The organism is Rhodococcus sp. GXMU-t2271 (assembly GCF_041414735.1).
In the GTDB taxonomy this organism is placed as follows: domain Bacteria; phylum Actinomycetota; class Actinomycetes; order Mycobacteriales; family Mycobacteriaceae; genus Rhodococcus; species Rhodococcus indonesiensis.
The window spans coordinates 1-57671 of sequence record NZ_JAUIZP010000060.1; the positions used below are offsets into that span (position 1 = coordinate 1).

General features: G+C 70.2%; 49 protein-coding genes and 1 tRNA gene (1 of these 50 running past the window's edge). 29 read left to right on the forward strand and 21 right to left on the reverse strand.

The window, feature by feature from the left end; translation table 11 throughout:
- The coding region (locus tag QYS60_RS21320) for a cold-shock protein (RefSeq protein ID WP_371384255.1) at positions 1-88 on the forward strand (88 nt) is incomplete at its 5' end.
- A gap of 82 nt (positions 89-170) precedes the next feature.
- Here the strand turns inward: QYS60_RS21320 and QYS60_RS21325 are convergent.
- A complete protein-coding gene (locus tag QYS60_RS21325) occupies positions 171-1160 on the reverse strand; it encodes a helix-turn-helix transcriptional regulator (protein WP_371384211.1) in 990 nt (329 codons plus the stop codon).
- 75 nt (positions 1161-1235) lie between these two features.
- Between QYS60_RS21325 and QYS60_RS21330 the strand changes: the two genes are divergently transcribed.
- Together QYS60_RS21330 and QYS60_RS21335 are read left to right on the forward strand one after the other, a co-directional pair.
- Positions 1236-2162 carry a 4-(cytidine 5'-diphospho)-2-C-methyl-D-erythritol kinase gene (locus QYS60_RS21330; protein WP_371384212.1) on the forward strand — a complete coding sequence of 309 codons (927 nt, stop codon included), beginning with the start codon at positions 1236-1238 and terminating at the stop codon, positions 2160-2162.
- A gap of 21 nt (positions 2163-2183) precedes the next feature.
- Entirely contained in the window at positions 2184-3980 is a 1797-nt protein-coding gene (locus QYS60_RS21335) for an ABC-F family ATP-binding cassette domain-containing protein (protein ID WP_003937836.1), read from the forward strand.
- 113 nt (positions 3981-4093) lie between these two features.
- Here QYS60_RS21335 and QYS60_RS21340 read toward each other — a convergent pair whose 3' ends face one another.
- Genes QYS60_RS21340 through QYS60_RS21355 form a run of 4 tightly spaced genes read right to left on the reverse strand, consistent with a single transcriptional unit; the run spans position 4094 to position 7171 of the window.
- Positions 4094-4705: an acyl-CoA dehydrogenase family protein gene (locus QYS60_RS21340; RefSeq protein WP_371384256.1), complete on the reverse strand. Its 612-nt coding sequence runs from the start codon at positions 4703-4705 to the stop codon at positions 4094-4096.
- Positions 4597-4869: a hypothetical protein gene (locus QYS60_RS21345; protein WP_371384213.1), complete on the reverse strand. Its 273-nt coding sequence runs from the start codon at positions 4867-4869 to the stop codon at positions 4597-4599. The genes QYS60_RS21340 and QYS60_RS21345 overlap by 109 nt, the downstream gene beginning before the upstream one ends.
- A complete protein-coding gene (locus tag QYS60_RS21350; RefSeq protein ID WP_371384214.1) occupies positions 4866-5660 on the reverse strand; it encodes an enoyl-CoA hydratase-related protein in 795 nt (264 codons plus the stop codon). Before QYS60_RS21350 ends, QYS60_RS21345 begins: the two co-directional genes overlap by 4 nt.
- A complete protein-coding gene (locus QYS60_RS21355; protein ID WP_371384215.1) occupies positions 5657-7171 on the reverse strand; it encodes an acetyl-CoA acetyltransferase in 1515 nt (504 codons plus the stop codon). Before QYS60_RS21355 ends, QYS60_RS21350 begins: the two co-directional genes overlap by 4 nt.
- A 97-nt stretch (positions 7172-7268) precedes the next feature.
- Here QYS60_RS21355 and QYS60_RS21360 point away from each other — a divergent pair, with 97 nt between their 5' ends.
- The 4 genes from QYS60_RS21360 to QYS60_RS21375 all read left to right on the forward strand — a co-directional run bounded on the left by QYS60_RS21360 (position 7269) and on the right by QYS60_RS21375 (position 10083).
- The gene (locus QYS60_RS21360) at positions 7269-7892 is read left to right on the forward strand and encodes a TetR/AcrR family transcriptional regulator (RefSeq protein ID WP_289377334.1); all 624 of its coding nucleotides are present in this window, start codon (positions 7269-7271) and stop codon (positions 7890-7892) included.
- Positions 7893-7989: 97 nt separating this feature from the next.
- Entirely contained in the window at positions 7990-8469 is a 480-nt protein-coding gene (locus QYS60_RS21365) for a nuclear transport factor 2 family protein (protein WP_289377333.1), read from the forward strand.
- Positions 8470-8514: 45 nt separating this feature from the next.
- Positions 8515-8961 carry a glyoxalase/bleomycin resistance/extradiol dioxygenase family protein gene (locus QYS60_RS21370; RefSeq protein ID WP_003937842.1) on the forward strand — a complete coding sequence of 149 codons (447 nt, stop codon included), beginning with the start codon at positions 8515-8517 and terminating at the stop codon, positions 8959-8961.
- Positions 8962-9045: 84 nt separating this feature from the next.
- Positions 9046-10083: an enoyl-CoA hydratase/isomerase family protein gene (locus QYS60_RS21375; RefSeq protein WP_289377332.1), complete on the forward strand. Its 1038-nt coding sequence runs from the start codon at positions 9046-9048 to the stop codon at positions 10081-10083.
- Positions 10084-10170: 87 nt separating this feature from the next.
- Here QYS60_RS21375 and QYS60_RS21380 read toward each other — a convergent pair whose 3' ends face one another.
- Together QYS60_RS21380 and QYS60_RS21385 are read right to left on the reverse strand one after the other, a co-directional pair.
- Positions 10171-10683: a hypothetical protein gene (locus tag QYS60_RS21380; RefSeq protein ID WP_054371876.1), complete on the reverse strand. Its 513-nt coding sequence runs from the start codon at positions 10681-10683 to the stop codon at positions 10171-10173.
- Between the two features lie 106 nt (positions 10684-10789).
- Positions 10790-12460, reverse strand: coding sequence for a peptide chain release factor 3 (locus QYS60_RS21385; RefSeq protein WP_003937846.1), 1671 nt, complete (start codon positions 12458-12460; stop codon positions 10790-10792).
- A gap of 217 nt (positions 12461-12677) precedes the next feature.
- Between QYS60_RS21385 and QYS60_RS21390 the strand changes: the two genes are divergently transcribed.
- Complete coding sequence (locus QYS60_RS21390) at positions 12678-14312, forward strand: fatty acyl-AMP ligase (RefSeq protein ID WP_054371875.1); 1635 nt, start codon at positions 12678-12680, stop codon at positions 14310-14312.
- 47 nt (positions 14313-14359) lie between these two features.
- On the opposite strand, the gene pth is transcribed toward QYS60_RS21390, so the two are convergent.
- From pth to QYS60_RS21410, 4 genes are all read right to left on the reverse strand, one after another.
- The gene (gene pth, locus QYS60_RS21395) at positions 14360-14932 is read right to left on the reverse strand and encodes an aminoacyl-tRNA hydrolase (RefSeq protein WP_003937848.1); all 573 of its coding nucleotides are present in this window, start codon (positions 14930-14932) and stop codon (positions 14360-14362) included.
- A gap of 103 nt (positions 14933-15035) precedes the next feature.
- Positions 15036-15641, reverse strand: a complete 606-nt coding sequence (locus QYS60_RS21400; protein WP_289377330.1) for a 50S ribosomal protein L25/general stress protein Ctc — start codon at positions 15639-15641, stop codon at positions 15036-15038.
- A gap of 204 nt (positions 15642-15845) precedes the next feature.
- Positions 15846-17315 carry an FAD-dependent oxidoreductase gene (locus QYS60_RS21405; RefSeq protein ID WP_371384216.1) on the reverse strand — a complete coding sequence of 490 codons (1470 nt, stop codon included), beginning with the start codon at positions 17313-17315 and terminating at the stop codon, positions 15846-15848.
- A gap of 88 nt (positions 17316-17403) precedes the next feature.
- A complete protein-coding gene (locus tag QYS60_RS21410) occupies positions 17404-18582 on the reverse strand; it encodes an aminotransferase class V-fold PLP-dependent enzyme (protein ID WP_371384217.1) in 1179 nt (392 codons plus the stop codon).
- A gap of 45 nt (positions 18583-18627) precedes the next feature.
- On the opposite strand from QYS60_RS21410, the gene QYS60_RS21415 reads away from it, so the two are divergent.
- From QYS60_RS21415 to QYS60_RS21440, 6 genes are all read left to right on the forward strand, one after another.
- Complete coding sequence (locus tag QYS60_RS21415; RefSeq protein ID WP_371384218.1) at positions 18628-19869, forward strand: APC family permease; 1242 nt, start codon at positions 18628-18630, stop codon at positions 19867-19869.
- Between the two features lie 79 nt (positions 19870-19948).
- Positions 19949-21181: an ergothioneine biosynthesis glutamate--cysteine ligase EgtA gene (gene egtA / locus QYS60_RS21420; RefSeq protein ID WP_371384219.1), complete on the forward strand. Its 1233-nt coding sequence runs from the start codon at positions 19949-19951 to the stop codon at positions 21179-21181.
- A complete protein-coding gene (egtB, locus tag QYS60_RS21425; protein ID WP_371384220.1) occupies positions 21178-22473 on the forward strand; it encodes an ergothioneine biosynthesis protein EgtB in 1296 nt (431 codons plus the stop codon). The genes egtA and egtB overlap by 4 nt, the downstream gene beginning before the upstream one ends.
- Positions 22466-23212 carry an ergothioneine biosynthesis protein EgtC gene (gene egtC, locus QYS60_RS21430; RefSeq protein WP_040783192.1) on the forward strand — a complete coding sequence of 249 codons (747 nt, stop codon included), beginning with the start codon at positions 22466-22468 and terminating at the stop codon, positions 23210-23212. The genes egtB and egtC overlap by 8 nt, the downstream gene beginning before the upstream one ends.
- Positions 23209-24165, forward strand: coding sequence for an L-histidine N(alpha)-methyltransferase (gene egtD / locus QYS60_RS21435; protein WP_289377323.1), 957 nt, complete (start codon positions 23209-23211; stop codon positions 24163-24165). The genes egtC and egtD overlap by 4 nt, the downstream gene beginning before the upstream one ends.
- Positions 24166-24236: 71 nt before the next feature.
- Entirely contained in the window at positions 24237-25433 is a 1197-nt protein-coding gene (locus tag QYS60_RS21440; RefSeq protein ID WP_081005119.1) for an MFS transporter, read from the forward strand.
- A 4-nt stretch (positions 25434-25437) separates the two neighbouring features.
- Here the strand turns inward: QYS60_RS21440 and QYS60_RS21445 are convergent, their stop codons facing one another.
- Entirely contained in the window at positions 25438-26667 is a 1230-nt protein-coding gene (locus tag QYS60_RS21445; protein ID WP_371384221.1) for an MFS transporter, read from the reverse strand.
- 54 nt (positions 26668-26721) lie between these two features.
- Between QYS60_RS21445 and QYS60_RS21450 the strand changes: the two genes are divergently transcribed.
- Positions 26722-27363: a class I SAM-dependent methyltransferase gene (locus tag QYS60_RS21450; RefSeq protein ID WP_003937859.1), complete on the forward strand. Its 642-nt coding sequence runs from the start codon at positions 26722-26724 to the stop codon at positions 27361-27363.
- A 90-nt stretch (positions 27364-27453) separates the two neighbouring features.
- Here the strand turns inward: QYS60_RS21450 and QYS60_RS21455 are convergent, their stop codons facing one another.
- The 6 genes from QYS60_RS21455 to QYS60_RS21480 all read right to left on the reverse strand — a co-directional run bounded on the left by QYS60_RS21455 (position 27454) and on the right by QYS60_RS21480 (position 34381).
- Positions 27454-30015 (reverse strand): LuxR C-terminal-related transcriptional regulator, encoded by a 2562-nt coding sequence (locus QYS60_RS21455; protein ID WP_371384222.1) that lies wholly within the window; start codon positions 30013-30015, stop codon positions 27454-27456.
- Positions 30016-30252: 237 nt separating this feature from the next.
- Positions 30253-30906 carry a hypothetical protein gene (locus QYS60_RS21460; RefSeq protein WP_371384223.1) on the reverse strand — a complete coding sequence of 218 codons (654 nt, stop codon included), beginning with the start codon at positions 30904-30906 and terminating at the stop codon, positions 30253-30255.
- Positions 30907-31100: 194 nt separating this feature from the next.
- Positions 31101-31730, reverse strand: coding sequence for a DUF2461 domain-containing protein (locus tag QYS60_RS21465; RefSeq protein WP_371384224.1), 630 nt, complete (start codon positions 31728-31730; stop codon positions 31101-31103).
- Positions 31731-31782: 52 nt separating this feature from the next.
- The gene (locus QYS60_RS21470) at positions 31783-32763 is read right to left on the reverse strand and encodes a ribose-phosphate diphosphokinase (protein ID WP_003937863.1); all 981 of its coding nucleotides are present in this window, start codon (positions 32761-32763) and stop codon (positions 31783-31785) included.
- Positions 32760-34238: a bifunctional UDP-N-acetylglucosamine diphosphorylase/glucosamine-1-phosphate N-acetyltransferase GlmU gene (glmU, locus tag QYS60_RS21475; protein ID WP_289377318.1), complete on the reverse strand. Its 1479-nt coding sequence runs from the start codon at positions 34236-34238 to the stop codon at positions 32760-32762. The genes QYS60_RS21470 and glmU overlap by 4 nt, the downstream gene beginning before the upstream one ends.
- Before the next feature lie 71 nt (positions 34239-34309).
- Positions 34310-34381 (reverse strand) — tRNA-Gln (locus tag QYS60_RS21480).
- Positions 34382-34560: 179 nt separating this feature from the next.
- Between QYS60_RS21480 and QYS60_RS21485 the strand changes: the two genes are divergently transcribed.
- The 6 genes from QYS60_RS21485 (at position 34561) to QYS60_RS21510 (ending at position 41916) form a co-directional block, all read left to right on the forward strand.
- A complete protein-coding gene (locus QYS60_RS21485) occupies positions 34561-35211 on the forward strand; it encodes a TetR/AcrR family transcriptional regulator (protein ID WP_289377317.1) in 651 nt (216 codons plus the stop codon).
- 159 nt (positions 35212-35370) lie between these two features.
- Complete coding sequence (locus QYS60_RS21490) at positions 35371-36006, forward strand: ScbR family autoregulator-binding transcription factor (protein ID WP_003937866.1); 636 nt, start codon at positions 35371-35373, stop codon at positions 36004-36006.
- 51 nt (positions 36007-36057) lie between these two features.
- On the forward strand, positions 36058-36390 hold the full coding sequence (locus tag QYS60_RS21495) for a helix-turn-helix domain-containing protein (RefSeq protein WP_289377316.1): 333 nt from the start codon (positions 36058-36060) through the stop codon (positions 36388-36390).
- 12 nt (positions 36391-36402) lie between these two features.
- Positions 36403-36972 (forward strand): PIN domain-containing protein, encoded by a 570-nt coding sequence (locus tag QYS60_RS21500; protein ID WP_371384225.1) that lies wholly within the window; start codon positions 36403-36405, stop codon positions 36970-36972.
- Between the two features lie 143 nt (positions 36973-37115).
- Positions 37116-40748, forward strand: coding sequence for a transcription-repair coupling factor (mfd, locus tag QYS60_RS21505; protein ID WP_371384226.1), 3633 nt, complete (start codon positions 37116-37118; stop codon positions 40746-40748).
- Positions 40749-41028: 280 nt separating this feature from the next.
- A complete protein-coding gene (locus tag QYS60_RS21510) occupies positions 41029-41916 on the forward strand; it encodes a MazG family protein (protein ID WP_371384257.1) in 888 nt (295 codons plus the stop codon).
- On the opposite strand, the gene QYS60_RS21515 is transcribed toward QYS60_RS21510, so the two are convergent.
- Positions 41901-43271 carry a glutamate-1-semialdehyde 2,1-aminomutase gene (locus QYS60_RS21515; protein ID WP_371384227.1) on the reverse strand — a complete coding sequence of 457 codons (1371 nt, stop codon included), beginning with the start codon at positions 43269-43271 and terminating at the stop codon, positions 41901-41903. The two genes, QYS60_RS21510 and QYS60_RS21515, sit on opposite strands and share 16 nt — an antisense overlap.
- Before the next feature lie 292 nt (positions 43272-43563).
- On the opposite strand from QYS60_RS21515, the gene QYS60_RS21520 reads away from it, so the two are divergent.
- Complete coding sequence (locus QYS60_RS21520; RefSeq protein WP_371384228.1) at positions 43564-44958, forward strand: polysaccharide pyruvyl transferase family protein; 1395 nt, start codon at positions 43564-43566, stop codon at positions 44956-44958.
- 301 nt (positions 44959-45259) lie between these two features.
- Here the strand turns inward: QYS60_RS21520 and QYS60_RS21525 are convergent, their stop codons facing one another.
- Positions 45260-45982, reverse strand: a complete 723-nt coding sequence (locus tag QYS60_RS21525) for a GNAT family N-acetyltransferase (RefSeq protein ID WP_371384258.1) — start codon at positions 45980-45982, stop codon at positions 45260-45262.
- Positions 45983-46209: 227 nt separating this feature from the next.
- Between QYS60_RS21525 and QYS60_RS21530 the strand changes: the two genes are divergently transcribed.
- The 5 genes from QYS60_RS21530 to QYS60_RS21550 are packed head-to-tail and all read left to right on the forward strand — an operon-like array spanning position 46210 to position 53639.
- A complete protein-coding gene (locus QYS60_RS21530) occupies positions 46210-47598 on the forward strand; it encodes a hypothetical protein (protein ID WP_003935133.1) in 1389 nt (462 codons plus the stop codon).
- Positions 47595-49091, forward strand: a complete 1497-nt coding sequence (locus tag QYS60_RS21535) for an O-antigen ligase family protein (protein ID WP_371384229.1) — start codon at positions 47595-47597, stop codon at positions 49089-49091. The genes QYS60_RS21530 and QYS60_RS21535 overlap by 4 nt, the downstream gene beginning before the upstream one ends.
- Entirely contained in the window at positions 49088-50155 is a 1068-nt protein-coding gene (locus QYS60_RS21540; protein WP_100246230.1) for a glycosyltransferase family 4 protein, read from the forward strand. The genes QYS60_RS21535 and QYS60_RS21540 overlap by 4 nt, the downstream gene beginning before the upstream one ends.
- A complete protein-coding gene (locus QYS60_RS21545; RefSeq protein WP_371384230.1) occupies positions 50152-52425 on the forward strand; it encodes a glycosyltransferase in 2274 nt (757 codons plus the stop codon). The genes QYS60_RS21540 and QYS60_RS21545 overlap by 4 nt, the downstream gene beginning before the upstream one ends.
- Complete coding sequence (locus tag QYS60_RS21550; RefSeq protein WP_371384231.1) at positions 52422-53639, forward strand: glycosyltransferase family 4 protein; 1218 nt, start codon at positions 52422-52424, stop codon at positions 53637-53639. Before QYS60_RS21545 ends, QYS60_RS21550 begins: the two co-directional genes overlap by 4 nt.
- A gap of 1 nt (position 53640) precedes the next feature.
- Here the strand turns inward: QYS60_RS21550 and QYS60_RS21555 are convergent, their stop codons facing one another.
- Positions 53641-54963 carry a putative glycoside hydrolase gene (locus tag QYS60_RS21555; protein ID WP_371384232.1) on the reverse strand — a complete coding sequence of 441 codons (1323 nt, stop codon included), beginning with the start codon at positions 54961-54963 and terminating at the stop codon, positions 53641-53643.
- 151 nt (positions 54964-55114) lie between these two features.
- Here QYS60_RS21555 and QYS60_RS21560 point away from each other — a divergent pair, with 151 nt between their 5' ends.
- Positions 55115-57232 carry an alginate lyase family protein gene (locus QYS60_RS21560; protein ID WP_371384259.1) on the forward strand — a complete coding sequence of 706 codons (2118 nt, stop codon included), beginning with the start codon at positions 55115-55117 and terminating at the stop codon, positions 57230-57232.
- A gap of 64 nt (positions 57233-57296) precedes the next feature.
- Positions 57297-57671 carry the beginning of a nucleotide sugar dehydrogenase gene (locus QYS60_RS21565; protein WP_235157133.1) on the forward strand. It continues 990 nt past the right edge of the window, so only the first 375 of its 1365 coding nucleotides appear in the window; its start codon is at positions 57297-57299; the stop codon falls past the right edge of the window.

Sequence of the window (57671 nt, forward strand, 5' to 3'; positions counted from 1 at the left end):
CACCCTCGAGGAGAACCAGCGCGTGAGCTTCGAGGTCGGCCAGGGCCAGAAGGGCCCGCAGGCCACCGGCGTCACCGTCATCGGCTGACTCACCTGCCTCACCGACCGAATGTCACACGCACTCGATCGAATCGAACCGGTGTGACATTCGGTCACCCGCACGCGCCGGCTCAGTCGCTTCCCGCGACGGAGCCGGCGCGTTCGTATCGACGGGCGAGCACCTCGTGGCGCCGGCCTGCCTGCAGGCACGCGTCCCGCAGCTCCGGCGGATCCAGCACGGTGAAGTCGACGTCGAACTCCGCGAGCCAGCTCGCGATCGACCCGAGCGACGTGCCGCCGAGCGCGACCGCGCAGTGATTCTCGTCCACCGGCTCCAGGGTTCCCCACTGCTCGTCGACCATCGGCACGATCGCGTCGAAGGGTGCGTGCAGCAGCACGCGGGCCCGCGTCCGGACGATGCCGCGGGCGATGCCCCGGCTCACGAACTCCGCCGCCCCGCCGGGCGGCAGCTCGCGCGGGACGAACCGGGGACCGGTGGGGATCTTCGGCTCCATCCGGTCGACCCGGAACGACCGCCAGTCCTGCCGATGCAGATCCCACGCCACCAGATACCAGCGTGCGCCCGACCGCACCAGCCGGTACGGCTCCACCTCCCGCCGCGAGCAGCCGCCGTCGTGCGCGCGATAGTCGAACCGCAGTCGCTCGTGGGCGTGGCACACCCCGGCGACGCCGGACAGCAGCGCCGCGTCGACTGCGGACGCGGCGGGCACCCGCTCGACGACCTCGACGCGCAGCGCCTCGAGCCGGTGCCGCAGCCGCGACGGCATCACGTGCCGCAATTTGGCGAGGGCACGAGCCGACGCCTCGCCGATGCCCGTCACCGATCCGGTCGCCCCCGACTGCAGAGCGACGGCCACCGCGACGACCTCCTCGTCGTCGAGCAGCAGCGGTGGCATCTCCGCGCCCGCGCCGAGGCGGTACCCGCCGCCGACCCCGACGGTAGCGTCCACCGGGTAACCGAGGTCGCGGAGTTTGTCCACGTCCCGCCGCACCGTGCGGGTCGTGATCTGCAGGCGGTCCGCCAGTTCGGCACCCGACCAGTCCCGCCGGGTCTGCAGCAGCGACAGCAGGCGCAACAGGCGAGCGGACGTTTCGCGCATGGTCCGAGCATGCCAGCGATCGAGGACAGCTGCCGTCCGCATTCGGAGCCGCACGGGTGCGTAAGCTGTATATCCGTGCTGTCCGTCGTCCCGAGCCCCGTCACCGTGCGAGCACCGTCCAAGGTGAACCTGCATCTCGCGGTCGGTGACCTGCGCGAGGACGGGTACCACGAGCTGCGCACGGTCTTCCACGCGCTGTCCCTGAGCGACGAGGTGTCGGTCGTGCGGGCCGACGCGTTGAGCCTGCGGGTGCGCGGAGCCGACGCCGCGGCCGTCCCCGCCGACGCCACCAATCTCGCTTGGCGGGCCGCGACCCTGCTGGCCGAACGCGCCGGGCGCGCACCCGAGGTCGCCATCACGATCGACAAGGGCATCCCTGTGGCCGGCGGGATGGCCGGGGGCAGCGCCGACGCCGCTGCGACCCTCGTCGCACTCGACGCCCTGTGGGGACTCGGTCTCGCGCGCGACGACCTGGACGACCTCGCGGCGGACCTGGGCAGCGACGTGCCGTTCTGCCTGCACGGTGGCACCGCCATCGGCACCGGCCGCGGTGAGCAGCTGGTGCCGGTCCTCTCCCGCGGCACCTTCCACTGGGTGCTGGCCCTCGCGAAGGGCGGTCTGTCGACCCCGGTGGTGTTCCGCGAACTCGACCGTCTGCGGGCCGAAGGTTCCCCGCCCCGGGTCCGCGGCCTCGACGACCTGCTGCAGGCCCTCGCCGCCGGCGACCCGCACGCGCTGGCACCGTTGCTGGGCAACGACCTGCAGTCCGCGGCCCTCTCGCTCGCGCCTGCGCTGCGGCGCACCCTGCGGGCGGGCGTGGAGGCCGGCGCGCTGGCCGGCATCGTCTCCGGGTCCGGGCCCACCTGCGCGTTCCTGTGCGCCGACTCGGCCGCGGCGGTGACGGTGAGCGCCGAACTGGCCGGGGCCGGTGTGTGCCGGACGGTGCGCGTGGCCTCCGGCCCGGTCCCCGGCGCACGCGTCGTCGACAACTCCCACCCCTGATCTCGGAAGGCATTGCTCCGCGTGGCGAATCTGATCAACCTCGAACAGGTCTCGAAGTCCTTCGGCATCAAACCGCTGCTGGACTCGGTGTCGCTCGGTGTGCAGGAGGGTGAGCGCATCGGCGTCGTCGGCCTGAACGGCGGCGGCAAGACCACCCTCCTCGAGGTCCTCACCGGCCTCGAGGAGCCCGATTCGGGCCGGGTCAGCCGGGTCGGCGGGCTGCGCATGGCGGTCGTCACCCAGCGCGGCGTCCTGCCGGCCGGTTCCACGGTCGGACAGGTCGTGCTGGGACCGCTGGGGGTGGCCGAGCACGAATGGGCCGGCGACGCCCGGATCCGTTCCGTTCTCGCGGGTATCGGTGTCGACCGGCTCGGCCTCGACGCGCTCGTCGACGGCCTCTCCGGCGGCGAACGTCGGCGCGTCGCGCTGGCCGCCGCGCTCGTGCAGGACCTCGACCTGCTCGTCCTCGACGAGCCCACCAACCATCTCGACGTCGAGGGTGTGCAGTGGCTCGCCGAGCACCTGCTCTCCCGGCGCAGCGCCCTCGTCGTCGTCACCCACGACCGGTGGTTCCTCGACACCGTCGCGACCCGCACGTGGGAGGTCGTCAACGGTCAGGTGGAAAGCTACGAGGGCGGATACAACGACTGGATCTTCGCGCGCGCCGAGCGGGCCCGGCAGGCCGACGCGATGGAGGAACGGCGCCGCAACCTCGCGCGCAAGGAACTCGCGTGGCTGCGGCGCGGAGCTCCTGCCCGCACCTCGAAGCCGCGCTACCGCATCGAGGCGGCGGAATCGCTGATCGCTAACGTGCCGCCGCCACGGGACACGGTGGCGCTGGCGTCGTTCGCCAAACGCCGTCTGGGCCGGGTGGTCATCGAACTCGAGGACGCGACACTGACCACCCCCGACGGCCGCGAGCTGGTGCACGATCTGACGTGGCGGCTCGGCCCGGGGGAGCGGATCGGCCTGGTGGGGGTCAACGGTTCCGGCAAGACGACGCTGCTGCGCACCCTCGCCGGGGAGATCGAGCCGGCGTCCGGCCGGCGCATCCAGGGCAAGACCGTCGAGATCGGCTGGCTGCGGCAGGAACTCGACGACCTGCCCACCGACCTGCGGGTGCTCGACGCGGTGAAGGACGTGGCCGAACGGATCACGCTGGGGGACAAGGAGATCTCGGCCGGTCAGCTCGCGGAACGACTCGGGTTCACCCCGGCACGGCAGCGCACACCCGTCGGCGACCTCTCCGGTGGCGAGCGTCGACGGCTGCAGCTGACCCGGGTGCTCATGGCCGAGCCGAACGTGCTGCTGCTCGACGAGCCCACCAACGACCTGGACATCGACACCCTGCAGCAGCTCGAGGACCTGCTGGACGGGTGGGCGGGCACCCTGGTGGTCATCTCGCACGACCGCTATCTGATCGAGCGGATCTGCGACTCGACGTGGGCGCTGTTCGGCGACGGCAGGCTCACCAACCTGCCGGGCGGGATCGACGAGTACCTGCGTCGTCGCGCGGCGCTCGGTGACGGGGACATCCCGTCGTCGGCCTCCACGGTGGCGAAGACGTCGATACCCGAACAGGATGCGGAACAACCGAAGCGCGACGGTGCCGCCGAGCGGGCCGCCCGCAAGGAGCTGGCGCGGCTCGAACGGAGCGTGGCGAAGCTGACCGAGCGCGAGGAGAAGCTGCACCACGACCTCGCCGACGCGGCCACCGATCCCGATCGCCTGCAGAAGCTCGACGCCGAGCTGCGCAGCGTGGTTGCCGAGAAGGAAGCCGCCGAGGAGCAGTGGATGGAGCTCGCCGAAAGGTTGTAGAGCGGTGTGTCCTTTGGGTGGCGGGAGCACCCGAAGGACACACCGGCGGCGGAGCCGCCCGCTCTCGCTCTCGCGCATGCAGCCGAGGCCGCCGAAGAGCTGCACCGATTCCGTCACAGCGTGGTCGCACGCCTTGACGGCGGTCGCTCACCCTGGAACTGCTGCGCGATCTGCGCGAATTCGCTGTTCTCCTCGCCGGCCGGGTTCGCGGCGGGCACCCCGCACGTCGTCGGAGAACAGCTCGGCGGTGTCCGAGCACAGCCAGCCATCTTGTCGAGCTTGTGTGAGACCGTGAATCCCGGTGTGCCGGTGGGCACGACGATCAGTGAGATGCCGGCGGCGCCCGGCCCGCCGGTGCGGACGGCGGTGGTGACGAAATCGGCGCGGGTACCGGAGGTGATGTACAACTTCGCGCCGTCGCTCACGTACTCGTCGCCCTCGCGACGGGCGGTGGTCCGGATGCCCGCGACGTCGGAACCCCCGCCGGGCTCGGTGATGCCCAGGGACCCGATCGTCCGGCCCTCGAGTGCGGGACGGGCGAACCGCTCGATCAGGTCCCGGTTCCCGGACGCGACGATGTGCAAGGTGGCGATGCCGTGGCTGAACAACGCGGAGATCAGGCCCGACGAGCCGCCCGCGAGGACGATCTCCTCGAGGATCGCGAGCGTGTCGAGCGGGTTGCCGCCGGAACCGCCGTGCTTCTCGGCGGCCGAGGCGCCGAGCAGCCCGGCCTCGGCCGCCTTGCGGTGCAGTTCACGGGGACGGCGCCGTCGCGCTCCCAGGTGACCAGGTGCGGCACGATCTCCTTGCGGGTGAAGTCCGCGGTGAGCCGGCGCAGCGCGGTCTGCTCGGGAGTGTCCCAGGTTTCCCGGTCCAGGGCCGTGGTCATCGTCCGCTCCAGACGGGTGCGCGCTTCTCGAGAAAGGCCATGACGCCCTCGACGGTGTCGGCGCTGGTGGTCAGCCGGGCCAGGGCGGCTTCGGTCGCGTCCCAGGCCGGTTCCTCGGACGGGACGGCGCCGTCGACGATGCCGCGGGCGATCGTCTTGCTCGCCTGCACGGCCAGGGGTGCTCCGGCGGCGACGAGGTCGGCGAGCTCGAGCGCGGTGGTGAGGACGTCGGTCCGGGAAACGACGCGGTTGACCAGGCCCCAGCGCAGAGCATCGGCGGCGGAGATCGGCTTGCCGGTGAGCACGAGTTCCATCGCGACGGACCGCGGGATGGCCTGCACGATGCGGAACACCCCGCCGGCGCCGGCGATGAGGCCGCGGTGGACCTCGGGCAACCCGAATTCGGCGGTGTCGGCGGCGACGACGAGGTCGCTCGCGAGGGCGAGTTCGGTGCCGCCGCCGAGTGCGGTGCCGTTGACCGCCGCGACGATCGGCTTGGCGATGGGGTGTCTGACGACGCCGGCGAACCCCCAGTGCGCGGTCTCGGGCGGGGTGACGCCAGCCGGTCCGGCGGTCCCGAGGGCCTTCAGGTCGGCGCCGCCGCAGAACACGCGGTCGCCGGCGCCGGTGAGGACGACGACGCGTACGTCCGGGTCCTGGTCGGCGCGTTCCCACGCCTCGCCGAGGCCGGTGTGCACCTCGGCGTCGATGCTGTTGGCGGCCCCGGACCGGTTGATGGTGACGAGCAGCGTGTGGCCGCGCTGCTCGACCAGGACGACGGGCTCGGTCATGCGGGGGTCTCTTCCGTGACGGGATCGGTCAGGGTGACGGTCAGGGCGCCGCCGCGGTCGACGACGTGGACGGTGCGGCCCACGATGTCCGCACCCGCCGCGAGCACCTGTGCGCCGGCGGCGTCGGTGTAGCCGGAGACTCGACGGCCGTCGGGGGTGGTGCCCACCAGGAACCCGATCGCCGGGTGGCCGTCGCGTCCGTATTCCGCGGTTGCCGTGTGGACCTCGACGTCACCGCTGTAGTCGACGACGGGCTCGGGTCCGGTGGCGGGCAGCACGCGGGGCTCGGGATCGCCGACGTACCCGCGGGTGTGCGGTGCGGCGGCGAGCACGACGGTGTGCTGGTAGGTCAGGTAGCCGCCGTTGCCGTGGACGAGGGCGATCTCGCCGTCGGTGCGCAGCCGGCGGGTGACGGCGACGAGGGAGTGCAGCGTGTAGCTGTTGAGCGGTCCGCCGAAGAAGGAGTGGCCGCCGGTGACGCTCGGGACGGTCTCGCGGGTCAGGCCGAGGTGTTCGACGAGCAGCTTCGGCACCACCGGGAAGCAGCTGTAGGCGTCGACGATGTCCAGGTCGGCCGGCCGCAGATCGGTGCGCTCGAGGGTCCGGGCGAGGGCGTCGGCGAGTGCCGCGGACCGGCCGAAGCCGGCGCGGGCGAGGATGTCGGCCGGTTCCGTCGCGCCGGCCCCGCCCCACACGTACACGATCCGGTCCTCGGCGACACCGAGTTCGCGGGCGGTGGCGAGGGAGGTGACGACGACGGCGGCCGCCTGGTCGACGAACGGCATCGCGTTGAGCAGCAGCGGGTACGGGGCGGTGACCATCCGGTTGCGCGGGCCCACGGTGGTGATGTCCTCGGCGGTGCGCAGGTCGGGGTTCCAGGCGGCGGGGTTGCGTCCGGCGATCTCGGAGAACGCGGCGTACAGCTGCGCGGACCAGGCCAGCGATTCGTCGTGGGAGTGCCCGAGTTCGTGGCTGAGCCGGGTCTCGAACAGCGGGTAGACGCGGGTGGGGGCGAGCATCCCGGCGCGTTGCATGGCGGGGCTGCCGAGGTCGTCCGGGTCGAAGGCGGGCGGTCCGCCGGGCGCGGTGGTCCAGCCCAGCGTGGCCGGGTCCGTGCCGGTCTTCGTCGCGGCGGTGACCGAGGCCTGGGATTCGCCGCCGACGAGGAGCGCGACGCCGGTCGTGCCGGTGGCGATCTCGTGGCCGATGCGGTCGAGCAGCGCTGCCGGCCAGTGCCCACCGAGGGGACTGGTGTGGGTGCGGGCCGCCGCGGCGCCGAGGCGGGCGGCGAGGAGCGCGGGCAGGTCGTCGTACGCCCAGCTCGCGGTCTTGACGGCATACACGGCGTCGATGTGCCGCGCGATGTCGTCGACGCCGGTATCGGCAAGGGCCGCCCCGGTGGCGTCGTGGATCAGGTCGAGCGGTTCGCGGGGGTCGGCGGGGGCGCCGGCGCGTCCGGAGCGCAGATCGCCGACGCCGACGACGACGGGTGTTCGGGCAGGGTCGGTCATCTGCGGCCTCGGAGGGGTCGGGGAAACGGTCACCCGCACATTAATACGGACTGATTCAGTCTGTAAATGGGGTTCCGGGTCTGGCACACTGCACACCGTGACCGAGCCGATCGTGCGTCGCCGTGGCCGACCCCGCGATGCCGACCTCGAGGATCGCGTCTACGACGCGGTGATCGAGGTCTACTCCGAGACGAGCTGGCGCGGCTTCACCCTCGACGCGGTCGGCCGGCGCGCCCGGGTGGGACGGGCGGCGCTGTACCGCCGCTGGGCCACCAAGGACGAACTGCTCGTGCAGGCGCTCGAGGCGCGCAGCCCGCTGCCGGTGCCGATCGACACCGGGGCGTTGCGCTCGGACCTGGTCGAACTGGTCACCCAACTCCTGCGCGGCTACCGCACGACGCCCGGACTGGTGAGCCTGCGCGTCGCGCTCGACGCACGCGTGCACCCGGACCTGCTGGCCCACCTGACCACCACGCTCAACCGGAGCCGCCTCGTCGCGGCCCGCACCATCGTGTTGCGGGCGGTCGAACGCGGCGAGCTGCCGCGGGAGGTCTCGGTGACGCTGCTGCTCGAGATGGTCACCGGTGCGGCGCTCAGTCACGTGCTGTTCTCCCTCGCGGTACCCGCGGCGGACGACGACGCCTACGCTCGCACGCTCGTCGACGCCGCGATCCGCGCCCTGATCGCGAAACGGGAACACGATCCAGGTCCCGTGACCTAACTGCAATCCAATTGCCCCGCGAGCCGCCGGAATCGATACCCCCCGAGGGGGATCCCGGCTAGCCTGGCTGACAGGCCCTGTGGTGGGAGGCGCGAGAATGGACCTGCAGGCGTTACGTGAGATCGAGCGACTGAAGTACCGCTACGCGCGGGCGCTCGACACGAAGTCGTGGATCGAACTGGCCGACACCATGGTTCCCGAGGCCACCGCCGTCTACGGCGAACATCTGAGTTTCGAATCGCGCGACGCGTTCCTGAACTTCCTCGAGAACACCCTCGGGTCCCATGTCATCACCGAACACCACTGCGGCCACCCCGAGATCGACGTCGAGGGGGACACCGCCACGGGGGTCTGGTTCCTCGCCGACACGGTGGTGGTGCCCGAGGACGGGCTCGTGATGCGCGGGTCCGCCTACTATCACGACCGCTACGTGCGCGGGACGGACGGGCTCTGGCGCATCTCCCACACCGGATACGAAAGAAACTGGGAGACAGTCACATCCGTTGCCGACATGCCCAGCTTCCGGCTCACCTCGAACCGGTGGTCGCTGCTGCAGCAGCCGCCCCGCGCGTCCTGAACCGAGCGAGAACTCGCGCCGGCCGAGAGGAGGGGACCCCGCCCGATGACCGCGACCGACACCGAAGTCTTCCCCCGGGCCGGCGCGCTCCCGTACCTCATCGTGGGACGCGCCCGCAGTGCCATCGACTGGTACCGGCAGGTGTTCGGCGCGAGGCTGGCGGGAGACCCCGTGGTGCTCGAGGACGGCCGGATCGGCCACGCCGAGTTGGTCTTTCCCACCGGGATGGTCTATCTGGCGGAGGAGTTCCCCGAGATGGGCCTGTCCGCGCCCGAGGCCGGCGCGACGTCGGTGAGCCTGATGCTCCCGGTCGACGACACCGACGCCGTGCTCACCAAGGCCCGCGACGCCGGGGGCACCGTCGAGCGCTGGATCGCCGAGAGTCACGGTCACCGCAACGCCACGCTGCTCGATCCGTTCGGGCACCGATGGCTGCTCGTCGGTCCACTGACCGGCCGTCGGCAGGGTGCCGCCGCCGGTACCGGCCGGTAGGGACGGTGCGCCGCGCAGACACGTGCGCAACCGGGGCTCCCGCATGATCGGTTCCCGGGGCAGCGGCCCGGTAGGCTCCGGCGCGTGACCGACACCTTCATCCGCACCCGCGTCGCCAACGGCATCGGCGAGGTGGTGCTCGACCGGCCGCTGGCCCTCAACGCCCTGGACTGGTCGATGATCCGCGACATGTACGAGGCCCTGCTGGCATGGCGCGACGATCCGGAGATCACCGCGGTACTGGTCACCAGCGCATCCGACCGGGCGTTCTGCGCCGGCGGTGACATCAAGTCGGTCCGGGACGCCGCCGTGGCCGGTGACACCGACGCGGTCCGGGACTACTTCGCGAACGAGTACCGGCTCGACGAACTGGTCGCCACCTACCCCAAGCCGTATCTCGCGCTCGTCGACGGAGTCACGATGGGCGGCGGGCTGGGCATCTCGGTGCACGGCGCGGTGCGCGTCGTGACGGAGCGAGCGGTGCTGGCAATGCCGGAGACGGCGATCGGCTTCGTCCCCGACGTCGGCGCCAGTCATTTCCTGCCGCGACTGCGCGGCACCACCGCCCGTTGCGACGCGGTCGGACTGTACCTGGCGCTGACCGGCGCCCGCGCCGACGCGGGCGATGCCATCGCCGTCGGCCTCGCGACGCACTTCGTTCCCGGTGACCGGATCGACGCCCTCGCCGACCGGATCCGCGAGGGCCACTGGCAGCCGGCGCTCGACGAGTTCGCCGAGGCGGCTCCCGCGTCGGCGATCGCCGATCGATACCCGGACATCGACGCGGTGTTCGGCGACGGCACCGTCGCCGACATCGTCGAGCGCCTGTCCGGCAACCACGACCTCGACGAGACGTGGGCCGTCACCACCCGGGCAGCGCTCGGTGCGGCATCCCCGACGAGTCTCTGGGCCACCGCGGAGCTGCTGCGCCGCGGCGCCGAGAGCCCGCTGCGCGAGTGCTTCGCGCGGGAACTCGAGGTCGCGGTCCGCATCACCGCCGAGCCGGACTTCGCCGAGGGGGTGCGCGCGGTGCTCGTCGACAAGGACGGCAACCCGTCCTGGTCGCCGCGGGGGATCGGCGACGTGGACCCGGCCCTCGTCGCGGGACTGTTCCGGGAGTAGACGCTCGGCCGGCCATCCGCGCACGAAATGGTCAGCCGCACACGTTGTTTCGGGTGCGTCTGGCCAGGGGGCGCGCGGATGCGGACGTCAGGGCGCGGTGCGCCGCGGGGCGAGCAGATCGACGACGATCTCCTGCCCGCCCAGCACGGCGCGGATCTCCGGCTTCTCGAATCCGCCCGCGACGAGATACTCACCCAGCAGGGTGAGCAGTTCGTCGGTCTCGACCGTCGGATCGGATGCGCGGGAACGCTGCGCACGGGCGGCGAGCTCGGTGTGCGCCAGTCGCGCCGCGATCCGCACGGATGCCACTCCCATCGAGTTGCGGCGCGACGCGGCGGTCGGCGTGCTGTGCCCGGCGACGCCGTCGCTGCCGTCGAAGCTCGGCAGCGGGAACGGGTCGCTGCCGTTACCGCCGGCCTCGTCGTGGTCCGCCGCGTGACTTCCCGTCGAGTGCAGGGCGGACGCGCCGTTGCCGGTCAGGGTTCCCGGCAGGGGATAGACGAAGGTGCCTGCCCGCTTGGGTCCGGGCGACTCGTCCGCCGGCTCGGAACGGCCGCGCAGCGGCGTGCCGTCGGTCGATGCGGCCGAGTCGTCGTCCATGAATGCTCCTGAGATCCGCGAGCTCGGGTCGGCTCGACGGCACAGCAAGCTACCAGGAACACCGGCGCCGCGCACAGCAACACCGGCCCCACGCCCACCACGGGTGTCACTGGTCTGCGGCGGCCACCAGCGGCTCGAGGGTGAGCTCGGGCAGTTCCTTCCGCAGGTACTGCAGCCGCCACTTGTCGCTCACCAACGCCAGCAGGACACCGTCGGAGCGGGTGAACACTTCGACGCCGCGCTGCCGGTTCAGCTCGTCCACCGAGGCCGCATCGGTGCGACGGGCCAGCGCGTAGCCCAGCGGCTCCATCCGCGGCTCGACGTTGTATTCGGCCTTCATCCGGGCCGCCACCACCTCGAACTGCATGGGACCGACGGCGGCCATCACCGGGGACGCGTCCCCGCGGATGTCGTTGCGCAGGATCTGCACCACGCCCTCGGAGTCGAGCTGATCGACGGCCTTGCGGAACTGCTTGTACTTCGAGGCGCTCTCGGCGCGCAGGATCGAGAAATGTTCGGGCGCGAACGACGGGATCGGCGGGAACTCCACCTTCCGGTCCACGTACAGGGTGTGCCCGGGGGCGAGGGCCGTGGCGTTGACCAGCCCGACCACGTCGCCGGGATACGCGTTCTCCACCGTGGACCGTTCCCGGCCGAACACCGTCAGCGCGTACTTGGTGGCGAACGGCTTGCCCGTCTGCGCATGGGTGACGACCATGCCGCGCTCGAACACCCCGGACACCACCCGCATGAACGCCAGGCGGTCGCGGTGTGCGGTGTCCATCCCCGCCTGCACCTTGAACACCACGGCACTGAACGGGTCGTCGACGTTGCGGGGAGTGTCGTTCACGTCGAGCCGGGCGCGCGGCGGCGGCGCCAGCGCAACGAGCGTGTCGAGGATCTGCCGGACGCCGAAGTTGAGCATGGCCGACGCGAAAATCACCGGCGACGTCTGCCCGGCCAGGAACATCTCCTGGTCGTGGTCCTGCCCGCTGGCCGACAGCAGCTCCGACTCCTCCACCGCCTCGGTCCACGTCTCGCCCTCCCGTTCCTCGGCCTCCCCGGGGGAGAGCCGGTCCTCGGGGGCGATCCGCGCGCCGCCGGCGGTGCGGGTGAACTTGACGTACTCGACGGGCGCGCCGTCCTCCCCGCGCCGCAGCAGGCCCCGGAAGTCCCCGGCGATGCCGACGGGCCAGAACAGGGGAGTGGGGGTCAGGCCGATGCGCTCGTCGATCTCGTCGAGCAGCTCCAGCGGGGTCCGGCCGGGCCGGTCCCACTTGTTGATCACGGTGATGACCGGGATGCCCCGGTGACGGCACACCTGGAACAGCTTGAGGGTCTGCGGCTCGAGGCCCTTGGCGGCGTCGATCAGCATCACCGCCGCGTCCACGGCGGTGAGCACCCGGTAGGTGTCCTCGGAGAAGTCGGAGTGACCGGGTGTGTCGACGAGGTTGATCACGTTGACGACGTCGTCGTCGGACTCCTCGGAGCGGTAGTTGAACTGCAGCGCCGTGGAGCTGACGGAGATGCCGCGGGCCTTCTCCATCTCCATCCAGTCGGACACCGTGGACTTGCGCCCGGCCTTGCCGTGCACCGCACCGGCCTCGGCGATGACCTTCGCATGCAGGGCCAGCGCCTCGGTCAGCGTGGACTTGCCGGCGTCCGGATGGGAGATCACCGCGAAGGTGCGGCGGCGACCCGCTTCCGCGAGCACTTCCTTCGACGACACGGCGGTGGTGCCGGCGTCGTTGCCGGTGGAAACGGGCGGGGTAGTCAACGCGGAAGTACCTCTCGAAGCGGATGTGCGGCTCGTCGATGCGCGCGGGCGGCTCCCGCATCGCAGACAACTCGTCCATGTTACTCGGCAATCGAATGTCGATTTCCGTGAGATTCGGTCACATTCTCCGAAGAGACTCCCTCTCGGGACGGATCGGGGGCACCCTGGGCAACGTCGTACCCGGTGCCCGGGGTCGTATCGACGTGAGGAGTGGTTCGTGAGCAGATTCACCGACGAGATGTACGAGACCGCGGATCGGTCCCCGCACGGTCTGGTCACCGGCGAGCCCGACGCCCCCCGGCGGCAGAGCTGGGGGCAGATTCACGAGCAGGCCCGGCGCATGGCCGGTGCCCTCGCCGCGGCCGGCATCGGTCACGGCGACGCCGTGGGCATCCTCGCGGGGAATCCGGTGGACATCGCACCCGCCTGTCAGGCGGTGTGGATGCGCGGCGCCTCGGTGACGATGCTGCACCAGCCCACACCGCGCACCGACCTGGCGCTGTGGGCACGCGACACCGAGGTCGTCATCGGCATGATCGGCGCCCGCGCAGTGGTGCTCGGCGCGCCGTTCGAGATCGCCGCGCCGCTCCTGACCGAGCGGGGAATCCCCGTCGTCACGATCGCCGAGATGGATGCCGGCACGCCGGTCGACCCGCTGCCCACCGACGAGCAGGACATCGCGCTGCAGCAGCTGACCTCCGGGTCCACGGGGTCCCCGAAGGCCGTGCAGATCACGCACGAGAACTTCTACGTCAACGCGTACGCGATGATCGAGCGGATCAAGTTCTCCCTCGACGACGACGTGATGGTCAGCTGGCTGCCGCTGTTCCACGACATGGGGATGGTCGGATTCCTGAGCGTGCCCATGCAGGTCGGCGCCGAGGTCGTCTCCGTGACCCCGCTCGACTTCCTGCGCTCCCCGCTGCTGTGGGCAGAGCTGATGAGCAAGTACCGCGGAACCGTGACGGCCGCACCGAACTTCGCGTACTCACTTCTGGCGCGCAAGCTCGCGCAGGCCCCCGACGGCGCCGTCGACCTGTCGTCGGTGCGGTGGATGTGGAACGGCGCCGAACCGGTCGATCCGGACACCATGGAGGCCCTCGCCGCCGCCGGCGCCCGATTCGGCCTCGATCCGGCGGCGCTCGCGCCGGTCTACGGCATGGCCGAGACCACCCTGGCGGTCTCCGTGCCGGATCCGGGACGCGGGCAAATTCTCGATCTCGTCGACCCCGACCTGCTCGAGGCCGGTGGGATGGCGGTTCCGTCGACCCGGTCCAACGCCCGGCGGCTGCCCACCCTCGGGCATCTCGTGCCCGGACTCGAGGGCCGCGTCGTCGGGGAGGACGGGCAGGTACTGCCGCCCCGCGGCGTCGGCATCATCCAGCTGCGCGGCAAGGCCGTCACCCACGGATACCTCACCGTCGACGGTCCGGTGCCCGCGCAGGACCCGCAGGGCTGGTTCGACACCGGCGACGTCGGCTACTTCACCGAGGACGGTCTGGTCGTGGTGTGCGGGCGCGTCAAGGACGTCATCATCATGGGCGGCCGCAACGTCTATCCCACCGACATCGAACGGGCCGCGTGCAGCGTCGACGGCGTGCGCCCCGGCAACGCCGTCGCGATCCGGCTCGATTCCGGCGAGAAGCGGGAGTCCTTCGCCGTCGCCGTCGAGACCAACCGGATCGACGACCCGGAAGAGGTGCGCCGCATCGAACACGACGTCGTGCACGCGGTCGTCGCGGAGGTGGGGGTGCGGCCGCGCACCGTCGCGGTGCTCGGTCCGGGAAGCATTCCGAAGACGTCGTCGGGCAAGCTGCGGCGTGGCAGCTCCGTCCATCTGCTGGGCGGGTAGCGCCGTGCTGTTTTTCCGGACCTCGCCCGGTCCGGAAGGACACCACGTCAATGGACCCGGTTCTGGGCCTCCTCCAGGCCGACCCGCAGCAACAACTCCACCGCGTCCGCGGCCTGCTCGCGGATCAGGTCGAGTTCCTTGCGTTCGGTCGACGAGAACGGTTTGAGCACGTAATCGGCCGGGTCCATGCGGCCCGGCGGGCGGCCGATCCCGACCCGGGTACGCAGGTAGAGCTTGGTGCCGAGGGCACTCGAGATCGACCGCAGCCCGTTGTGGCCGTTCTCCCCGCCGCCGAGCTTGAGCCGGACCGTGCCGAAGTCCAGATCCAGTTCGTCGTGCACGACCACGATGTCGGCGGGCTCGACCGAGAAGAAGCGCGCGAGACCCGCGACGGGTCCGCCCGAGAGATTCATGTAGGTGCGCGGCTTGGCGATGATCACCTGCCGGCCGTCGAGGCGGGCCTGGACGATCTCGGCGTTGCTGCGCTTGTGCGCGCTGAATTTCCCGCCGACCCGGGCGGCGAGCGTGTCGGCCACCATGAAGCCGATGTTGTGGCGGGTCTTCTCGTACTGCGGGCCGGGATTGCCCAGCCCGACGACGAGTGCGGTGGCGTCGCTCACCTGGCGGTGTCCTTCCGTTGCGGCGGGTAGTGCTACGACGACGGCGCGTCACCCCGTGGGGATGACGCGCCGCTCGCCCATGTCACGCGGAGCCGGTGTGGGCTCAGGCCTCTTCGGACTCGGCGGCCTCACCCTCCGCGGATTCGCCCTCCATGGCGGCGGCGGTCGGTGCGGCAACCACGTTCACCAACAGCAGCTCCGGATCGTCCTGCAGGGTGGCGCCCGTGGGCAGCTGGACGTCGGCGGCGGTGATCTGGGTGCCGGCCTCGGCGTCCTCGATCGAAACCTCGATCTGCTCGGGCAGGTTCAGGGCGTCCGCCTCGAGCTTGACGGTGCTGATCTCGTTGACGACCAGGGTGCCGGACGCGGCCTCGCCGGTGACGACGAGGGGAACCTCGACGGTGACCTTCTCGCCCTTCTTCACGACGAGCAGGTCGGCGTGCTCGATGTAGTTGCGGATCGGGTGGACGACGACCGACTTGGTCAGCGCCAGCTCCTCCGAGCCGTCGACCTCGAGGGTCAGTACGGCGTTGGTGCCGTGGGCGCGCAGCACGGCCGCGAACTCACGGGCCGGGAGCGACAGGTGCTTGGGATCCGTGCCGTGGCCGTACAGGACGGCGGGCACCTGGCCGTCGCGGCGGGCGCGGCGGGCGGCACCCTTGCCGAACTCGGTGCGGACGACGGCGGCGAGACGGTTTTCGTCGGACATGCTGAATGGCTCCTACGCGTATGGCTCGAACTGGGGCGGTCTTCCCGGCGAGGGGCGACGCGCGCGGCCAGGAGCGTGGGCACGCTCGAGCGGAGCCGCAGCCGCGTCGATCACGGTGAGCCAGCGATTTCGCGGTTCACCCTCGCCGAGACAACTCGATCGACTCTACCGGATCCGCCCGAGCGGGTCGAATGCCCCCTGCGCTCAGCCGCCCGCGGCGGCGATGCCCGCCCGCCGGCCGAAGAAACTGCCGTCGCCGAGGGAGACGCCGCTGCAGTATCCCCACGCCGACAGTCCGGCCGCCGCCCGTCCCGCCGCGTACAGCCCGGGAATCGGGGCACCGTCGACGTGCAGGACCTCCGCGTGCAGGCTCGTACGCAGGCCGCCGAGCGTGAACCCGCCGGTCATGCCGCGCAGGTCGATCGCCGCGACGGGCGATCCGATCGGCTTCACCCATTCGCGCTTCTTGCCCAGCAGCGGGTCCGCGCCCCGTTCGGCGTGCAGGTTGTACACCTCCACCGTGGACTGCAGCGCCCGCTCGGGCAGACCCATCTCGGCCTCGAGCTCCGCGACGGTCTCGCACACCCACTTCGGCTGGTGGCGCAGCTGCGGCGACGACGTCGGGGCGGCGACCCCCGCCTCGTACGACTCCTCGTCGATGACGAGGAACGCCTCGTTGTCGTTCTTCAGCAGGGTCAGCTGCCCGATGCGGCCCGGGTAGGTGTCCTCGGGCACGTACCGCTGGCCGCGACCGTTGACGAGAATGCCCCGCGCGATCAGCTGCGGATCGCAGAAGAACGCCACCTCGGTGGCGTCCATGTGGGCCAGGTCGGCGCCGAGCGCCTGCGCCATCCGGATCGCGCGACCGTCGTGTTCCTCGATCGACGCGGCGGGACGACCCACCAGGTGCGGGGCGTAGGCCCGCACCATGTCGTCGTTATAGGCGAAGCTGCCCGTGGCGAGGACGACCCCGCGGCGGGCCCGGATGGCCACATCGGTGCCGTACCGCTTGGCCAGCACCCCGACCACCCGGCCGGACGCATCGGTGACGAGGGTCTGCACCCGGACGTCGTACTCGGCGCGGACCCCGAGGGCGGCGGCCTTCTCGGCGAGCGGCTTCACGAGCATGTAGCCGCCGCCCTGCTCACCGGTCCGCTTGTCGCTCATCTGCGGCACGTGGCCGCGTGGCGCGGGCCGGGCGACGGTGGCGTACGGCGCCGAGTTCTCCCCGCCGGTGTACTGCAGGCTGGCGTCGGTGGGGGGCTCCCAGCCGGGCTCGCCCCAGAATTCGTGCTTGAACGGCACACCGCAGCCGACGAGCCAGTCGAAGTGCGCGACGGAGCCGGCACAGTAGGCGGCGATCTTCTCCTCGTCCACGCCCGGTCCGAGTGCCGCAGTGAGGAACGCGCGCATGTCGTCCACCGAGTCCTCGAATCCGCAGGCCTTCTGCACGGCCGTGCCGCCGCCGAGGTAGACGAATCCGCCCGCGAGGGCGGCCGCGCCGCCCCACCCGCCGGTGCGTTCGAGCACCAGCACGTCGGCTCCGGCGTCGGCAGCGCCGACGGCCGCGCAGACCCCGGCGATGCCGTACCCGGCGATCACGACGTCGGCTTCGAAATCCCAGGCGGAGATCCGGTCGACGGGAACAGGACGGACGGGATTGGTCTCGGTCATCGCGATCCTCTCGGGGTGTGGCGGGGATTCGCACACCTTGACCGCGCGAGCTGCCGGACGGAACCGATCGTCCCGGTTGCCGGGACGGTCAGGACCGGGTCAGCGCCCGCACGGCCGCCAGGAACCGGTCCACGTCGGCGGGGGAGACGAAGTAGTGCGGTGAGGCGCGCACCACCGATTCGAGCCGTCGCGCCGACATCTCGAGCAGCGTCGACCCGCGCCCGCTGACCGTGACCGTGATCGCCTCGGCGGCCAGCGCTTCCCGCAGTCGCGGCGGCTCCCAGCCGTCGACGGTGAACGAGACGATGCCGCTGTGCTCCTTCCCGAGGTCGCGCACGGCCACGCCGGGGATCCGGCCCAGCCCGTCGCGCAGGTGCTCGGCGCGGTAGGCGACCGCCTCGGTCACCGCGTCGACCCCGAGGTCGAGCAGGTAGTCGACGGCGGCACCGAGACCGAGGCGGGCGGCGACGTTGGTCTCCCACAGCTCGAATCGCGTCGCGTCGTCGGCGAGCCGGTACTCGTCCGGAGCGGTCCACTGCGCGCTGTGCAGATCGAGGACGGCCGGTTCGAGCTCGGTCACCAGCCGAGGGCGGACGTACAGAAAGCCCGTGCCGCGGGGTCCGCGCAGCCACTTGCGGCCGGTCGCGGAGAGCGCGTCGACATCGAACTCGGGCACGCTCACCGGCAGCTGGCCGACGGACTGGCACGCGTCGAGCAGCACCAGCGCGCCGACCTCGTGCGCCGCGTCCGCGACCTCCCGCACAGGGTTGACGAGCCCGCCGTTGGTGGGGGCGTGCACGACGGACACCAGCTTGACCCGCTCGTCGAGCGTACGGGTGAGGGCGTCGACGTCGATGCGGCCGAGCGCGTCCGTCGGCATCGTCTCCACCGTCGCGCCGGTCGCCCGGGCGCGTTGCAGCGCGGAGACGGCATTGCTGGCGTATTCGGAACGGGTGAGCAGGATCCGGTCGCCCGCGCGCAGCGGCACCGAGTAGAAGAAGCTCGCCCACGCCCGGGTGGCGCTCTCGACCAGTGCGATCGACGGCGCCTGCGCACCGATCAGCCGCGCGATCGAGGTCTTCACCGCGGCGAGGTCGTCGGCGCGTTCCGCGGCGGCGACGTACCCGCCGACCTCGGCCTCGCGCCGCAGGTGGGCGACGGTCGTCTCCAGCACGGGAGTCGGCGGCAGCGACGAGCCCGCGCTGTCGAGGAAGACCCGGTCGAAGCAGCCGGGCGTGTCCCGACGGGCGCGCTGCAGGTCGAGCATCGAGGACGCACCTCCCGTTCATGTCTTCGTGCTTGGAATATATACGTGAGCGAATCGAAATCCCTGCAACGCCGGCTCGGCACCGGCGACGCCGTCGCCATCGGGCTCGGCGCGATGATCGGGGCGGGCGTGTTCTCGGCGTTCGCGCCGGCCGCGGCCGCCGCCGGCGCGGGCCTGCTCGTCGGCCTGGCCCTCGCCGCGGTCGTGGCGTACTGCAATGCCACGTCGTCGGCACAGCTCGCCGCGCAGTACCCGACGTCCGGTGGCACCTACGTGTACGGGCGGGAACGGCTCGGACCGTGGTGGGGTTTCGTGGCGGGCTGGGGCTTCGTGATCGGCAAGACCGCCAGTTGCGCGGCGATGGCCACGACCTTCGCGTCCTACGTCGTGCCGGAACCGTGGCGGCGGCCCGTCGCCGTCGCCGCGGTCCTCGCCCTGACCGCCGTGAACTACCGCGGCATCACCCGCACGGCCCGGCTCGCGCGCATCATCGTGGCGCTGGTGCTCGTCGCGCTCGCCGTGGCGGTCACGGCGAGCTGGGCCGGCCCCGGGGCGCAACCTGCCGATCCGTTCGGCCCCGTCGGCGGCGTGTACGGGGTGTTGCAGGCGGCCGGTCTGCTGTTCTTCGCGTTCGCGGGCTATGCGCGGATCGCGACCCTGGGTGAGGAGGTGCGCGAGCCGCGCCGGACCATCCCGCGTGCGATCGTCGGGGCCCTCGGATTCGTGGTGCTGCTCTACGCCGTCGTCGGGGTGACCCTGCTCGCGTGCCTCGGTCCGGACCGGCTCGCGTCGAGCAGCGCGCCGCTGCTCGACGCGGTCCGCGCGGGTGGCTGGTCGTGGGCGGCGCCCGTCGTGGTCGTCGGGGCTGCGGCCGCATCGCTGGGGGCTCTGCTCGCCCTCGTCACAGGCGTCGGCCGCACCGCGCTCGCGATGGCGCGGCAGGGTGATCTGCCGCGGCCGCTCGCCGCGGTGCATCCGCGATTCGCGGTGCCGTACCGGGCCGAACTCGCCGTCGCCGCGGTGGTGTGCGTGCTCGTTGCGACCGTCGATCTGCGCGGAGTGATCGGATTCTCATCCTTCGGTGTTCTCGTGTACTACTTCGTCGCGAACCTGGCCGCCTTCACCCAGCGGGACGAGCACCGGCGCTGGCCACGGTTCCTGCAGGTCATCGGGGCCGTCGGATGCATCGTCCTGGTGCTGACGCTGCCGCCGAGCGCGGTCGTGGCCGGCGTCGCGGTGCTCGCGGCCGGTGTCGTCGTCCGCGCGACGCGCCGGGCCACGGCGTGAGCGTTCAGCCGCCTCCTGTCACCGGTTGACGTTAGGCTCGTCCGTGAGCTGGCCCACAGGCGAGGGAGGGGCGGACCGAGTGGTGATCACAGTCGACCCGGCGGTGCCGCGCGCAGACGCCGGCATCGCCTCACGAACCGCCGCCGAGCTGCATGTGCGCCGGGTGAGTTTCCGGTTCGGGCCGCCCCGGCTGATCGGCGTGGAACTGGAATGGCTCACCGCCCGGGCCGACGGCACCCGCGCCCGGCCGGAGTTGCAGGCCGTCCTCGAGGCCCTCGGTCCGCACGCCCCCCGGCAGCTGGCTCCCGGTTCCTCGGCGCGGCCGTTGCCGTCGGGCAGCGCCGTGACCCTCGAGCCGGGCGGGCAGGTGGAACTGTCGAGCGTGCCCTGTGTCTCGGCGCGGCAGGTCTGCGACCGTCTGACCGCCGACGCCCGCATGTTGCGTGCATTGCTGGCCCGCCGGTCGGTGGACCTGATCGACGGGGCGGCCGACGGCCTGCGCCCACCGCAACGGCTGCTGCGCACTCCCCGCTACAGCGCGATGGAGCTGCGGTTCGACCAGATCGGGCCGCTGGGCCGGCTGATGATGAACAGCACCGCCGCCACCCAGGTGAGCGTCGACGCCGGCGCCGACGACGACGAGCTGGCCCGCCGGTGGCGGGTACTGCACGCCGTCGGACCGGCGCTGGTGGCCGCGTTCGCGTGCTCGCCTTCCCTGCGGGGCGCCCCGGACGGGAACTGGGCATCGCAGCGGATGCGCACCTGGCTGGCGCTGGACGCCGACCGCACCACCCCCGTGCCCGATCCGGCGCGCTACCCGGTGTGGGCGCTCGACGCGCCGATGCTGTGTGTGCGCGCGACCGGCGGGGACTGGCATGCGCCGCCCGGTGCGTCGTTCGCGGACTGGCTCAGCGGCGATCTGGACGACGAGATCGGGCGCCGGCCCACCGTCGCCGACCTGGACTACCACCTGACCACCCTGTTCCCGCCGGTGCGTCCCGCCGGGCATCTCGAGGTCCGGTACATCGACGCGCAGCCGGGGGCCCTGTGGCAGGTCCCGGTCGCCGCGGTCGAGGCACTGCTCACCTCGCCGGCGGTCATGGACGAGGCCCTGGCCGTCGCCGCCCCCGTCGTGGACCGCTGGCAGGAGGCGGCGGAGTTCGGACTCGCGGATCTCGAGATCCGGGCCGCGGCGGTCGGACTGCTCGCGCTCGCCGCGGAGGCGTCGCCGGACATGCGGTTCACCGCGGCGCTGGACGCGGCGGCGGAGCGGTGCTGCCGCGGTCGCACCCCGGAGGTCCAGGATCGGTGAGCGATCTGCACGCCCGGCTCGACCGGGACCTCGCGCGGGCGCGGGCGCGAGTGCTCGCGCTGACCGACGTCGACGACGCGGAACTCACGGCCCAGCATTCACCGCTGATGAGTCCTCTCGTATGGGACCTCGCGCACATCGCCAACCAGGAGGAACGCTGGCTGCTCCGGGCGGCCGGCGGTCACGCCGGTGTGCGCCCGGACGTCGACGACCTCTACGACGCCTTCCGCCATCCGCGGGCGGACCGCCCGGCGCTGCCGCTGCTCGGGCCGCAGGCGGCTCGCGACTACGCGGCGGAGGTCCGCGCGCACACGGCGGACGTGCTGGCGCAGTGCAGCTTCGACACCGACCTCACCCGCGCGGGTTTCGTGTTCGCGATGAGTGTCCAGCACGAGGTGCAGCACGCGGAGACGATGCTCGCGACACACCAGCTGCGGGCCGGGCCCCCCGTGCTCGACGCCGCGCCGGCGCCGCGGCGCGCCGAACCACCGGCCGCGGCGGAGGTGCTGATCCCGGGCGGTGAGTTCGAGATGGGGACGTCGACGGATCCGTGGGCGTTGGACAACGAGCGGTCCGCCCACCGGGTGTACGTGCCGGCGTTCGCGATCGACACGGTGCCGGTCACCAACGGGCGCTACCTCGAGTTCCTCGCCGACGGCGGCTACGCCCGCCGGGAACTGTGGAGCCCGGAGGGGTGGCTGCACCGCGAGCAGGCGGGACTCGAGGCTCCCCAGTTCTGGACCCGCGACGACTCGGGCACGTGGTGGCGTCGCCGGTTCGGGGCGACGGTGCCGCTCGACCCGGACGAGCCCGTCGTGCACGTGTGCTTCCACGAGGCAGAGGCATTCGCCCGCTGGGCCGGACGCCGGTTGCCCAGCGAGGCCGAATGGGAGAAGGCCGCGCGCTGGGACCCGCTGACCGGGGAGAGCCGGCGCTACCCGTGGGGCGACGAGGAACCCACCGAGGCCCACGCCAACCTCGGTCAGCGCCATCTCGAGCCGGCCGTCGCCGGCGCGTACCCGGCGGGGGCGTCGCGCCTCGGGGTCCACCAGCTGATCGGCGACGTGTGGGAATGGACGGCGTCCGGGTTCGAGCCGTACCCCGGATTCGCCCCCTTCCCGTACCGGGAGTACTCGGAGGTGTTCTTCGGCGGCGACTTCCGGGTGCTGCGCGGCGGCTCCTTCGGCACCGACCCGGCGGCCTGCCGCGGCACCTTCCGCAACTGGGACCTGCCGATCCGACGGCAGATCTTCGCCGGCTTCCGCTGCGCGCGGGACGTGCCGGATGTGTAGACACCTGGGATATCTCGGGCCGGTCCGCTCGGTGAGTTCCCTGGTGACCGAGGGACCCCGGTCGCTGGTGCGCCAGTCGTGGGCGCCGAAGGACATGCGTGGTGGCGGCACGATCAACGCCGACGGGTTCGGGGTCGCATGGTGGGGTGCGGACGGCTTCGGCCGCTATCGGAACCCCGCTCCGATCTGGTCCGATCCCTTTGTCACCGAAGGGCTTTCGCATATCGGCGCCGGGGCCGTCATGGCGTCGCTGCGTTCGGCGACGGAAGGCATGCCGGTGGAGCGCTCGGCCTGCGCTCCGTTCACCCGCGACGGCTGGGCGTTCAGCCTCAACGGCGTGGTCCGCGGCTGGCCCGGGTCGCTCGTCTCGCTGGCCGAGCGGCTGCCGGTGGCCGAACTGCTGCGACTCGAGTCGCCCACCGACGCTGCCGCGCTGTGGGTGCTGTTGTATTCGCGGCTGCGTTCCTCGCGGCCCGAGCAGGCGTTGATGCGGCTCGTGCACGAGGTGCTCGACGTCGCCCCGGGTTCGCGGTTGAACTTGTTGCTGGGCAACGGTTCCGGACTGTGGGCGACGGCCTGGTACCACTCGCTGTGGACCCTCGTCGACGAAGACGTCGCCGTGGTGTCCTCGGAACCGTACGACGACGATCCGCGCTGGCGCCAGGTGCCGGACCGGCACCTGGTCAGCGCCCGACCGGGGCACCTCATCGTGTCCCCCATGGAGGTGGCCGTCTCATGACGGTGGATGTGTACCTGACGCCGGAGCAGCTCGACGAGTCGCTGCGGGCCGACGCGCGCCGCGGGCTGACGTCGTCGCCGAAGTGGCTCTCGCCGACGTGGCTCTACGACGAGCGCGGCGGCGAGCTCTTCGAACAGATCACCCGGCTGCCGGAGTACTATCCCACTCGCACCGAACGGGCTCTGCTGCAACAGCATTCGGCGGAGCTCGCCGACGAGGCGCGGCCGGAGATGCTCGTCGAGCTCGGATCGGGTTCCTCGGAGAAGACGGAGATCCTGCTCGATGCGCTGCGACCGTACATCCATACGTACGTACCGCAGGACGTGTCCGAGGTCGCCCTGCAGTCCGCGGTGACCCGGCTCTGCGCCGAATACCCGGACCTGACCGTGCGGGGCGTCGTCGGCGACTTCACCGGGTCGCTCACGCACCTGCCCGGCGGCGGACGCCGCCTGATCGCGTTCCTCGGCGGCACCATCGGCAACCTGGCGCCCGCGGAGCGCACCGCGTTCCTCACCGACCTCGCCGCGGTGCTCGAGCCGGGGGAGTGGTTACTGCTCGGAATCGGTCTCGTCACCGATCCCGACGTGCTCGTGCCGGCCTACGACGACGCCGCCGGGGTCACCGCGGAGTTCGACCGCAACGTGCTGAACGTGCTCAATGCCCGGCTCGGCGCGGACTTCGAACCCGGGAAGTTCCGGCACGTCGCCGTGTGGGACCCGATCAACGAGTGGATCGAGATGCGGCTCGAGGCCACCGAGCCCATGACCGTCCGGATTCCCGGCCTGGACCTCGAGATCTCGTTCGCGGCGGGCGAGCAGCTGCGCACCGAGATCTCCGCCAAGTTCCGGCTCGACGGCATGGGCCGCGAACTGACCGAGGCCGGGTTCGTCGTACGGCGCGAGTGGATCGATCCCGACGGCAGGTTCGCGCTGATCGGCGCGAGCCGCAGCTGACCCACACGGTCCCGGCCGCCGACGCGACGGCGGTTGGACAGCACGGTCCCGGCCGCGCGAGGCTGGCAGGCGTGACGTCCACCCGGCCCGTACTGACCACCCCCGTCCTGCTGTTGATGGCGACGGCCACCGGCCTGTGCGTGGGCGGCAACTACTTCAACCAGCCCCTGCTCGAGTCGATCGCCGTCGCCCTGGGCACTTCCCACTCCGCCGCCGCGGCCACCGTCACCGTCGCTCAGGTCTCCTACGGCCTCGGGCTGCTGTTCCTGGTGCCGCTCGGCGACATGTTCGACAAGCGCCGCCTCACGGTGGGGCTCATGCTCGCCGCCGCGGCCGGCCAGGCGCTGAGCGGTTTCGCCCCGACCATCGCGGTGCTGGCCGTCGGCACGGCGATCGCGGGGCTGTTCTCGGTGGCCGCGCAGGTGCTGGTGCCGTTCGCCGCCACCCTGGCCGAACCGGAGCGCAGCGGGCAGGCTGTCGGGACGGTGATGAGCGGCCTGGTGCTCGGCATCCTGCTCGCCCGCAGCGTCGCCGGGTTGCTCGCCGGTATCGGCGGATGGGCCACCGTCTACCGGGTGAGCGCCGCCGCGATGGTCGTGGTCGCGCTGGCCCTGTGGCGAGCGCTGCCGACGTCGCGGCCCGCCGAGCGCATCGGTTACGGGACCACGCTGCGCTCGCTCGGCACCCTCGTGCGCACCCAGCCGCGGCTGCGGACCCGGTCGCTGCTCGGCGCCCTGTCGTTCGCGTCCGTGAGCGCCCTGTTCTCCACGATGGCGTTCCTGCTGGCAGGCGAACCCTACGGATTCGACGAGGTGCAGATCGGCCTGGTGGGCCTCGCGGGGGTCGCCGGCGCGGTGATGGCGAACCTCACCGGCCGCCTCGCCGACCGTGGACTCGCGCAGCTCGCCTCCGGTGCGGGGGCGGCGGTGCTCGTCCTGTCCTGGGCCGCGCTGGCGGCCGGCGCCCACTCGCTGGCGTGGTTCCTGATCGGGATGGTCGCGATCGACCTGGCGTTGCAGGCCGTCCACATCAGCAACCAGAACATCGTCTACGCGCTGGCGCCCGCGGCCCGTTCCCGCATCAACGCGGTGTACATGACGACGTACTTCATCGGCGCCGCGGCCGGTTCGGCGCTCGGCGCGCTCGCGTGGACGAGCGCCGGCTGGACCGGGGTGTGCGTGTTCGGTGTCGCGGCGGCCGTCGCCACCGCCCTGGTGTGGCTGGTGGATCTGCGGGTCGCGCGACGAGCCGTCGCCGTGCCGGCCTGACGCGCTAGCGGAGGGCGGGCTGCGCGACGGACCGTCGCGCGAGGACGGGAAGGATCACCAGCGAGACCGCCGCACCGGTCAGCGCCAGCGCCGGGAACCCCGCCGCCGCGACGACGAGGCCGGAACCCAGACCGCCGCCGGCCCCTGCCAGCGCGACGAACAGGTCCGCGGTGCCCTGCGTGGCTGCGCGGGACTCGAGCGGCACCGCATCGGTGACGAGCGCGGTGCCGCTCACCAGGCCCAGGCTCCACCCGAAACCGAGCAGGCCCAGCGCGAACGCGAGGGCGGGCACCGACTGCGGCGGGGCCAGTGCCGCCGACACCCCGGCGGCCAGCAGGACGAGTCCCGCGGCGGCCGCGACCCGGTAGGGCCCGACCCGGTCCACGAGCATCCCCGCGATCGGGGACGGCAGGAACATCGCCGCGACGTGGATCGCGATGACCACGCCCGTCGCCCCGACGTCGTGTCCGTGGTCGCGCATGTGGATCGGGGTCATCGTCATCACCGCCACCATCACGAGCTGGGTCACGATCATCACCACCACCCCGGCGGTCACCGCGGGCGACCACTGCCGGGCCACGGCCGGCCGCTCGCCGTCCGGCACCGGCTCCGCGCCGGCCGCGCGACTGCGGGCGAGCAGGAGCGGGTCCGGGCGCAACAGGACCCACAGGACGACGGCGGCGAGCCCGTAGGCGACGCCGGAGAGCACGAACGGCCCGGACAGCCGGGGGATGCCCCACGATTCGGCGGCATCACCCATGACGGCGGTCAGGTTCGGGCCGACCACCGCCCCGAGGGTCGTCGCCACCAGAACCGCGCTCACGGCGCGCCCCCGGCGCTCCGGAGCGGCCAGGTCGGCCCCGGCATAGCGCGCCTGCAGGCTCGTCGCGGTGCCCGCTCCGTAGACGAACAGGGCCGCGAACAGCAGCACCGCGGTGTCGAGCGCCGCGGCGGCCACCACCCCCGCGCTGCCGATCGCGCCGGTGGCGTACCCGAACGTCAGGCCGCCGCGGCGCCCGGCGCGCTGCGAGATCCGCCCCACGGCGACGGCCGCGGCCGCCGACCCGATCGTGAACAACGCGCTCGGCACCCCGGCGAGACTCGTGCTGCCCAGCATGTCCTGCGCGAGGAGCGCGCCGACGGTCACGCCCGCCGCCAGGCCTGCGCCGCTGAGGATCTGCGCGGCCACGAGAACGGTCAGGACGCGGCGCTGTTCCGGGATCGGTTCGGTCACAGCCGGGACGGTACGCCGGTAACGTCGGCGGTGACACCTCGGTGAGGAGACACGGTGACCGATCCGGAGCAGCTCGAGAACGAGAACGCGCGCGTCTCGCGGATCTTCGACGAGATGTCGAAGAACTACGACCGCGGCATGAGCCTGGTCGAGCGGCTGATACTCGGCCCGGCCCGGCACTGGGCGGCCGCGCAGGCCCGCGGCCGCGTCGTCGAACTCGCCGTCGGCACCGGCCTCAACCTGCCGCTCTACGGACCCGAGGTCGACCACGTCGTCGGTGTCGACATCTCGCCGAGGATGCTCGAACTCGCCCGGACGAAGGCCGCCGCCGACCCGCGCGTCGAGCTGCGCGAGGGCGACGTACAGGCCCTCGACCTGCCCGACGCGAGCGCCGACACCGTGCTCTCGACCTTCACCTTCTGCACCGTGCCCGACCCGGCCCGCGCCGCGGCCCAGGCGTACCGCGTGCTCGTCCCCGGCGGCCGGATCGTGCTCGCCGAGCACGGCCCGTCGACGAACCGGGTGCTGCGCGCCCTGCAGCGCGGCATCGAGCCGCTCAGCATCCGCTTCGGCGCCGACCACCTGCTCCGCGACCCCGCGCCCTATCTCACCGAGGCCGGGTTCGTCGTCGACGACGTGCACCGCACCGGTCGGATGGGCATCGTGTTCCGGGTGCTCGCCCACAAGCCGGCGTGACCGTCCCCGGGCCCGGGCGAAGGTGCCGTTGCGTCGGTCCGAGGGTTGAGCGATACCTCCGCGCGGGTCGGCGGGGCGAGGCCGACCGGTCTAGAGATCACTGCTGACGGGCAGCAACCGCAGCTCGCGCGCGCGGGTGATCGCCTCGACCCGCGTATGTGCTCCGAGCTTGCGGTAGATGCTGCGCAGCTGTGTCTTGACCGTGTTGGGGGAGACGAACAGGAGGCGGGCGATCTCGCTCTGCGGGCATCCGTCGGCCAGTAGTGCGAGCACCTGCTGCTCCCGCGGGGACAACTCGACCCGTGCGACCTCGTCCGGGAACACCGCCCCGACGGGACCGCCCGGCACCGCAATTCCGCTGCACGCTTCGAGTTCACGCCGGTGCCGGTCCGGCACGGTGGTGAACGCGCGCCGATTGCCCAGCGTCCGCGCCAGGGTGCAGGCGCGCTCCCAGCACACGGCTGCGGCCCGCGGATTACCCAGGTCCAGCTGGGCGGCGGCCTCGAGCAGCAGCGCCTCGAGGTGGGCCCGCGGGAAGCCACAGTCCGGCCAGGACACTCGCGCGAGCTTCTTGACGGCCCGGCCGGGATTCCCGCCCAGGAGATCCACCCGTGCGTCCGGCACGACGAGGATCGGATGGTGCCGCGGCTCGAGATCCGCCACGGCGCGCGCCAGGTTGCCGTTGCCGAGAGCCAGGTGCAGGTCGATCTCCGTCGCGGTGAGCAGCGTCCGGGAGAACGCGCCGTCGCCGTGCCGGTGGGCGTGGCCGGCCACGGTGTGGTGCAACCACGTCAGGCCCGCGTACGCCTCCACGGTGAGCAGGGCGTGCTGGGCGTGGGCGTAGGCGACGAACCCCCACAGCTCCTCCCGGTCGCTGGGCGCGCCGAGCAGGTCGATCATCGCCTCGGCCGCTCCGACGTCGAGGGCGTCGAGATGGGTCAGCGCCGCGGCGACCCGGCCGCCGACCTTGACGAGTTCGCCGAAGAGCCCGTCGGACGGTTCCGCCGTCGCCTCCCGGGCGAGCCACCGGCGGGCGCGCGGCACGTCGCCGACCAGGGCCCAGTTCAGCGCGGAACTGCCGGCGGCGTTCTGGACGATGTAGGGGGTGTCCGCGGCGACGCCGCCCCGGTAGGCCAACTCGAACTGACGGTTGGATTCGGCCAGGTCCGCGACGAGCTGGAAGGTGATCGCCCATTGGACGCGCAGCAGCGGCAGCTGCGGGGTGAGGTTGTCCGGCTGGTGCACGAGCATGCTCTGCACCAGCGGTTCGAGCCGCCGAGTGCAGGCGGCGCCCTGGACGAAGTCGCCGGCGACACGCAGCGCGAGCGACTGCACCGTCGCCAGGTGCAGGACGTTCGCGGCGTCCGGTCCGGCGCCGAGCGTGTGCAGGTCGTCGGGCTCGCTCGGCAGCGACGCCCGCAGGATGGGATGGTCGGCGAGCATCTGCACGAACAGCGCCCGCCCGGCGAGCACCGCCGGGTGGTCCTGCAGGAAGTCCTCGGGAATCGTCCGCAGCACGAGGATGAGCTCCTCCAGATGCTCGGCGACCATCTGGCCCCAGCTGCGTTCGACGATGCCCGCGGCCATCGCCCACTTGCGGGCCTCGGCCGCATACATCGCGGCCGGCGCCGGCCGGCCCGCGTCGTGATGGCGGCGCGCGAGCAGGGTCATCAGCTCGTCGGCTCGTCCGGGTTCCTCCTGCCGGGCCTGGTCGAGCACCGCGAGCCGCAGGGCCGACGGCCACACCCACGTCCGTGTCTCGGCTGCCTCGTCGACGACGAGCAGGCCCCGCGCTTCGAGACGGTCGAGAAGCCCGGCCGCGTCCGGCCGGCCGGTGAGCTCGGCGGCGAGTTCCGCGTCGAGAGCACGGGCGGCGACCACGCAAAGCGCGAACGAGCGCTCTTCGGCGGTCAGCGAGTCGAGCAGAACCGATGCGGAGCTGGCGATGGCGGCGGCCAGCTCGGGCGACGGCCGGCCCTCCTGGTCGACCGGTGAGCACCGGTGCAGCCGCGCGACGTTCAGCGCACCCGAGATCAACTGCGGCAACCCGCCCAGCGCGCGGCACAGGTCGCCGTATTCGTCGGCTCCGAGCTCCACCCCGGCCCCGCGGAAGAACTCCGCGGTCTCCCGCGGCGTGAACCGCAGATCGTGGGCGGAGACGAACGTGCAGTCCACGCCTGCCGTGGCTACGGCCGATGTCGTGGCGCTGCCCCGCACGCAGACGGCGACGTCGACGGACGGGCAGCGGTCGAGCAGGTGCCGGATCGCCGGCAGCAGGTCGTCGAGCGCGGTGGCGGGGAACCCGTCGAGGACGAGCAGGGTCGGCGCCGGGCGGGACCGGAGGACCTCGGCGAGCCGTCCGGCCGGGTCACCGGGTGCGACGTGTTCGCCCAGCACCGTGCAGGCGTCGGACCAGATGCGTTCCGGTGTCGCGTCGTTCGCCACCGGCACCCACGCGATGTCGCGTTCGGGTGCGCCGCCCCGGTGCAGCCACGTGGCCAGGAGTGTGCTCTTGCCGAATCCGTCCGGGGCGTGGACCACCGTGAGCGCGGACCCGCGGCCGAGCATGTCGAACAGGCGAGGGCGGGGCAGGGCGGTGGCCAGCGTCCGCCACGTCGGCACCCCGGTTCGGACAGCGCCGGGGACACTCACGGCAACTCCTCTCGCTCGCTCGGTCGACGCACGCCGGCATGTGCGGTCTCCACCGTTGTCCCGGTGTCCCCGACAGACCCCTCGGCACGGGCAGACTACCCGGTCTCTTCCGGGCCGAGCGGAGGGATGTACGGTTTGCGCAGTCCGACCAGGCGCTACAGACGACGAGGGGAGGTTGTCGGCTGCGGCACCCGGACGGTGCCGCGACAACCTCCCCTCGGGGGCGAGAGTTCGTTCCTACCTCGTCGCGCTGAGCCGCGCCTTCTCCAGGGCGGCCAGGGTGCGCAGGATGGTGGCCTTCTGCTTCTCGAGGTCGCCGCGGCGGGCGCGGGCGGCGAGGCCGGACTGGTCGGCGACGAGCGCGAGCTGCGCATCGACCGCGGAGAGCTGATCGAGCAGCGCGAGGGCGCGGTTCTGGATCTCGTCGACGTCGACGCCGCCGGTGCGTACGGGCGCCGGTTCGGCGGCGCGCTGCGACGGGCGCACCGAGGAGGTGCGCGGGGTGGCAGGGCGGCGCACGTTCTCGGCGACGACGGCGGCGGCGCGGGGGCGCAGGGCCTTGCGCACGAGGGCGGGATCGGGTTGCTCGGCGAGCCGGATGTCGTTGAGGACGCGACGCGAGTCGCGAGCGGCCTTGCGGTGCTCGTACTCCTCTTCGTCGTCCGACTGCAGTGTGCCGCCGATGGGGCGCAGACCGTACATGCCGACGAACTTGCGGGCCTCGTCGATGATGGATTCGTGGGTGCGGCAAGTGCCACAACGGGGTTCGTTACGGAACGGCTCGACGGACTCGGTGTCGCCGCACCAGACGCAGGCTCCGGGTTTCCACCGTCGGACAGTCTCGAGTTTCGCGTTTTCGGTGGGGGCCTCGAGGATTCGCGCGTCGATCACGAGGAGCCACCTTAGGTGAAGGTCGGCGGGGTCCGCTCGGGTGGGTCCGGCGCGACCTGCGACAGGAGGATGTCGACGTGACGAAGATCATGCCGACGCCGAGTGTACGGGCGGCAAACTCTTGTGCCGCAGCACTTTCCGTACCGATCGGTACGGCACGGAAACCCCCGGATCGTCCGCGATGCGAACGCTTTTCAGGTGGCGGTTGCGGCGGTCAGCCACTCCACGAGCGGGCGGACGTCGCGCCAGGCGGTGCGCACCTCGTCGAGGGTGCGCGGGGTGTCGATCCACTCGGGCGAGGGGTGTGTCCGCGCGGCGGTGAGGGACTTGTGCCGTAGCAGGTCGAGGCGGGGGTGGTCCTCGGCAACACCGCGCGGACGGGTCTTCAGCCGCTCACCACCGATCTCGTACCCGGCCCGGTGCAGCCGCCGCACGAGCGGTTCGAGTCGCGGGCCGCGGCGCGTATCGTCCACGGCAGCACGGAATGCGGCGACCTGGGCGGACGAGCCGCGGTAGAAGCCGCCGGCGACCCGCAGGCCGGCCGCGTCGATCTGCACGTAGAAGCCGACGCCGGGTCCGGTCTGCACGAAACCGCCCTGATGGGTCTTGTACGGCGACTTGTCCGCACTGAAGCGCACGTCGCGGTGCGGGCGAAACGCCTTGCCCGCTCCGAACTCCGGTTCGAGTTCCGCGAGCAGCGCAAGCATCGGGCCGCGCACGCAGTCGTCGTAGACGGCCTTGTGCGCGGCCCAGAACGGCTTGCTGTTGTCCGCCTCGAGATCCTCGTAGAAGTCGAGGGCGGCAGCGGGGAAGCCGGTGAACATGCCGGTGTCCTTTCGGTCCGGTGACGGTCCGAAGGTACACCGCCTTCCGCGGCTACGCGGAACCGTTGAACAGCGACGTCACCGAGCCGTTCTCGAACACCTCCTGGATGGTGCGCGCGAGCAGCGGTGCGATCGACAGAACGGTGAGCGTCGGGAAACGCTTCTCGTCGTCGATCGGCAGCGTGTTGGTGACGATGACCTCCTTGGCACCGCAGGACGCGAGGCGCTCGGAGGCCGGATGCGAGAGCACGCCGTGGGTGGCGGCGATGACGACGTCGCCCGCGCCGGCCTCCTTCAGGATCTTCACGGCGCCGGCGATGGTGCCGCCGGTGTCGATCATGTCGTCGATGAGGATGCAGGTGCGTCCCTCGACCTCACCGACGACCCGGTTGGACTTGACCTGGTTCGGCACGAGCGGGTCGCGGGTCTTGTGGATGAACGCCAGCGGGGCACCGCCGAGGGTGTCGGCCCACTTCTCCGCGACGCGGACGCGACCGGAGTCGGGGGAGACCACGGCGATGTTCTCGACGCCGTACTTGTCGCGGATGTACTCGGCGAGCTGGCCCTGGGCGTGCATGTGGTCGACGGGGCCGTCGAAGAAGCCCTGGATCTGGTCGGTGTGCAGATCGACGGTAATGATGCGGTCCGCGCCGGCGGTCTTGAGCAGGTCGGCGATCAGGCGGGCGGAGATGGGCTCACGGCCGCGGTGCTTCTTGTCCTGGCGGGCGTACGGGTAGAACGGCAGGACTGCGGTGATGCGCTTGGCCGACCCGCGCTTGAGCGCATCGATCATGATGAGCTGTTCCATCACCCACTGGTTGAGCGGGAACGGGTGACTCTGCAGCACGAACGCGTCGGAGCCGCGGACGGACTCCTCGAACCGCACGAAGATCTCGCCGTTGGCGAAGTCCCGCGCGGTCTGCGGGGTGACCTGGACGTCGAGCTCCTTCGCCACCTGCTCCGCCAGCTCGGGGTGGGCCCGGCCGGAGAAGAGCATCAAGTTCTTCTGGTTGTCGATCCAATTGGAGGTCACTGGTCCTGGCCGTCCTTTTGCCGTTCGATCTCTTGCTGCTGCCGTGCTGCAGACGCTGCCTCGGCGGCGGGGGTCCCGGGGCGGTTCCGCTGGACCCAGCCTTCAATATTGCGCTGTGGCGCACCCGACACCGCAAGCGCCCCCGGTGGAACGTTGCGGCGCAGGACCGTGCCGGCGCCGGTGTAGGCGCCGTCGCCGACCGTCACGGGCGCCACGAACATGGTGTCCGATCCGGTCCGGACGTGGGATCCGACGACCGTGCGCGACTTGTGCACGCCGTCGTAGTTGACGAACACGCTCGAAGCGCCGATGTTCGAATGCTCGCCGATGGTGGCGTCGCCGACGTAGGTCAGGTGCGGCACCTTCGAGTGCGGGCCGATCTCGGCGTTCTTCGTCTCCACGAAGGTCCCGATCTTGCCGGATTCGCCGAGGTCGGTGCCCGGACGCAGGTAGGCGAACGGCCCGACGGTCGCCCCGTCGCCGATCACCGAGTCCGAACCGTGGGTGCGCACCACCGACGCTCCGGCACCGACCCGCACGTTCGTCAGCGTGGTGTCCGGACCGATCACCGCGTCCTCGTCGACCACGGTCCGTCCGTGCAGCTGCACCCCGGGGTGCAGGGTCACGTCCCGGGCGAGGACGACGTCCACGTCCACCCACGTGCTGGCCGGGTCGACGATGGTCACCCCCGCGCGCATCCAGTGCTCGAGGGTGCGCCGGTTCAGCTGCGCCGCGAGCGCGGCGAGCTGCACCCGGTCGTTCGCGCCCGCAACCTTCGTCGCGTCGGCGAGCTGGGCGGCGAACACTGCCCGACCGTCCTGGCGAGCGATCGTGACCACGTCCGTCAGGTACAGCTCGCCCTGGGCGTTGTGGGCCCGCAGCCGCGTCAGTGCGCTGCGGAGGAACTCCGCGTCGAAGGCGTAGATGCCGGCATTGACCTCGTCGATGGCGGCCTGCTCGGCGTCGGCGTCGGCCTCCTCGACGATCTCGCGGATCTCACCGTGGCCGTTCCGGACGATGCGGCCGTACCCGGTGGGATCGTCGGCGAGGAACGTCAGGACCGTCACCGCGGACTGCGTCGGCTCGGCGAGGTGCTCGGCTTCGAGTGCCTCGAGGGTGTGGCCGTCGAGCAGCGGGACGTCGGCGTTGGTGACGACGACCACGCCGGAGAAGTCGCCGGGCAGGGCGTCGAGCCCGCACTGCACCGCATGCCCGGTGCCGAGTTGCCGATCCTGGACCGCGATGGTCACCTTGCGGTCGAGCGTCTCGGCGATATCCGCGGTGGCGGCGGAGACGCGCTCACGCTCGTGCCCGACGACCACCACGAGGTGGCTCGGGTCCAGCTCCGCGGCCGCGTGCAGCGAATGGGCGAGCATCGTGCGACCCCCGAGGGTATGCAGCACCTTCGGGGTCTTGGACCGCATTCGCGTACCCGCTCCGGCCGCCAGGACGACAACTGCGGTCTGCACTTGCATGAAGCTCCCTCGACGTTCGACATGCGCAGGTTCGGCACCGGCAGGGGAGCTCACGGGCCCCGACTGCCCTGCTCCGCCGCCAGGACTCGAACCTGAACTATCTGAACCAAAATCAGAGGTGCTGCCGATTACACCACGGCGGACTGCCGCATTCCCGGCGCCGACGCCCCGGTCATGCGTCTGTGATCCTCGCATGCCGCCACGCCCGGAGTCGAACGCGGGGCCGGGCGCGTCGTCGTCACGGATAGGCTGAGCGCAACCCGCCGCGCGTCGTCCCCGGGGTTTTTCCGGTGGCCCGGGGTCCGGCCGGGGGCCGGAAAGGATGTATTACGTGTCGAAGCCGTCGCAGAACCACGCCGACCGCAGCCCGCGGGTCCGGATGACGGGTACCCAACGCCGCGAACAGCTCATCGAGATCGGGCGGGCAATTTTTGCCGAGCGTGGCTACGAGGCGGCGTCGATCGAGGAGATCGCCCAGCGGGCTCAGGTCTCCAAACCGGTGGTCTACGAGCACTTCGGCGGCAAGGAGGGGCTGTACGCCGTCGTCGTGGACCGGGAGATGTCGACCCTGATGTCGATGATCAGCGCGAGCCTGACGCAGAACCGCTCGCGCATCCGGGTCGAGCGGGTGGCGCTCGCCCTGCTCACCTACGTCGAGGAACGCACCGACGGCTTCCGCATCCTCGTGCGCGACTCCCCGGTCACCGCGGAGGAGGGCACGTACTCGTCCCTGTTGAACGAGGCGGTGCGGCAGGTGGCGCACATCCTCGCCGGCGACTTCTCCCGCCGGGGCTTCGACCCGGACCTGGCTCCGCTCTATGCACAGGCACTGGTGGGCATGGTCGCGACGACCGCGACGTGGTGGCTGGACGAGCGCAGTCCGTCGAAGGAGGTCGTGGCCGCGCACCTGGTGAACCTGTGCTGGAACGGACTCACGCACCTCGAAGCGGATCCGCAGCTCGGGACCGCCTGAGCCGGTGGTGCAGTCCCCCGATCTCCCCTCTACCAGGTGGTATCGTTGCGCAGCCGACTCGAGAAGGGATGCGAGGTGATCGCGGTGATCAACCGAGCGGCGATCGAAGCCGATCGCCCGGGTCGTCCCCTGCGTACGAGTCCGTCCGGGAGGCCGTGAATGGCTCGGCAGGTCCGCGCGGAAGTCACCCGCGAATCCGTGGTCCGTGGTGCCGCGGAGATCTTCATGAACCTCGGCTACGCCAACGCCAGCCTCAACGAGATCATCCAGGAGTCCGGCGTCACCAAGGGTGCGCTGTACTTCCACTTCGCTTCCAAGGAAGAGCTCGCCCGCGGTGTCGTCGACGCGGGCTTCGCTCGTCTCGCCGAGGCCGCGGTGGCGACCATCAACGACCGTACCCCGGCCCTCGAGACACTGATCGAGCTGTCCGTCCTGACCGTCGACCTGTCCCGGAACGATCCGGTGGTCCGGGCGATGTTCCGCTTGGCCGTGGAGATCGGGGACTACCGGGGCACCGGCGACCGCTTGTTCGACACCTGGCTGGCGACGATGCGCGACCTCGCGAAGCGCGCCCTGGCCGAAGGTGACCTGAACGAGGACGTGGACCCCGACATGGTCGGTCTGTTCCTCCTGCAGGTGCTCACCGGCGTACGCATGGTCGCGGCGGCGCTCGACTGTCGTGACGCCCTCGTCGAATACCTCGAGAACGCGTGGGGACTGATGCTGCCGGCCCTGGTGCCGCCCGCCAAGGCCGAGTACTTCAAGCAGTTCGCCTCGCGCCGGCTCCGGGTCTGATCCCGGCGGCAATCGTTGCGCCGGCCGCCACCGCCTGACACGATCGCCGCCGTGACCCTGGGACCCTTCGACGCGGCTGCGGCCGGCGCGGCACTCGCCCGCGCCCTCGACGAGTCCGGAGCCGACGCCGCGGTGACCATCGTCCCGGTGCCCGCCCTGCTGACCACCGCCCAGGCGGCGGACGTGCTCGGCGTCGGCCGGGCGTACGTGGCCCGTCTCGTCGACGACGGCACCCTGCCCTCCCGGTTCCACGGTCTGCACCGCCGCATCCGCCGCGCCGACGTCCTGGCCTGCGCCGAGCGCAGGGCCGAGGCCCGGAGTCGGGCTCTGGACGCCGTCGCCGACCTGAGCCGGCGCGACGGACTGTACGACGACGACTTCTGAGGGGGACCGATCGTGCCGATCCGGGCGGTACTCGACGCACCGGCACTGACGCCGCCGCGCGTGCGCGACGTGCTCCTCGCCCTGGCCGAGGACGCGCTGTACCGGCCCTACTGGAGCGACGGCATCGTCGCCGAGGTGGAGCGCAGGCTGCCGGCGCACATGTCGCGCCCGGCGCGGGACTTCCTGTTCGCCGAACTCGACACAGCCTTCCCCGAGGCACGGGTGACCTGGCCCGCCACGGTGCTGCGCGAGGTGCCGTACGTCAGCGATCCCCGCGACGCACACCTGACGGCGGTGGCGCTGTTCGCGCAGGCCGACGTCGTCGTCACCACCGACGCCGCTCTCGCGCGCTCGCTCGAGCGGTCCGGGGTCGAGCCGCAGACACCCGACGCCTTCGTCGCGTACGTCCTCGACGCCGATCCCCGGCGGTCCGTGCGCGTGCTGCACCGGATGGCGCGACGGCGGTGGCTCGGGCCCGGCGAGGAGCTCGCCGACGCCGCCCTGCGGGCGCGGCTGGCCGCGTGGGCGCGTGCAGCGCTCGGCGACAACAGCGCCGACCTGCTGGCGACCGACCCAATCTGACCGTGCCGCTCGCGGCTGTGCTGGCGGTGCCGTTCGCGGCTGTGCTGCCGGTGCCGCTCGCGGCAGTGCTGCCGGTGCCGCTCGAACCGGACACCGCATAGACTCGGACGGTCCTCTTCTCGAACCCCAGGAGCGCCCTTCCCGTGTCCGACGTGTCCGTCACCCCCCTGTCCGGATTGGCGCGGATCGCGCTGGCCGACGCTCAGCTCGAGCGTGTGGCCGCCCTCGCCGGGACCGCCGAACAGGCCCTGGTGGCCCCGCCCGCGGCCCGGCCGTTCGTCGCCGCCGCGCTCGCCGCGAAGACGCCGCTGCTCGTGGTGACCGCGACCGGCCGTGAAGCGGACGATCTCACGGCGGAGCTGCGCGAGATGCTCGGCGACGTCGTTGCGCAGTTCCCCTCGTGGGAGACGCTGCCGCACGAGCGGCTCTCGCCCAGCGCCGACACCGTCGGACGCCGGTTGCAGGTACTGCGCCGGCTCGCGCACCCCGAGGACCGCGACTACGGCCCCGAGCTGCGGGTGATCGTCGCGACCGTGCGCTCGCTGGTGCAGCCGATGGCCCCCGGCCTGGGCGACATCGAGCCCGTCACCCTGCGTGTCGGCGCGGAGCACGACTTCGACGAGCTGATCGAGCGGCTCGTCGAGCTGGCCTACACCCGTGCCGACATGGTCGGCAAGCGCGGCGAGTTCGCCGTGCGCGGCGGCATCCTCGACGTCTTCCCGCCGACAGCGGACCACCCGGTGCGGGTCGAGTTCTGGGGTGACGAGGTCACCGAGCTGCGCCCGTTCTCCGTCGCCGACCAGCGGTCCATCCCCGAACTCGAGGTGAGCACCCTCATCGCCCCGCCCTGCCGGGAACTGCTGCTGACCGAGCAGGTCAAAGAACGCGCGGCGCGACTCGCCCAGGACAACCCGGCCGACGCGGCGCTCGTGGAGATGCTCGACAAGATGGCCTCCGGCATCCCGGTCGAGGGCATGGAGGCGCTGCTGCCGGTGCTGCAGACCGGCGAGCTGCAGTTGCTGACCGACGTCGTGCCGGACGGTACGCACGTGCTGCTGTGCGATCCGGAGAAGGTCCGGACCCGCGCGGCGGACCTGATGCGCACCGGCCAGGAGTTCCTCGAGGCGTCGTGGACCGCGGCCTCGCTCGGCGGGGCCGCGCCACTGGACACCGCGAACATGAAGGGTGTGGATCTGGCCGCCTCCGCGTACCGGCCGCTGACCGGGGTGCGGGAGACGGCGGAAGCCGCGGGCCGGCCGTGGTGGACGCTGAGCCCGCTGGCGTCGGGCGCCGACACCGAGGTCGTGCTCGACGTGCAGTCGGCGCCGGAGGTGCGCGGTTCCGAGGAACTGCTGACGATGCTCTTCGCGAACCTGCGTGCACACGTCACCACCGGCGGGCGGGCGGCGATCGTCGTCGCAGGTGCCGGCACCGGGCAGCGGGTGCTCGAGCGGCTGCAGGAGAACGACGTACCCGCAGCGCGGCTCGATCCGGGGGCCGAACCGGTCCGCGGCACGGTCGGGGTGCTGTGCGGCGCGCTGCACGACGGCCTGGTTCTGCCGGGCGACGGCGCAGACGTGCCCGGACTGGTGCTCGTCACCGAGTCCGACCTCACGGGCAACCGGGTGACCGCCGCCGAGGGTCGCCGCACGCCGGTCAAGCGCCGCAACCAGGTGGATCCGCTGGCGCTCACCGCCGGAGACATGGTGGTCCACGACCAGCACGGCATCGGCCGGTTCGTGGAGATGGTGGAGCGGACCGTGGGCGGCGCCCGCCGCGAGTACCTGGTCATCGAGTACGCGCCCGGCAAACGCGGGCAGCCGGGTGACCGGCTGTTCGTGCCGATGGAGTCCCTCGACCAGCTCTCCCGCTACGTCGGCGGCGAGATGCCCGCCTTGAGCAAGCTCGGCGGCTCCGACTGGGCCAACACGAAACGCAAGGCGCGCAAGGCTGTCCGCGAGATCGCGGGAGAGCTGGTGCAGTTGTACGCGGCCCGTCAGGCCGCCCCGGGGCATGCATTCGCGCCGGACACCCCGTGGCAGAAGGAGATGGAGGACGCGTTCGCGTTCACCGAGACCCAGGATCAGCTCACCGTCATCTCCGAGGTCAAGGCCGACATGGAGAAGGCGGTCCCGATGGATCGCGTCGTCATCGGCGACGTCGGTTACGGCAAGACCGAGATCGCGGTGCGTGCCGCATTCAAGGCCGTGCAGGACGGCAAGCAGGTCGCGGTGCTGGTGCCCACCACGCTGCTGGCGCAGCAGCATCTGCAGACCTTCACGGAGCGGATGGCGTCGTTCCCGGTCACCGTCAAGGGCTTGAGCCGCTTCACCGATTCCGCCGAGGCGAAGGAGACGATCGCCGCCCTCGCCGACGGTGAGGTCGACATCGTCGTCGGCACCCACCGGCTGCTGCAGACCGGCGTGCGCTGGAAGGACCTCGGTCTCGTGATCGTCGACGAGGAGCAGCGATTCGGCGTCGAGCACAAGGAGCACATCAAGGCCCTGCGCACGCACGTCGACGTGCTGACCATGTCCGCGACGCCGATTCCGCGCACCCTGGAGATGAGCATGGCCGGCATCCGGGAGATGTCGACGATTCTCACCCCGCCCGAGGAGCGGCACCCGGTGCTCACCTACGTGGGCGCCTACGCGGACAAGCAGGTCGCCGCCGCCATCCGCCGCGAGCTGCTGCGCGACGGACAGGTGTTCTACGTGCACAACCGGGTGAGCTCGATCGACAAGGCCGCCAAGCGAATTCGTGACCTCGTCCCCGAGGCGCGGGTCGCGGTGGCGCACGGGCAGATGAACGAGGACACCCTCGAGAAGACCGTGCAGGGCTTCTGGGAGCGTCAGTTCGACGTCCTGGTGTGTACCACCATCGTCGAGACGGGACTCGACATCTCCAACGCCAACACCCTCATCGTCGAGCGCGCCGACTCGCTCGGGTTGTCGCAGTTGCACCAGCTGCGCGGACGCGTCGGTCGTTCCCGCGAGCGGGGTTACGCGTACTTCCTGTACCCGCCGGAGAAGCCGCTGACCGAGACGGCATACGACCGGCTCGCCACGATCTCCCAGAACTCCGATCTCGGCGCGGGCATGGCCGTGGCCATGAAGGACCTCGAGATCCGCGGCGCGGGAAACGTTCTGGGCGCGGAGCAGTCCGGTCACGTCGCCGGCGTCGGATTCGATCTGTACGTGCGGCTCGTCGGCGAGGCGGTGGAGGCGTTCCGGGCCGCCGCGGACGGCCGTCCCGTCGCCACGGACGAGGCCGCCAAGGAGGTGCGGGTGGATCTTCCGGTCGACGCCCACATCCCGCCGGACTACGTGACATCCGACCGGCTGCGGCTCGAGGCCTACCGCAAGCTCGCCGCGGCGCACGACGACGACGCGATCGCCGCGGTGGTCGAGGAACTCGTCGACCGCTACGGTCCGCTGCCCGAGGAAGTCGGCCGGCTCGTGTCCGTGGCCAAGCTGCGCCTGCTGTGCCGCGAGTACGACCTCGAGGAGGTCGCGGTCTCCGGCACCCAGTTGAAGATCTCGCCGATGCACCTGCCGGATTCGAAGCAGATGCGGCTCAAGCGTCTCTATCCGGCGGCGCAGTACCGCGCCACGAGCGGCATCGTGCAGCTGCCGTTGCCGCGAACCGGTGGCGTGGGTTCCGAGCGGGTGCGCGACGTGGAGCTGCTGCAGTACATCGCGGACTTCCTGCTCGCCCTGGACGGCAAGGCGCAGGGATCGGTGGACGTGCGTGTGCCGACCGCCGCGAGCGTGTGACCGGGGCGAGCGCAGCGACGGGGAAGGTGACCGGGGCGAGCGCCGCGACGGGGACGGTGACCGGGGCGAGCGCAGCGACGGGGCAGGTGACCGGGGCGAGCGCAGCGACGGGGCAGGTGACCGGGGCGAGCGCAGCGACGGGGCAGGTGACCGGGGCGAGCGCAGCGACGGGGCAGGTGACCGGGGCGAGCGCAGCGACGGGGAAGGTGACCGGGGCGAGCGCAGCGACGGGGGAAGTGGCCGGGGCGAGCGCAGCGACGGGGGAAGTGAGGCGACGGCGGTGACGGTGATTCTGCTCGACCCGTACCGGCCCGGATCGGTGCCGCTCGAGGCGGTGCCGCTGCTGACCGGGCCGCTCGACTGCACCGACGACGTTCCGGCAAAGGTGTGCGAAATCCTCGGTGCCACCGTGGGATCCGGGGCCGAGACACTGATCGCCGTCGACCCGGAGCACGAGGCGGTGCGTGAACGCGTACGGCGGGGAGAGCGGGTGATCGCCGCTCCGCCCGCTCCGGGGGAGCGCCTGCTGCGTGCCGTGGACGTGATGGACCGGCTGTGGGGATTCGGTGGCTGGGAGGTCACCCAGACGCACGACTCGTTGCGCCGCTACCTGCTCGAGGAGACGTACGAGCTGCTGGACGCGATCGAGGAGGGCGACCCGCACGGTCTGCGCGAGGAACTCGGAGACCTGCTGCTCCAGGTGCTGTTCCACTCGCGAATCGCCGAGGAGTCCGGAACCGATCCGTTCACGGTCGACGACGTCGCCGACACGCTCGTCGCCAAGCTCGCGTCGCGCAGCCCGCACCTGACCAACGGTCACTCCGGCCCGATCGACGTGGCCGAGCAGGAGGCGGCGTGGGAGGTGGCGAAAGCGGCGGAGAAGGCGCGGCCCTCCTGCCTGGACGGCATCGCGACGGCACAGCCGGCGTTGGCCCTGACCGACAAGGTGATCGCCCGGGCCACCCGGGCCGGACTCCCCGCGCATCTCGTCCCGCCCGAACTCCGGACGGTGCACGTCACCGGCGACGGTGGCGCGGAGGACGCGCTGCGCAGCGCGACGCTGCAGTTCGTCGCGACGGTGCGCGCGACCGAGAAGGCCGCTCACGCCGACGGCGTGCCGTACGGCGGTCTCGATGCGGATACATGGGTGCGTTACTGGGAGAAGTGAGTCCCGACCGGCGCTTCTCCGAGCCGCCGCGGCTCCGCACGGGCACGCAGCGCCGGGGCGACGGGCCGGCCGTGCAGGAGGCCGGTGACCCCGCCCGCGTCGAGGGCCTGCCGGTACACCGCGAGGGCGCCGCGCGCTGCCTCCACGGTCTCCTCGAGGTCGGCGTCGGTGTGGGCCGCCGAGATCACGAACGACTGTCCGAGCACACCCCGGACGAGCATCTCCTGCAGGAACAGCGTGCGAAATTCCTGCGAGGGAAGCAGATTCAGGTCACGGGTGACGAAGATCAGGCAGGACGGGCGTCCGACCACCTGGACGTAGCGGCCCACGCCGAGATCCGTGGCCGCGGCATTGACGGCGTCGGCCAGCCTGCGACCGGCTGCTTCCATCCGGCCGATGGGATCTTCGGTCGCGTAGGCACGCACCACCGCACGAAAGGCGGCCAGTCCGCCGGACTCCGGTCCGTGCGTGGTCGACAGGAGGAACACCCGGTCACCGTCGGTGCGCAGGCCGCCGAGTTCCATGAACTCGCGCCGGCCCGCGAGCGCGGCGACGGGGAAGCCGTTCCCCATCGCCTTGCCCCAGCACGACAGGTCCGGCCGGACGCCGTACACGCCCTGCGCCCCGTGCTCGGACCAGCGGAATCCGGTGATCATCTCGTCGAAGATCAACAGGGCACCGTGCCGGTCGCACAGGCGGCGCACGCCGGGCAGGAAGCCGGGATCGGGCTCGGCGAGGGCGGTGGCGGCCTCGAGGATCACGCATGCGGTCGGCCTGGCCGACAGGGCCTGTTCGAGCGAGTCGAGGTCGTTGTACCGGAACCGGTGGGTGTGCTCGGTGACCTCCTCGGGGATTCCCGCCTTCATCGGGGTGGTGCCGATGAACCAGTCGTCGACGGAGAAGAACGGCTGGTCGCACGCCACCACGTGCCGACGGCCGGTGACGGCCCGCGCCAGGCGCACGGCCGCGGTCGTGGCGTCGGAGCCGTTCTTGGCGAACTTCACCATGTCGGCGCCGGGCACCAGAGCGAGGAAGTCCTCGGCCGCGGCGAGTTCGAGGGTCGTGGGCCGGCTGAAGTTGGTGCCGTCGGCGATCGCGGCGGCGACGGCATCGACGACGGGGCGGTAGCCGTGCCCGAGCGTCACCGAGCGCAGGCCCATCCCGTACTCGACGTAGCTGTTCCCGTCGGCGTCCCACACGCGGGCACCCGCCCCGCGCTCGAGGACGGGTGCCATGAATTCCGGATACTGGTCGGAGCCCCGGGCATACGTGTGCGCACCGCCGGGCACGATCTCGTGGAGCCGGGCCTGGAGTTTCGTGGATCGGACGAACGAGGGTGGAGAAGAGTGCGGCACTGTCGGCTCCCTTCGACGACGACGCCTGGAGCGAGGGGCGGACACGAGAGGAAGTGGGAGGCTCCGAGGGTACACAGGTATGAGGCAGCGTCATCATTCTCGGTAGGAGTACGCGCGATCGCAACCTTCTCCGGTGTTCCCCAACAACTTCGGGGTTCAATCGGTAGGCCTTGTGCGGTATCGTAAACGGTAACGACCCTCCGCCCTGAACATTTCTACCCGATGGAACGAACAGCCGTCGAGTAGGACGACGCCGCGATCGAACTGTGCTCGATCCGATGGGAGTTTGCGGATGGTGAAGATTCCGCTCGGTCTGTCTGCCGGTGGGGAGCCTCCCATCCGGGTCCTGATCGACAACGGCGAATACTGGCTCAACAACAAAGGTGACCTGGCGTTACTCGATGTCACCGTGCGCCGGATCCGGGCGCGCTGGCCCGACGCCCGCATCGGCGTCCTGACCTACGCACCCGGTCTGCTACGAGCATTCGAGCCTGCTGCCGAGCCGGTCGGGTACCGGCGTGGAGCCCACTGGTCGAGGCTGGGACGGTCTTCTCAGCTGCCGGCACGGTTGGGACCTGCGGTTGTCGGACGAGTCTCGGAAGTGTGGTGGTCCCTGACCAATCCCCCGAGGCGGCAGTTGCGCAAACTGCCCGACTCGGTGCGTCATCCGCTGACACGGATGAAAGAGTGGCGCAGCCACGACCGTGACAGGAACACGGTGAATCGCGCTGCTCGTATTCCGGAGGCGGCGAAGACAGCGTCGCTGATCGTTGCGATGGGCGGAGGCTACCTCGCTGACGTCGACACATACCAGGCAACGCGCACCCTGGATCTGCTCGAATATGCCTGTGAAAAGGGGATTCCCACCGCCGCGCTAGGTCAGGGGATCGGCCCGATCGACGATCCGGTTCTCTTCGCTCGGGCCGCGAAGGTGCTGCCGCGGGTCGATGTCATCGCGTTGCGGGAGGATGTGTGCGGTCCGGACCTGCTGGCGAGGATGGGAGTACCGGACGAGCGGATATACATTACCGGAGACGACGCCGTGGAGCTCGGATATGACGTCGGCCGGCCTGAGATGGGCTCCGATCTCGGCGTTTGTCTGCGTATTGCAGACTATTCGCCCGTGGGGGCTCAGGCTCGGACGAGTGTGCGCCGGTCCGTGCAGGAGTTCGCTCTCGGGGTCGGTGCCACACTCGTGCCACTGATCGTTTCGGAGTACGAGTCGGAGGACCGCCGATCGACGCTGCCGCTGCTCGAGGGTTATCCGTCGGTGGCCGCGCCCCTGGATCGCTACGCACGTGCCCGAGATCTCGCTGCTGCAGTCGGACGGTGCCGGGTTCTGGTCACCGGCGCGTACCATGTGGCTGTTTTTGCTCTGTCTCAAGGTATTCCGGTCGTCGGGCTGTCGTCGTCGAAGTACTACGACGGCAAGTTGGGTGGGTTGAGGGCGATGTTCGGCGGCGGTCTCGAGTTGATTCACCTCGATGCCCACGATCTCGACGACCGGCTTTCCAAGTCGATCCGGGAACTGTGGGACGCGGCTCCGCAACTACGTCCGGTACTACGGGAGCGGGCGCGGGCTCAGGTCGCGGCAAGTCGAGAAGCCTACGAGCGGATGTTCGGTCTGGTCGAACGGGCTTCCGGTGCATCCGCACAGTCCATGCTCGATCGGCAGTCGAGCGTTTGATTCGCGGCCGAGTGCACGAGTGCAGGTGTACCGAGAGCGCAGGCAATATCGCGAGCGCAGGTAATCTCGCAAGGGACCATCCGAACCTGAAGGCTCCGAACCTGAATGCGCGAGGCCGCTCCCGGCCGATCGGCATGGGTGCAGTTTCCCTGCACTACAGTCGATTCCCGCCCTACAGGAACCTGGCCTAGAGCAGTACCCGACCTGCAGCAGTACCTGACCTACGGCCTGACCTACGGTCCTGACCTAGGGACCCGGTCGGTAAACGGGCCTGGTCCGGGGCGAGCCGTTCGGTGTCTTCTCATCCGGGACGGCGCATACGTGCGGTTTCGGCCTCATGTGTGCCGGCCTCGTGTGTGTCCGCCACCACGGGTGTGTCCGACGCTGCGACCTGCTCGAGTTGCGCGCGGAGCAGTTGCTGTTGCTGCCACATCTCCGACGTGATCGCCCAGAGGTCGTGATCTCGGCGCAGTCCGCCGACGTCGAGATAGCTGGACATGGTGCCCTCGCGTCGGCACCCGAGAAGCTGCACCGTACGTGCTGCCGCCACATTCTCCGTGCAGATGGCAGCCGAGATCCGGCGCAGCCCGAGAGTGCCGAAGAGGTAACTCATCGCCAAGCCGCCGACTGCGAGGCCGATACCCGCGCGGGCGAATCGAGAGTCGATCCAGACGCTCGTCTGAGCGGTCAGGGCCGCGGGATCGATGCATTCGAAATTGCACTGCCCCGCGAATCTTCCGTCGATCTCGACCACCAGGGGTAGAGCAGTGCCGGACCGTTCGGCCCGGCGGCGTGCGAGACACTCGCCCACCCACACGGTGACGGTATGGCGGCGGTCCCAGTCGTCCGTGGCGGTCAGCCAGTAGGGCTCGATGAGCCGCTGGTCCCGAAGGCGGATCTCTCTCCAAGCCGTTGCGTCGCCCAAGCGTGGACTACGCAAAGCCACAGTGTGCCCGGCTACCCGGACCGGCCCGAGGAACAGTCGCTTCTGCCGGATCCGACGAGGGTGGGCAAGGTGCCGCATCGACCTCAGGTGGAATCGGCAGGCGGCGATCACGATCGTGATCGCTGTCCGTGGAGGGTCCACATCTGCTCCTCTCGCCCCGACGTACCGCCCCTGCAAACTTACGACCCGTATTCGACTTATAAAGATACTCTAAGTTGGTTTTATCGGGTAGATTCTTACCCGAGTCGGGAATGGCCTTCATGAACTCGGAGCGTCGAAGCGCTCCCCGGTGCTGCGGAGGGGCTGTGGACAGCACACTCAATGATCGGATTCGCCACCTCGCCCGCTACTGGCCCATCGTGGTGCTGGCGACGCTGCTGGCCGTGGGGGGAGCAGTGTGGACGACAGGGCAGAGTGCTACGGAGTACACGGGCCGTTCGGCCTTGATCGTGTCGTCCCAGAATCGCGCGCCGGAACAGGACGCGGTTCTCGTGCAGGGCTACGTGGATCTGTTCAACGACTCCTCGTATCAGGAGCAATTGCGTGTCGTCGGGAGCCTTCCCGCAGACACGTCCTTCTCCGCTCGCACTGCGGCGGCCGGACCGATCCTGTTCGTCGAGGCTACGGCGGGAGACGCGGAGACCGCTGCAGAGGCGGCCCGCATCATGGCCGGAACGTTTCGTGACGATGTCAACTCCGTGCGCGACCGGGGGCGGGAAGGATCCCTCGAGGAATTGCGCCAGCGACTCGACGAAGAGCGATCACGGCCGGGAATCGCCGACAACGTGGCGCTCGCTCAGCTGCAGGCGCAGATCAGCGAGCTCGAACTCGACGCGACCAACCAGATCCAGGATCTGCAGCTGAATGCCGGCGTCTCGGAGGACTCGCCATCCCTCTTCCGGAACGTGGCACTCGGTCTACTGGGGGGAATGGTGCTCGGAGTACTCGTGGCGCTCGCACTCGATTCCGTCATGCGGCGGATCAGCACCACCCAGGATGTTCGGGAGCGCCTCGGTATCGAGTCGCTCGGGGTCGTCCCGGCCGGCGGTTCGACCTCGGCGGATCGAGCACGTCAGCTCGCGTTCCACAACCTCGTGAACACCCTCGCCGCCGGCGAGGTTCGCGGGCTCCGCACCGTCGCCCTGACGTCGCCGACCGGAGGCGAGGTGACAGGACAAGTCGCTCGCCAGGTGGCCCGACGCTGGAGTCGATCCGGCGTCCGTGTCGTCGTGATTCCTCAGAACGTGACGTCGTCGACCGTTGCCGGCGCCGGTGCAGAGGCACCCGGCGATGGACTCCGGGTACTGAGCATGCGGGATACGACCGGTGAGTCTGTGCCGCTGTCCGGCAAACGGCTCGAGGCACTGCTGCAGCAGCTCCGCGGTGAAGCCGACGTCGTACTGTTCGACCTCGCGCCGGTCACCGAGGACGCCGACGCTCAGATCTTCTGCGCGGCGGCACAGAAAACTGTCCTGGTACTCGACCGGCGCCGCGCACGCCAGCCGGACGCGGCAGAGGCCGTCCGATTGCTCACTCAGGTGGACGCCCACCTCCTCGGAGCGGTCGTCGTGGATCCGCGCGGCGATACTTCTGCGCCGTACCCGCCTGCGGAAGAGATCTCCTGGTCCGCTGCTGTGCACAATCACCATGACCTCGGCCGTACCCCTGCGCAGACTCCAGGAATGCGCCCATGACGACGGCAGCGCACCCGGCCACCCGCGGACCGGCGTCGACCGAGCGTCTGCTGCCCCGATCCTTCACAGCCGTCCACCTCGTCCTGATCGCGGCTGCGACGGCGACAGTCCTCGCGATCGCTGCTGTCGCGACCGGGTTTCCAGCGAAGTTCCCAGTGCTGCTGCTCCTCGCGGCAGTTGCAGGCGCAATGGTTGCCGCCGGTCTCCGCTCGCCCGTCGTCGCGCTGTTCCTGCTCCTGTTGACGACGTTTATCCGGGTGGCGCTGCCGCCGATCCTGCCGGTGGATCCGTTCGTACTTGCCTATGCGGGGGTGATTGCCGCACTCGGGATCTGGATGTACACCACATCAGCAGCCGACGCGCGCGTCGGCGCAGTCGAGGCAGCGATGGCGCTGTACGTGGTATGGAACATCGGTTCGATGCTCGCGACGCACCGATACCTTGCGACCGTTCCCGTGACCGGGGCGTCGCTGTCCGTCGCGCGCTTCGTTCTGACCGGTGTCCTGATCCCCTTCACTGCGTATCTCGTGGGCAGATACGTCTTCGTGCGGGTGTCGGCGATTCGAGCACTGCTGTGGATCGTCGCAGTGCTGGCAGCGTACTCGGCAGCAGTGAGCATCATGCAGTTCCTCGGCCCCAAGGCTCTCGTATGGCCGCGGTACATAGTGACGGCTCCGATCTGGGAGGGACGCGCTGTCGGGATCTTCAATCAACCGGTCGTCAACGGTATGGTGCTCATTCTCGGTTTCGCTGTCGCGCTCGTGCTGTCGTCGGAACGCACAGAGCCGCGCTTTCGCCGGCTCTGTGCTGCCGTCATCGCGGTCGCGTGCGCCTACGGTGTGTACTTCACGCATACCCGTGCGGTGTGGCTCGGTCTTGCGCTCGTGATCGTCGCCGGAATGCTGTGGGCACGAGGATTCCGAACCGGATTCGTACTTGCGGCAACCACGGCGGTGATCGCCATCGCCACGAACTGGCAACGGTTCACCGGAACCGATCGTTCGGCCGGGGGCGTCGGCTCACCGGCCGAAGTGCAGGACCGGCTCAACACCGCCGGCACCGCCCTGTGGGCGATAGGGCAGAAGCCGCTGACGGGTTGGGGGATAGGCAGATTCACCGCCGTCAACACCTACCACCACAAGCAGTGGTCGCCGGAGGTGCCGTGGATTCGCGGCTTCGCAATCTCCTCCCACTTCAACGAGCTCGGCATCGCGGCCGAACTCGGGCTGATCGGCCTGGGGCTGTGGATTGCCGTCGTCGTCCTGCTCGCGGTGCGGCTGTTCCGGGCGTATCGGATTCTGCCCGAATACGGACTCGACGGCCGCCGGACGGCCCTTCTGGGCCTGCTGGGACTGATGGTAATGGCGATCACCGGATTGACGGTCGATCTGCGATTCTTCGACTTTCCGAACGCTGCCGTGATGGTGCTGGTAGGGGTCGCGATCGGATGCGCCGACCGGTACACAGCCGAGGCCGGGAGCGTGAAGCGATGACGCGGCGCCATGTCGTGTGGGCGTCGACGAGCATGACCACCCGCGGTGGAGTGGGGAGTTTCGTGCGCACCATGCACGACACGCCGCTGTGGGACCGGTGGGACATCGAACACGTGAGTACGCACCGAAACGGATCCAAGCCCGCCCGGATCGGTGCATTCGCGAACGGCCTCGTCGTCTTCCTTCGTGCGCTGGTCAACGATCGTCCCGACGTGGTGCACCTGCACACGTCGATAGCGGGCAGCTTCATCCGGAAGGCGACGTTGGCCTGGGTCGCGTCCGTCTTCCGAGTGCCGGTCGTGCTGCATGTGCACGGTTCCTCGTTCGACAGATTTCACGATCGCGCGCCCTTCCCGATCCGACTGCTCATCCGTTCGACACTCGCGCGCGCTGCGGTCGTGGTCGCCTTGGGGGAGCGCTGGCGACAACGATTGCAGAAGATTGCACCCGATGCCCGGGTCGTAGTTGTCCCGAATGCGGTCCGACCTGCAACCAGAGTCGACCAGTCCAGCCGGAACGGACCCCTGCACGTGCTGTTCCTCGGCGAGATCGGCGACCGCAAGGGCACATTCACGCTGCTGGAGGCCTGGGCTCGGATTGCGGAAGGGACGACCTCCGCGCACGCACGGTTGACCGTCGCCGGTGACGGAGAAGTAGGGCGCGCGCGTGAACGGGTCCGTGCACTGGCGTTGACGGACACGGTCGCGCTGCCCGGCTGGGTTCCGCCGGAGGCGGTGCCCCAGTTGCTCGACAGTGCGCACGTACTGGTACTGCCCTCGCGTGACGAGGGCCAGCCGATGGCAATTCTCGAGGGCATGGCGCGGGGATTGTGTGTCGTAGCCAGCACGGCAGGCGGAATTCCGGACCTCGTCGACGACTCGTGTGGGGTTCTGATCCCCGCCGACGACACGACTGCTCTGGCCGCAGCCCTCGAACGGGTGCTGTGCGACGAGTTGCTGCGCACCAGGCTGGGCCTCGCGGCCTGGGAGAGAATCCGTTCCGACTTCGATGTGGACGTGGTGTGGCGTCGATTCGACGACCTGTACGAGGAGCTCCGACGATGAGCACGCAACAGCCGGTGAGAGTGATGTTCGTGGTCCCCGACCTGCGGATCGGCGGCGCAGAACGGCACGCGGTGACGCTTCTGCCGCGGCTCGACCCCGACCGGTTCACGGCTCGGTTGATCTGCATCGGGAGCGAAGGGGAACTCTTCGGCGAGCTCCAGGCACAAGGAATTTCCGCCCATGCGCTGCACAGGAGCAAGAGGCAGGCTTTACGGGCGCTCGTCGAGCTCCGCCGGGAGATGCGTCTATTCGCGCCGGACGTAGTGGTGACTCGTGGATACAGCGCCGAGAGTCTCGGCAGGATCGCGGCCGTGTGGGCGCGGGTGCCGCACTTGTCGGTGTGGGTGCACAACTGCGGCGACATCGACCCACGCAGTCGATGGCGTCGAATCTGCGACAAGGTGCTGCAACCGTTCACCGACATGTTCCTGGGCGTGGCACGCGCGCAGACGAGGTACCTCACCGAGGATCTCGGAATCCCGCAGCGCAAGATCCGGGTCGTTCACAATGGAGTCGAGCCGCACGAATTCATCCCGTCACCGAATCGGGATGTCGCAGTTGCACTAGGAATCCCATCGCACGAACCGATCGTGGGAATCGTCGCCGCCCTGCGTCCGGAGAAGGATCACCGCACACTCCTGCGCGCGGCCCGCCGCGTTCTCGCAGAGGTACCCGAGACGCGGTTTCTCGTGGTCGGTGACGGCCCCGAGCGTGCTCGTCTCGAACGGTTCGCGCGTGAACTCGGGATCGCGGACCGCGTCGTGTTCACCGGAGCTCGATCGGACGTCAGGGACGTCCTGCGGGCCCTGGACATCTTCGCCCTCACGTCCTCCACCGTCGAGTGCTTCCCGATAGCGCTGCTCGAGGCGATGGCCACCGCACGTCCTGCGGTGTGCACCGACGTCGGCGGCGTCTCCGAATTGCTCGATGAGGGCACCACCGGGATCCTGGTGCCGCCGGCAAATCCGGAAGCGCTGGCCGAGGCGCTGCTCACCCTCTTGCGTTCGCCGGATCTGAGGTGGCGATTCGGGCAGGCAGCCCGTGCGCGGGTGGAGTCTTCCTTCACCCTGACGCAGAGTGTCGCCGAGAGTGAACGTGCGTTGGAGGAGGCCGCCGGTCCACCCCGGAGTCCGGTCCGGCTCACCCTCGTGCTCGACCGCACCTTCGTCGGTGGAATCGAGACCGTGATGCTCGACGTGTTCCGGCGTCTCGACAGACGTCTGGTCCTACCGCGCCTGGTCTGCCTGCACGAGGCCGGGCCGCTTGCCGACGACTACCGGGACGCCGGCATCCAGGTCGAAGTGCTGGACCGGCGAAACCGTTGGGACCTGACGACGCTGCCCAAGTTGATCGACACGCTGCGCCGGGACCGGACCGATGCGGTGCTCGTCACGCATCATCACCGCGCCGCCCTGGCTCTCGGCCGGATCGCCGCACATGCGGCCGGGGTGCGGGCGGATCTCGTTGCCGTTCACGACATGGATCTCGTATCGCAAGGCGGCAGATGCCTTCCGCGATGGATCGTCGCCTCGTTGTGGCTTGCCGACGCCATGATTCTCCTCGGGCACAGCCAGCGGGACTATCTGCACGCGCACGAGGGCGTCGGCAGATCCCGGTGGAGCCGAACCTCGGAGGTCGTCATACCCAACGGCATCGCGGTGGGGGACCCCCCGACCGGAGAAGACAGGGTGCGCGCGCGGCAGGCGCTCGACCTCGGTCCTGAGGACTTCGTCGTCGCCGTCGTGGCCCGGCTCAGCGCGCAGAAGGCGCACCACGTGCTGTTCGAGGCATTTTCCAAGGCACTTCCGCTGCTGCGTCCGGCACGTCTGGTGGTGGTCGGGGACGGCGAGCGAATGGCAGAATTGATCTGCCTGGCAGAGAAACTCGGTATCGCAGATCGTGTGCTCTTCGTAGGGACTCGTCGGGACGTCGCCGTTCTGCTTCCGGGATTCGACGTGACCTGTTTTTCCTCGGTGCACGAGGCGATGCCGCTCGCGGTACTGGAGTCGATGGCTGCCGCAGTTCCTGTGGTCGCGACCGACTGTGGATGCCTGAGTGATCTGATCACCGACGGCGCGGAAGGATATCTGGTGCCGGTCGGTGACGTGGAGGGACTGGCAGATGGTCTACTCGCATTGTCTCGGGACCCCGAACTGCGAGTGCAGATGGGTAAGCGCGCCAGAATGCGTGTGGAGCAGAACTTCCGGATCGAGGACACGGTGCGCGCATATGAGCAGCTTCTCGTCGAGACCCTGGGAGGGCAGCGATGAAGAGACACATTCTGGTGCTGGTGGAGAACCTCTCGGTGCCGTTCGACCGTCGGGTATGGCAAGAGAGCCGGTCGCTGGCCGAGGCGGGATACCAGGTGACGGTGATCTGCCCGATGGGCGGTGGGCAGGATCGGGAGCCGGAGGTCACGATCGAGGGTGTTCGGATCCTCCGCTATCCTCTCCGCGCCGCCACCGGAGGGCCGGCCGGTTATCTCAGGGAGTACACCGCGGCCCTGTGGCACACCACCCGGCTGGCGCTGAAAGTGCGGCGCGAAGGCCGCGTCGACGCGGTGCACGCGTGCAACCCCCCGGACCTGCTGTTCGTTGTGGCACTCGTTCTGCGTCCGGGCGGAGCGCGATTTGTATTCGATCACCACGATCTCGTGCCGGAGTTGTTCCAGTCGCGCTTTCCCGGGGGCGGACGCATGTTGTACCTTGCGACGAGGCTGCTCGAACGGCTGACGTTCGCGGTATCGGATGCAGTCATTGCAACCAACGACAGTTACCGCCGGATCGCGATCGGGCGTGGACATGTGGCGCCGGACCGGGTCACCGTGGTGCGCAGTGCGCCCGATCTCGAACGATTCGTGCGGCGCGCTCCCGATCCGGAGTTGCGCAGGGGAAAGCGTTATCTCCTCGCGTATCTCGGCGTCATGGGACCGCAGGACGGAATCGACTATCTCCTGCGTGCCGTGGCATATCTGCACCGGGACCTCGGCCGGGACGATGTGCACTGCATCTGTATGGGTGCCGGGGACGAATTCGAGGCCATGCAGGCGCTCGCTCGTGACCTCGGCCTCGACGACGTCGTCGAGTTCACAGGCCGGGTGCCGGACGAGTTCGTGCAACGCTGTCTGTCCACCGCGGACGTGTGCCTCGCGCCGGATCCGCGCAATCCGCTCAACGACCTCTCGACGATGAACAAGATCGTCGAGTACATGGCGATCGGCCGGCCGGTGGTGTCGTTCGACCTCGTCGAGGCCCGTGTCTCGGCCGGCGACGCTGCGCTCTACGCGCCGGCGAACGACGAGAAGGCCTTCGCACGAGCGGTCGACATCCTGTTGAGGGACGACGAGTTGCGTGCCCGCCTGGGGGCACTCGGCCGATCGCGGGTGGAGCAGGAACTGTCGTGGCGGACGTCGCGAGAAAACCTTCTTCGATGTTACGGGGCGTTGTTCCGCGACGACGTTGCACTTCCGCAGGTCGCGGGGTGAGTCATTGGCTGTTGCGCAACAGGACCACACCGCTGTACGAACGTATCGTCACACGATCCGTAGTGCTTCCGTCGTTGGTTTCCGGGTCGGCGGTGCCGGTCAGGTGCCGGAACGTCCCGCCCAGCGCTACGGTCGCCGGCTCGTCGCTGCTGTTGACGAGCACGATGCCGTGGTCGAAGTCGCGGCGGAAGACATTCGGTGCAACCATCCCGATTCCTGCAGTTCCGGAATACTGCGCCTCGACATGTGCGAGCGTCGGATTCGGGGCTATCGGGTCGCCGAGGTATCCGCTGCCGAGCCCACCGCCGTCCATCTCGTCGATGTATGCGGGTTCGCCGTAGTCGGATCCCATGGGCGCCCAGTAGCCGTCCTGCAGAAGTGTGGCTGTCAGGAAGAACCGTGCACGGGTGAGTTCGCGTTCGGAGCTGGGTTGGGGACCGAGCTTGTTGATGGTCATGGCCAGTCCCGGTTCCCGATGATCGCCCCGCGCGGTGAGACGAATGTACTGCTCGATGTCGAAGCGGGGATCACGCTCGGCACGAGGGTCGGCGAAGTTCTCCCATGCCCGCCCGTCGAGTTGTCGATCGCGCAGGGTTCTGTCTCCGTTGGCGACGAGCAGGGCAGTGGGCATGCGGTCGCGCATGATGCGTTCGGCCTCTTCGATTCCCCTGCCCCACGGCATGTCCTCGCCGTAGATCTGCGCGTCCGCCTCATCCGTGCCGTTCCGGTCGATATCCCATCGGTCGGAATCGGCGCTGTAGATTCGGTCGCCCCACACGTCCAGGAAGATGCCGTCCCAGACCCCCTCCGACCACACCGTGTCGACCACCCAGTCGGCCGCGTATCTGCCGAAGGACAATCCGTCCACTTTCGGTCCCTGGTCGGTGAGGTTCGACATCGACGTGTCGGGCCATTCGCTGACCACCGTGCCGTCCGCGCGCTTCGCCAGCCACTCGTCGGGGAACTGGCTCTCTCCGTGAGAATCGAACTGCCAGAGACGATATCGATTGCGCCAGTACTCCTCGGAACCGAGCCGGTCGGGATGGTCGATCAAGTTGACATAGGCGAGGAGGCGCGTTCGCGGGTTTGCTGCCCGGACGTCGTCGAAGAAGTCCCGCGGCATTCGGTGGCCCCACTCGTTGTCGATGACGACGACGTCGTACTGGGCGAGTTCTTGCGCGGTCGGCAGATCGTGCTGGAACAGGAAGTACGTGGCTGTTCTGGGGAACGTGAGGAGGCCTGCGTCGGACGGCACGGGCGGCGGGACGCCGTCGGATGTACTGCATCCCGCGACCGATGCCAGGAGGGCGACGGCGAGGGTCACACACGAACGCTGTACGCGGCGTTGCCACATGGTCGAACCGATCACATGTTCAGACTTCCACGGGGGGTGGCGGTTGTCATCCGTCCGGCGCAGACTGATTTCGAGCGGAGACATGATGAACCTCGGTTGGTATGCACACAGATTGGGTTCGATGAGTGCCCCGGAGGTGGTCTGGCGCCTGCGTGGCGTCGGACGTACTTATCGGTCCGGCGGCAGGTACGGAGTCCCCACGGATTCCGAACTGCTCGGATCCGGTCACCGAACCTGGAGTGATGCCCTGTCGGCATTCCGCGAAGGGGCAGGGGGGGCGTTGCTGTTCGGGAAGACCCGAGCCGAGGAGATCGCGGATCGGCTCCCTCTCCAAGTCGAGGCGCTGATCCGGGCTGCAGAGCGGACATGTGAAAATCGATTCGAGTTCTTCGCCGATCCGGAGGTCCGGCTGGACACCCCGATCGACTGGTGGTCCGATCCGCTTCGAGGTGTGCAGTGGCCGTCGAAACCAGCTCACCGGATCGATCACCGCAGGGGGCCGGGTGACCCGAAGTGGATCTGGGAACTGAACCGGCTGCAGCACCTTCCGTGGCTGGCATCGGCTCGGATGTTCACCGGCGAAGAGCGTTTCGCTACTGTTGCGTTGTCCCAGCTCGATTCCTGGATAGTCCGGAATCCACCGGGATGGGGTATCGCATGGCGCGGTGCGTTCGAGGCGGGTATCCGCTCGATCTCGGTCGCACTGACACTGGACGGACTGCGTGACTCTCCGGCATTGACGGAGGCGCGGTTCGCCCGTGCAGTACGGATGCTTGCGGCCGGTGCGGAACGCTGTCTGCAGGATCGTTCGCGGTTCAGTTCGGCCAACAACCATCTTGTGGGTGAACTGGCAGGGCCGGCGATCGTAGCTCTGCTCCTGCCGGAGCTGCGCCATGCCGCGCGGTGGGAGGCGGACGCGGTCGCTGCACTGGCCGTGGAAGCCGACCGGCAGATTCTGCCGGACGGCGCGGGCGCCGAGCAGGCATTGGGGTATCAGGTCTTCGTCGTGGAGTTGCTGACCGTCGTCGCTGCTGTGCTGTTTCGCAGATACGGTCACGCGCCGGACCGCCTGACTGCCGCAATCTTCCGCAGCAGGGAGTATCTCGAGGCAGTGATCGGTGAGTGTGACCCGGAGCCGCACTACGGCGACGACGACCAGGGATTCGCGGTACGGCTCGGTCCGGAACCACGCCGAACGGTCAGAGAACATCTCGGAATCGTGGATGCTTTCTTGGCTGACAGGCCGGCCGGCGCGGTGGAATCTCCGGAGTCGCTGACGGCGGCGTGGTTGTCGTCAGCGCGTCCTGTGAAGGTCCGGGAGCAGATCACCCTGCGAACGACGGCAGCGGGTTCCGCCTTCGCGCCGGACGGGGGTATGGCAGTGCTGCGGTCCGGCCCACGGACGATTCTCATGGATGTGGGGGCACTCGGATACCTGTCGATTGCCGCGCACGGCCACTCGGATGCGTTGGCGATGAGTCTGAACTTCGCCGGGGAGTCGCTGATCGGGGACCCGGGGACGGGGAGCTACTACCGGAATCCGGAATGGCGCGAGGCCCACAGGAGTACGCGCGCTCATGCGACGGCGTGTGTGGACGGGCTCGACCAGTCCGTACGCGGCGGTCCCTTCCTGTGGATGCGGCATGCGCAGGTCCGGGTTCGTGAGATCGATCTTCTCGGTGGCATCGTCGACGCCGAACACGACGGCTACCGAAGACTTCCGGCGCCTGTTGTCCACCGTCGCCGTGTGATGGCACCACCGACGCTGAAGTCGGTGCTCGTGTTGGACCTGTTCACCGGCCGCGGCCGACACGACGTGCATGTGTCCTGGCCGATGGCCCCCGATCTCGAGGTCGAGCCCGCCGGTGCCGGCCACCGGGCTCGGCGGCGCGGCGTACCGGTGCTGGAACTCGCATATGCGGTCAGCGGCGGGGTCGTGACGACGGAGGCCGTTCGCGGGGACGATGACAGCGCGCTCGGTTGGTGGTCGCGTGAGCTCGAGCACCGCGTGCCCGCGTGGGCGCCGAGCGTCCGTTGCCATGCCGATCTGCCCTTTGTGTGCGCCACGGTGCTCCTTCCGTTTCCTGAGTCCCGTGCACCCGGAGCACATGCGGTGCTGCCGGCTCGGTCGATAGCCGATCTTCGCGTCGACGTCGAGGAAGGCCGGGTGCAAGTGGAGTGGATCGACCTGGACGGTCCACATCGGGTTGCCTTCGAGATGGATCGCGTAAGGACTTAAACCAACCTCAAGTCTGTTATATGCTCGATTGCGAGGTTGACGGTCTGATCTGGGCGGTGAAAACGTGGAATCAGTCAAGTTGGATCATCGGATAGACGCGACGCGCTCGAAGCTCAGCGTCTTCGGTCTCGGGTACGTCGGATGTGTCTCCGCAGCATGCCTCGCGAGCCGGGGTCACTCGGTCGTCGGTTTGGACGTCGATCCCAGGAAGCTCCGATGTCTTTCTCGCGGTGAGGCGCCGGTGGTCGAACGACGGATCGCCGACATCACCGCCGAAGCTGTAGCGAGCGGGCGGCTGACCGTGAGCGACGACCCCGTCCGCGCCGTGTGCGAGACCGATATGTCCATAGTCTGCGTCGGTACCCCCTCGGGGGCCGGTGGTGGCCTGTCCACCGAGTACCTCGAACGGGTCACCGACATCATCGGGGCGGGGTTGGCG

Bases quoted from the DNA above. Each gene is read 5' to 3' on its own strand.
- QYS60_RS21490 (WP_003937866.1), top strand. From the start codon at position 35,371: ATGGCTCGGCAGGTCCGCGCGGAAGTCACCCGCGAATCCGTGGTCCGT.
- QYS60_RS21405 (WP_371384216.1), bottom strand. From the start codon at position 17,315: ATGACCGAGACCAATCCCGTCCGTCCTGTTCCCGTCGACCGGATCTCC.
- QYS60_RS21525 (WP_371384258.1), bottom strand. From the start codon at position 45,982: ATGCGGCACCTTGCCCACCCTCGTCGGATCCGGCAGAAGCGACTGTTC.
- QYS60_RS21365 (WP_289377333.1), top strand. From the start codon at position 7,990: ATGGACCTGCAGGCGTTACGTGAGATCGAGCGACTGAAGTACCGCTAC.
- QYS60_RS21520 (WP_371384228.1), top strand. From the start codon at position 43,564: ATGGTGAAGATTCCGCTCGGTCTGTCTGCCGGTGGGGAGCCTCCCATC.
- QYS60_RS21370 (WP_003937842.1), top strand. From the start codon at position 8,515: ATGACCGCGACCGACACCGAAGTCTTCCCCCGGGCCGGCGCGCTCCCG.
- QYS60_RS21325 (WP_371384211.1), bottom strand. From the start codon at position 1,160: ATGCGCGAAACGTCCGCTCGCCTGTTGCGCCTGCTGTCGCTGCTGCAG.
- glmU (WP_289377318.1), bottom strand. From the start codon at position 34,238: ATGCAAGTGCAGACCGCAGTTGTCGTCCTGGCGGCCGGAGCGGGTACG.
- QYS60_RS21485 (WP_289377317.1), top strand. From the start codon at position 34,561: ATGTATTACGTGTCGAAGCCGTCGCAGAACCACGCCGACCGCAGCCCG.
- QYS60_RS21355 (WP_371384215.1), bottom strand. From the start codon at position 7,171: ATGACCGACCCTGCCCGAACACCCGTCGTCGTCGGCGTCGGCGATCTG.
- QYS60_RS21540 (WP_100246230.1), top strand. From the start codon at position 49,088: ATGACGCGGCGCCATGTCGTGTGGGCGTCGACGAGCATGACCACCCGC.
- QYS60_RS21465 (WP_371384224.1), bottom strand. From the start codon at position 31,730: ATGTTCACCGGCTTCCCCGCTGCCGCCCTCGACTTCTACGAGGATCTC.
- QYS60_RS21350 (WP_371384214.1), bottom strand. From the start codon at position 5,660: ATGACCGAGCCCGTCGTCCTGGTCGAGCAGCGCGGCCACACGCTGCTC.
- QYS60_RS21550 (WP_371384231.1), top strand. From the start codon at position 52,422: ATGAAGAGACACATTCTGGTGCTGGTGGAGAACCTCTCGGTGCCGTTC.
- QYS60_RS21410 (WP_371384217.1), bottom strand. From the start codon at position 18,582: ATGCTCGACCTGCAGCGCGCCCGTCGGGACACGCCCGGCTGCTTCGAC.
- QYS60_RS21560 (WP_371384259.1), top strand. From the start codon at position 55,115: ATGAGTGCCCCGGAGGTGGTCTGGCGCCTGCGTGGCGTCGGACGTACT.
- egtD (WP_289377323.1), top strand. From the start codon at position 23,209: ATGACGGTGGATGTGTACCTGACGCCGGAGCAGCTCGACGAGTCGCTG.
- egtC (WP_040783192.1), top strand. From the start codon at position 22,466: ATGTGTAGACACCTGGGATATCTCGGGCCGGTCCGCTCGGTGAGTTCC.
- QYS60_RS21535 (WP_371384229.1), top strand. From the start codon at position 47,595: ATGACGACGGCAGCGCACCCGGCCACCCGCGGACCGGCGTCGACCGAG.
- QYS60_RS21345 (WP_371384213.1), bottom strand. From the start codon at position 4,869: ATGACCACGGCCCTGGACCGGGAAACCTGGGACACTCCCGAGCAGACC.
- QYS60_RS21380 (WP_054371876.1), bottom strand. From the start codon at position 10,683: ATGGACGACGACTCGGCCGCATCGACCGACGGCACGCCGCTGCGCGGC.
- QYS60_RS21545 (WP_371384230.1), top strand. From the start codon at position 50,152: ATGAGCACGCAACAGCCGGTGAGAGTGATGTTCGTGGTCCCCGACCTG.
- QYS60_RS21400 (WP_289377330.1), bottom strand. From the start codon at position 15,641: ATGTCCGACGAAAACCGTCTCGCCGCCGTCGTCCGCACCGAGTTCGGC.